This is a genomic window from Candidatus Micropelagos thuwalensis, assembly GCF_000469155.1.
Taxonomy (GTDB): Bacteria; Pseudomonadota; Alphaproteobacteria; order RS24; family RS24; genus Micropelagius; species Micropelagius thuwalensis.
This window is the reverse complement of record NZ_AWXE01000005.1, coordinates 79,111-136,781: the sequence shown is the minus strand read 5'-3', so window position 1 is coordinate 136,781 and position 57,671 is coordinate 79,111. Positions and strand designations below refer to the sequence as shown.

At 45.7% G+C, this 57,671-nt stretch carries 56 protein-coding genes and 1 tRNA gene (2 of these 57 only partly in view); 20 read left to right on the top strand and 37 right to left on the bottom strand.

Going from position 1 to position 57,671, the window contains the following annotated elements; all coding sequences use genetic code 11:
* From RS24_RS09565 to RS24_RS09840, 3 genes are all read right to left on the bottom strand, one after another.
* Positions 1 to 571, bottom strand: the start of a protein-coding gene (locus tag RS24_RS09565) for a FecR family protein (RefSeq protein WP_021778006.1). Its footprint begins 2,534 nt before the window's first position; only the first 571 of its 3,105 coding nucleotides appear in the window; its start codon is at positions 569 to 571; its stop codon lies beyond the left edge, outside the window.
* 125 nt (positions 572 to 696) lie between these two features.
* Positions 697 to 1,830 (bottom strand): transporter, encoded by a 1,134-nt coding sequence (locus RS24_RS09560; protein WP_021778005.1) that lies wholly within the window; start codon positions 1,828 to 1,830, stop codon positions 697 to 699.
* A 152-nt stretch (positions 1,831 to 1,982) separates the two neighbouring features.
* On the bottom strand, positions 1,983 to 2,879 hold the full coding sequence (locus RS24_RS09840) for a class I SAM-dependent methyltransferase (protein ID WP_021778004.1): 897 nt from the start codon (positions 2,877 to 2,879) through the stop codon (positions 1,983 to 1,985).
* A 312-nt stretch (positions 2,880 to 3,191) separates the two neighbouring features.
* Here RS24_RS09840 and RS24_RS09550 point away from each other — a divergent pair, with 312 nt between their 5' ends.
* Positions 3,192 to 4,538, top strand: coding sequence for an NtaA/DmoA family FMN-dependent monooxygenase (locus RS24_RS09550; protein ID WP_081696279.1), 1,347 nt, complete (start codon positions 3,192 to 3,194; stop codon positions 4,536 to 4,538).
* A 24-nt stretch (positions 4,539 to 4,562) separates the two neighbouring features.
* Here the strand turns inward: RS24_RS09550 and RS24_RS09545 are convergent, their stop codons facing one another.
* From RS24_RS09545 to RS24_RS09505, 9 genes are all read right to left on the bottom strand, one after another.
* The gene (locus tag RS24_RS09545; protein ID WP_021778002.1) at positions 4,563 to 5,498 is read right to left on the bottom strand and encodes an SDR family NAD(P)-dependent oxidoreductase; all 936 of its coding nucleotides are present in this window, start codon (positions 5,496 to 5,498) and stop codon (positions 4,563 to 4,565) included.
* Positions 5,499 to 5,689: 191 nt separating this feature from the next.
* Positions 5,690 to 6,469, bottom strand: a complete 780-nt coding sequence (locus RS24_RS09540) for a hypothetical protein (RefSeq protein ID WP_021778001.1) — start codon at positions 6,467 to 6,469, stop codon at positions 5,690 to 5,692.
* Positions 6,470 to 6,484: 15 nt separating this feature from the next.
* Positions 6,485 to 6,880 carry a hypothetical protein gene (locus RS24_RS09535; RefSeq protein ID WP_021778000.1) on the bottom strand — a complete coding sequence of 132 codons (396 nt, stop codon included), beginning with the start codon at positions 6,878 to 6,880 and terminating at the stop codon, positions 6,485 to 6,487.
* A gap of 2 nt (positions 6,881 to 6,882) precedes the next feature.
* Positions 6,883 to 7,239 carry a P-II family nitrogen regulator gene (locus RS24_RS09530; protein WP_021777999.1) on the bottom strand — a complete coding sequence of 119 codons (357 nt, stop codon included), beginning with the start codon at positions 7,237 to 7,239 and terminating at the stop codon, positions 6,883 to 6,885.
* Complete coding sequence (locus RS24_RS09525) at positions 7,240 to 9,039, bottom strand: DUF1538 domain-containing protein (protein ID WP_021777998.1); 1,800 nt, start codon at positions 9,037 to 9,039, stop codon at positions 7,240 to 7,242. It abuts the gene before it with no gap.
* 95 nt (positions 9,040 to 9,134) lie between these two features.
* Positions 9,135 to 9,491, bottom strand: a complete 357-nt coding sequence (locus RS24_RS09520; RefSeq protein WP_021777997.1) for an EthD domain-containing protein — start codon at positions 9,489 to 9,491, stop codon at positions 9,135 to 9,137.
* Between the two features lie 107 nt (positions 9,492 to 9,598).
* A complete protein-coding gene (locus RS24_RS09515) occupies positions 9,599 to 10,450 on the bottom strand; it encodes an enoyl-CoA hydratase/isomerase family protein (protein WP_021777996.1) in 852 nt (283 codons plus the stop codon).
* A gap of 115 nt (positions 10,451 to 10,565) precedes the next feature.
* On the bottom strand, positions 10,566 to 11,819 hold the full coding sequence (locus tag RS24_RS09510; protein ID WP_021777995.1) for a cytochrome P450: 1,254 nt from the start codon (positions 11,817 to 11,819) through the stop codon (positions 10,566 to 10,568).
* A gap of 106 nt (positions 11,820 to 11,925) precedes the next feature.
* Positions 11,926 to 13,056 (bottom strand): aromatic ring-hydroxylating oxygenase subunit alpha, encoded by a 1,131-nt coding sequence (locus tag RS24_RS09505; RefSeq protein WP_021777994.1) that lies wholly within the window; start codon positions 13,054 to 13,056, stop codon positions 11,926 to 11,928.
* A gap of 220 nt (positions 13,057 to 13,276) precedes the next feature.
* Here RS24_RS09505 and RS24_RS09835 point away from each other — a divergent pair, with 220 nt between their 5' ends.
* From RS24_RS09835 to RS24_RS09490, 3 genes are all read left to right on the top strand, one after another.
* Positions 13,277 to 14,179, top strand: a complete 903-nt coding sequence (locus RS24_RS09835) for a phosphatase PAP2 family protein (protein WP_021777993.1) — start codon at positions 13,277 to 13,279, stop codon at positions 14,177 to 14,179.
* A 133-nt stretch (positions 14,180 to 14,312) separates the two neighbouring features.
* A complete protein-coding gene (locus tag RS24_RS09495) occupies positions 14,313 to 14,645 on the top strand; it encodes a hypothetical protein (protein WP_131443775.1) in 333 nt (110 codons plus the stop codon).
* Between the two features lie 123 nt (positions 14,646 to 14,768).
* On the top strand, positions 14,769 to 15,914 hold the full coding sequence (locus RS24_RS09490) for a hypothetical protein (RefSeq protein WP_038301024.1): 1,146 nt from the start codon (positions 14,769 to 14,771) through the stop codon (positions 15,912 to 15,914).
* 38 nt (positions 15,915 to 15,952) lie between these two features.
* On the opposite strand, the gene RS24_RS09485 is transcribed toward RS24_RS09490, so the two are convergent.
* The 3 genes from RS24_RS09485 to RS24_RS09475 form a co-directional block, all read right to left on the bottom strand.
* Entirely contained in the window at positions 15,953 to 16,471 is a 519-nt protein-coding gene (locus RS24_RS09485; RefSeq protein ID WP_021777990.1) for a VOC family protein, read from the bottom strand.
* Positions 16,472 to 16,627: 156 nt separating this feature from the next.
* Complete coding sequence (locus tag RS24_RS09480) at positions 16,628 to 17,359, bottom strand: maleate cis-trans isomerase family protein (RefSeq protein WP_021777989.1); 732 nt, start codon at positions 17,357 to 17,359, stop codon at positions 16,628 to 16,630.
* 82 nt (positions 17,360 to 17,441) lie between these two features.
* Positions 17,442 to 17,948 carry an ASCH domain-containing protein gene (locus RS24_RS09475; RefSeq protein WP_021777988.1) on the bottom strand — a complete coding sequence of 169 codons (507 nt, stop codon included), beginning with the start codon at positions 17,946 to 17,948 and terminating at the stop codon, positions 17,442 to 17,444.
* A 167-nt stretch (positions 17,949 to 18,115) separates the two neighbouring features.
* Between RS24_RS09475 and RS24_RS09470 the strand changes: the two genes are divergently transcribed.
* From RS24_RS09470 to RS24_RS09455, 4 genes are read left to right on the top strand one after another with little or no spacing between them, the layout of a single operon-like run.
* Positions 18,116 to 19,537: a sodium/proline symporter gene (locus tag RS24_RS09470; RefSeq protein WP_021777987.1), complete on the top strand. Its 1,422-nt coding sequence runs from the start codon at positions 18,116 to 18,118 to the stop codon at positions 19,535 to 19,537.
* Positions 19,530 to 20,753 carry an FAD-dependent oxidoreductase gene (locus RS24_RS09465; RefSeq protein ID WP_021777986.1) on the top strand — a complete coding sequence of 408 codons (1,224 nt, stop codon included), beginning with the start codon at positions 19,530 to 19,532 and terminating at the stop codon, positions 20,751 to 20,753. The genes RS24_RS09470 and RS24_RS09465 overlap by 8 nt, the downstream gene beginning before the upstream one ends.
* On the top strand, positions 20,734 to 21,489 hold the full coding sequence (locus tag RS24_RS09460) for a maleate cis-trans isomerase family protein (RefSeq protein WP_021777985.1): 756 nt from the start codon (positions 20,734 to 20,736) through the stop codon (positions 21,487 to 21,489). Before RS24_RS09465 ends, RS24_RS09460 begins: the two co-directional genes overlap by 20 nt.
* A 20-nt stretch (positions 21,490 to 21,509) precedes the next feature.
* Entirely contained in the window at positions 21,510 to 23,030 is a 1,521-nt protein-coding gene (locus RS24_RS09455) for an aldehyde dehydrogenase (protein ID WP_021777984.1), read from the top strand.
* 223 nt (positions 23,031 to 23,253) lie between these two features.
* Here the strand turns inward: RS24_RS09455 and RS24_RS09450 are convergent, their stop codons facing one another.
* The 3 genes from RS24_RS09450 to RS24_RS09440 all read right to left on the bottom strand — a co-directional run bounded on the left by RS24_RS09450 (position 23,254) and on the right by RS24_RS09440 (position 25,844).
* Positions 23,254 to 24,513: a DUF1214 domain-containing protein gene (locus RS24_RS09450; protein WP_239642424.1), complete on the bottom strand. Its 1,260-nt coding sequence runs from the start codon at positions 24,511 to 24,513 to the stop codon at positions 23,254 to 23,256.
* Positions 24,514 to 24,833: 320 nt separating this feature from the next.
* Entirely contained in the window at positions 24,834 to 25,415 is a 582-nt protein-coding gene (locus RS24_RS09445; RefSeq protein ID WP_021777982.1) for a hypothetical protein, read from the bottom strand.
* Positions 25,416 to 25,553: 138 nt separating this feature from the next.
* On the bottom strand, positions 25,554 to 25,844 hold the full coding sequence (locus RS24_RS09440; RefSeq protein ID WP_021777981.1) for a hypothetical protein: 291 nt from the start codon (positions 25,842 to 25,844) through the stop codon (positions 25,554 to 25,556).
* 1,358 nt (positions 25,845 to 27,202) lie between these two features.
* Here RS24_RS09440 and RS24_RS09435 point away from each other — a divergent pair.
* Entirely contained in the window at positions 27,203 to 28,111 is a 909-nt protein-coding gene (locus RS24_RS09435) for a homocysteine S-methyltransferase family protein (RefSeq protein WP_021777980.1), read from the top strand.
* 252 nt (positions 28,112 to 28,363) lie between these two features.
* On the opposite strand, the gene RS24_RS09430 is transcribed toward RS24_RS09435, so the two are convergent.
* Positions 28,364 to 29,338, bottom strand: coding sequence for a tyrosine-type recombinase/integrase (locus RS24_RS09430; RefSeq protein WP_021777979.1), 975 nt, complete (start codon positions 29,336 to 29,338; stop codon positions 28,364 to 28,366).
* Positions 29,339 to 29,443: 105 nt separating this feature from the next.
* Positions 29,444 to 29,520 (bottom strand) — tRNA-Arg (locus RS24_RS09425).
* 174 nt (positions 29,521 to 29,694) lie between these two features.
* On the opposite strand from RS24_RS09425, the gene RS24_RS09420 reads away from it, so the two are divergent.
* Together RS24_RS09420 and RS24_RS09415 are read left to right on the top strand one after the other, a co-directional pair.
* Positions 29,695 to 30,882 carry an acetyl-CoA C-acyltransferase gene (locus tag RS24_RS09420; protein ID WP_021777978.1) on the top strand — a complete coding sequence of 396 codons (1,188 nt, stop codon included), beginning with the start codon at positions 29,695 to 29,697 and terminating at the stop codon, positions 30,880 to 30,882.
* Positions 30,883 to 31,027: 145 nt separating this feature from the next.
* Positions 31,028 to 33,607, top strand: coding sequence for a TonB-dependent receptor (locus RS24_RS09415; protein ID WP_021777977.1), 2,580 nt, complete (start codon positions 31,028 to 31,030; stop codon positions 33,605 to 33,607).
* Between the two features lie 92 nt (positions 33,608 to 33,699).
* Here RS24_RS09415 and RS24_RS09410 read toward each other — a convergent pair whose 3' ends face one another.
* The gene (locus RS24_RS09410) at positions 33,700 to 34,878 is read right to left on the bottom strand and encodes an acyl-CoA dehydrogenase (RefSeq protein WP_051295643.1); all 1,179 of its coding nucleotides are present in this window, start codon (positions 34,876 to 34,878) and stop codon (positions 33,700 to 33,702) included.
* A gap of 180 nt (positions 34,879 to 35,058) precedes the next feature.
* Here RS24_RS09410 and RS24_RS09405 point away from each other — a divergent pair, with 180 nt between their 5' ends.
* Positions 35,059 to 36,384, top strand: a complete 1,326-nt coding sequence (locus tag RS24_RS09405; protein ID WP_021777975.1) for a spinster family MFS transporter — start codon at positions 35,059 to 35,061, stop codon at positions 36,382 to 36,384.
* Between the two features lie 92 nt (positions 36,385 to 36,476).
* Positions 36,477 to 38,648 (top strand): malate synthase G, encoded by a 2,172-nt coding sequence (locus tag RS24_RS09400; RefSeq protein WP_021777974.1) that lies wholly within the window; start codon positions 36,477 to 36,479, stop codon positions 38,646 to 38,648.
* Between the two features lie 11 nt (positions 38,649 to 38,659).
* Here RS24_RS09400 and RS24_RS09395 read toward each other — a convergent pair whose 3' ends face one another.
* Entirely contained in the window at positions 38,660 to 39,115 is a 456-nt protein-coding gene (locus RS24_RS09395; protein ID WP_021777973.1) for a hypothetical protein, read from the bottom strand.
* A 43-nt stretch (positions 39,116 to 39,158) separates the two neighbouring features.
* Here RS24_RS09395 and RS24_RS09390 point away from each other — a divergent pair, with 43 nt between their 5' ends.
* Both RS24_RS09390 and rpmF read left to right on the top strand, forming a co-directional pair.
* A complete protein-coding gene (locus tag RS24_RS09390) occupies positions 39,159 to 40,268 on the top strand; it encodes a PQQ-dependent sugar dehydrogenase (RefSeq protein WP_021777972.1) in 1,110 nt (369 codons plus the stop codon).
* Between the two features lie 69 nt (positions 40,269 to 40,337).
* Complete coding sequence (gene rpmF, locus RS24_RS09385; RefSeq protein ID WP_021777971.1) at positions 40,338 to 40,517, top strand: 50S ribosomal protein L32; 180 nt, start codon at positions 40,338 to 40,340, stop codon at positions 40,515 to 40,517.
* Between the two features lie 11 nt (positions 40,518 to 40,528).
* Here the strand turns inward: rpmF and RS24_RS09380 are convergent, their stop codons facing one another.
* Genes RS24_RS09380 through gloB form a run of 4 tightly spaced genes read right to left on the bottom strand, consistent with a single transcriptional unit; the run spans position 40,529 to position 44,254 of the window.
* Positions 40,529 to 41,365 (bottom strand): aminotransferase class IV, encoded by an 837-nt coding sequence (locus RS24_RS09380; RefSeq protein WP_021777970.1) that lies wholly within the window; start codon positions 41,363 to 41,365, stop codon positions 40,529 to 40,531.
* Positions 41,366 to 41,367: 2 nt separating this feature from the next.
* The gene (locus RS24_RS09375; protein WP_021777969.1) at positions 41,368 to 41,985 is read right to left on the bottom strand and encodes an anthranilate synthase component II; all 618 of its coding nucleotides are present in this window, start codon (positions 41,983 to 41,985) and stop codon (positions 41,368 to 41,370) included.
* On the bottom strand, positions 41,982 to 43,439 hold the full coding sequence (pabB, locus tag RS24_RS09370; protein WP_021777968.1) for an aminodeoxychorismate synthase component I: 1,458 nt from the start codon (positions 43,437 to 43,439) through the stop codon (positions 41,982 to 41,984). Before pabB ends, RS24_RS09375 begins: the two co-directional genes overlap by 4 nt.
* A gap of 44 nt (positions 43,440 to 43,483) precedes the next feature.
* Positions 43,484 to 44,254, bottom strand: coding sequence for a hydroxyacylglutathione hydrolase (gene gloB, locus RS24_RS09365; RefSeq protein WP_038301049.1), 771 nt, complete (start codon positions 44,252 to 44,254; stop codon positions 43,484 to 43,486).
* A 74-nt stretch (positions 44,255 to 44,328) separates the two neighbouring features.
* On the opposite strand from gloB, the gene RS24_RS09360 reads away from it, so the two are divergent.
* Positions 44,329 to 45,063, top strand: coding sequence for a class I SAM-dependent methyltransferase (locus RS24_RS09360; RefSeq protein WP_021777966.1), 735 nt, complete (start codon positions 44,329 to 44,331; stop codon positions 45,061 to 45,063).
* Between the two features lie 2 nt (positions 45,064 to 45,065).
* On the opposite strand, the gene metW is transcribed toward RS24_RS09360, so the two are convergent.
* Both metW and metX read right to left on the bottom strand, forming a co-directional pair.
* Positions 45,066 to 45,713 carry a methionine biosynthesis protein MetW gene (gene metW / locus RS24_RS09355; protein ID WP_021777965.1) on the bottom strand — a complete coding sequence of 216 codons (648 nt, stop codon included), beginning with the start codon at positions 45,711 to 45,713 and terminating at the stop codon, positions 45,066 to 45,068.
* Complete coding sequence (gene metX, locus RS24_RS09350; protein ID WP_021777964.1) at positions 45,710 to 46,870, bottom strand: homoserine O-acetyltransferase MetX; 1,161 nt, start codon at positions 46,868 to 46,870, stop codon at positions 45,710 to 45,712. The genes metW and metX overlap by 4 nt, the downstream gene beginning before the upstream one ends.
* A 108-nt stretch (positions 46,871 to 46,978) precedes the next feature.
* Between metX and RS24_RS09345 the strand changes: the two genes are divergently transcribed.
* From RS24_RS09345 to RS24_RS09335, 3 genes are read left to right on the top strand one after another with little or no spacing between them, the layout of a single operon-like run.
* Positions 46,979 to 47,746 (top strand): chorismate mutase, encoded by a 768-nt coding sequence (locus RS24_RS09345; RefSeq protein ID WP_021777963.1) that lies wholly within the window; start codon positions 46,979 to 46,981, stop codon positions 47,744 to 47,746.
* Positions 47,746 to 48,843, top strand: coding sequence for a histidinol-phosphate transaminase (gene hisC / locus RS24_RS09340; RefSeq protein WP_021777962.1), 1,098 nt, complete (start codon positions 47,746 to 47,748; stop codon positions 48,841 to 48,843). Before RS24_RS09345 ends, hisC begins: the two co-directional genes overlap by 1 nt.
* Positions 48,836 to 49,759, top strand: coding sequence for a prephenate/arogenate dehydrogenase family protein (locus RS24_RS09335; protein WP_021777961.1), 924 nt, complete (start codon positions 48,836 to 48,838; stop codon positions 49,757 to 49,759). Before hisC ends, RS24_RS09335 begins: the two co-directional genes overlap by 8 nt.
* A 3-nt stretch (positions 49,760 to 49,762) precedes the next feature.
* On the opposite strand, the gene RS24_RS09330 is transcribed toward RS24_RS09335, so the two are convergent.
* Genes RS24_RS09330 through argH form a run of 7 tightly spaced genes read right to left on the bottom strand, consistent with a single transcriptional unit; the run spans position 49,763 to position 55,794 of the window.
* On the bottom strand, positions 49,763 to 50,746 hold the full coding sequence (locus RS24_RS09330) for a DUF2125 domain-containing protein (protein WP_021777960.1): 984 nt from the start codon (positions 50,744 to 50,746) through the stop codon (positions 49,763 to 49,765).
* Positions 50,746 to 51,375, bottom strand: a complete 630-nt coding sequence (locus tag RS24_RS09325; protein WP_021777959.1) for a YdcF family protein — start codon at positions 51,373 to 51,375, stop codon at positions 50,746 to 50,748. The genes RS24_RS09330 and RS24_RS09325 overlap by 1 nt, the downstream gene beginning before the upstream one ends.
* Positions 51,376 to 51,393: 18 nt before the next feature.
* Positions 51,394 to 52,242, bottom strand: a complete 849-nt coding sequence (locus RS24_RS09320; protein WP_021777958.1) for a cell division protein FtsX — start codon at positions 52,240 to 52,242, stop codon at positions 51,394 to 51,396.
* Positions 52,242 to 52,910, bottom strand: a complete 669-nt coding sequence (gene ftsE / locus RS24_RS09315; RefSeq protein ID WP_021777957.1) for a cell division ATP-binding protein FtsE — start codon at positions 52,908 to 52,910, stop codon at positions 52,242 to 52,244. Before ftsE ends, RS24_RS09320 begins: the two co-directional genes overlap by 1 nt.
* Positions 52,911 to 52,955: 45 nt before the next feature.
* Positions 52,956 to 54,224 carry a diaminopimelate decarboxylase gene (lysA, locus tag RS24_RS09310; RefSeq protein WP_021777956.1) on the bottom strand — a complete coding sequence of 423 codons (1,269 nt, stop codon included), beginning with the start codon at positions 54,222 to 54,224 and terminating at the stop codon, positions 52,956 to 52,958.
* A 12-nt stretch (positions 54,225 to 54,236) separates the two neighbouring features.
* A complete protein-coding gene (gene lptM, locus RS24_RS09900; RefSeq protein WP_021777955.1) occupies positions 54,237 to 54,374 on the bottom strand; it encodes an LPS translocon maturation chaperone LptM in 138 nt (45 codons plus the stop codon).
* 34 nt (positions 54,375 to 54,408) lie between these two features.
* Entirely contained in the window at positions 54,409 to 55,794 is a 1,386-nt protein-coding gene (argH, locus tag RS24_RS09305) for an argininosuccinate lyase (RefSeq protein WP_021777954.1), read from the bottom strand.
* Positions 55,795 to 55,824: 30 nt separating this feature from the next.
* Between argH and RS24_RS09300 the strand changes: the two genes are divergently transcribed.
* Entirely contained in the window at positions 55,825 to 56,502 is a 678-nt protein-coding gene (locus RS24_RS09300) for a TlpA family protein disulfide reductase (protein ID WP_021777953.1), read from the top strand.
* Here RS24_RS09300 and RS24_RS09295 read toward each other — a convergent pair.
* Positions 56,499 to 57,374: a 3-hydroxybutyryl-CoA dehydrogenase gene (locus RS24_RS09295; RefSeq protein WP_021777952.1), complete on the bottom strand. Its 876-nt coding sequence runs from the start codon at positions 57,372 to 57,374 to the stop codon at positions 56,499 to 56,501. The genes RS24_RS09300 and RS24_RS09295 overlap by 4 nt on opposite strands.
* 42 nt (positions 57,375 to 57,416) lie before the next feature.
* Positions 57,417 to 57,671, bottom strand: the final stretch of a protein-coding gene (locus RS24_RS09290; RefSeq protein ID WP_021777951.1) for an electron transfer flavoprotein subunit alpha/FixB family protein. Its footprint extends 681 nt past the window's final position; the window shows 255 of its 936 coding nt (coding positions 682-936); its start codon lies off the right edge, out of view — the gene reads right to left on this strand; the stop codon is at positions 57,417 to 57,419.

The window sequence follows — 57,671 nt, the reverse complement described above, 5'->3', positions numbered from 1 at the left end:
CGTTGACTTCGACCCCCCACCCATGCTGCGAGATTTGTTTAACATCATTATCGGTTATGACATTGATAATACCAGACATGAGGATAATCTGGGTGCTTATGGGGGAGACATCACCGAGAACTTCTGTGCCGCGAATAGAGAGCGTCGCTTTGGGAAGTTTAAGCTTCACCGCATCGGGACCTGACGCCGCTGTCGCGCCGGAGATAAATCTGAAAGCCCCGCTTTTAATCGACACTTCCACATCGCTGACATCAGGGTCATAAATGAATTTGTCAACAATCAGTTCGGCATTGGGGCCGAGGGTGAAAGTTGTTTCATCTTTAAGTAAAATTTGCAGTCTGCCGTCTGCAGATGTTTGGATTTTATCTTCAAGAAAAATTTTTTCACCAAGAGAGGCAGGCATGAATTGCGCTTGATCACGGGAAATATTTACCTCGCCGGCTTTAAAGGCCATAACGCCAATCATCTTTGCTGTATCTTCATTTGCGAATACCTGAGATGTAAACACACACAAGATAAAAATCACAATGAGATTATGCAGACGTACGGATTGCACAGATGGCCTAAACAACTTTACAAACTCCTCAAACTCGCCAAATTAAGATTAAATTCTTATAATTAGTTAAATTTCAAAATGCCACCTATTTCAACAACTTCGATGAGTCGAGGGGTTAGAAATTATGATTTAAAATAGCTTTATAAATTGGTTTTAAACCCGACAGTCAATGACCAATCTTGTGACATCTGAGGCCCGTTCAAATTTTCATAAATCGGCCCAATTATTTCGAAATTTAGCCCTTTTTCGGCTAATAACCCGGATTGGGGTGAAAGGTTAAGCCCTATGCCGAGATTCAATCTTTCACCACCATAAAAGTTCGGGTTCGCGGATTGTACTGGCTTGTTAATAAGGGCATCACGACCTTCAATTTTTTCTTCACTGGTGCCTTTTAGCCGCAGTGAAGTGCTGACAGACGGGGAGAGGCTTTTTGAAACCCAGCTTTGAACTGAAAACATATTCCCTTGGCGATAATCGGCATCATTATCATTAAGTCTAATCACGGCAGAAATCTGCCCCCCAAAATTATAATTTTCATTATGCTTATTAAAAGTGAGAGCCGGTTTCAAATCGTAACTTCCTGAACCGGTTTGCATAGCGTAAGGCAGTCTTGCCACAATGCGCGTGTTCATGGGGGTGAGAAGTGTATCTTCCTCATTAATATTACCTGTTGGCAGGCTAAGCCCTAGCGCATAATGAATTTGCAATGTTGTTGTTTTCTGACCTCTGATGAGTGCTGTTATGGTTAAGTCCCCCAATCCTTCAGATTTGGTTTCAAAATCACCTAAGCGCATACCCATCATATCATAAGTTGTCAGGCGCATAGTTTTTTGCACATATTCGGCCATCGCCATGAGGGTTAGGTCAGTGTTTGGCGCATACATAACCCCAAGCATCGTCATATCCATTTCCATATGTTGCGGCACAACCCGCAAATTTGGTGGCATCATGGCATTTGTGTTCGGGATATTTAGAATTTCAGCGTCGCTGGCATTATCAGAGCCAATTTTATTACCACTCATTTCCATCCGCATCTGCCGCAGGGAAAACATCCATTCCCCCGCAACAAGCATATGATCGCCCATCACGCCAATCGGGGCACTATGGGAAGCATGATGAGTGACGTGATGATGATGAGCGACGTGATGATGCGTAGTTGCGGTATCAACAGGGTTACGAGACTTTTCAATACCTCCGGCAAAAGCGGGCGGCAAGATTAAGACGATGAGAGTTATGATGGAAAAAGCGCGAAGGAGAAATAATCTTGTGTTCATAATTATTAGCCATTTGTTCTATTGATGGCGTACAAGTATCAGACAAAAAATTTATATAAACAGCCAAATGTGTTGCATTTGGTCGCACTTATTATCGTTTTTTTGAGAGGCAGCGCATAAAACAATCGTCTCTACCGCCGATTAGATTTTTATTAGATTGTCGCTGCTAAAAGAAAGCAAGCCTCGTCTGGAACGCTGCAGATATCCCGATTTCCGTCCAGAAAAGAGTCAAGAATTCGCCCTGCTGTGTAAAAAGATACATCTGAGAAGCCGGCTTCTTTTAGACATGTTTCCAATTCTTGCTCTGTGTAGGTACTTTCAAAAGGTTCTCCCATTTCTGATACCACGCGGTTCAACTCGCCGACGGGGTCTTGAAGTTGTTCATCGGGGTGGGTGGCATCAGGCATGGCAAAATCCATGATCAACTGACTACCTGGCGGGAACTTCCCTAATACGGCGAGAGTTGCTTGAACGGTTGCGGGTGTTAGATACATTTGCACACCGAGCCATGTGAAAATGGTGACGGCATTAGAGCGCACTCCGCCAGCCTCAAGCGCCTCTGCAAGGGTCTGGTTTTCAAAGTCGAAGCCTACGAATTTTAAATTATCTGGCAGGTTAATATTACATTCCGTTAGTCTGGTTTTTTTCCAGTGCTGTGTCGCGGGGTGGTCAATTTCAAATACTGGCAAGCCATCAAGTTGGTCGGTACAGCGGTAAGCCGTCGAATCCAAACCCGCGCCCAGAATTACGAGTTGTTCTAGCCCCTGCGTGCGTGCTTTTGTGAGGCGTTCTTCAACAAGACGTGAGCGCATGCAAACCGAGTCAGTGATTTGCTGGACAAAGCTTTCAGCTGTTTCCCGACTGCTGAGACCTGAGAAAAATTCTATGACACTATTTTTATAGTCTTTAACAGCGTCCAAGTCAGACATGCCGCTTAGAGGTAGGGCAGTAGTGTCCTGTAGGATTTTAGGTTCCGGTGCAAAATGACAATGATGTGCGCGCAATATAGCCACCATCAGCGCCGTTTGGCTAGGACTTCCATCTTCCATATTTTCCCCCTTTTTAACAGAATAATCTTGCCTAAGGAAAGTTCAATTAGTCAATACAAAAGCATACATACTCAGATGTTGCCAATGCTTATGTCGCTTGGGATGTTTGAGCCTTGCCGGATTTTAAGTTTCAACGGGAAATTCAATCTTGGCCTGTCAATACATCACGTTCCAATTTAATCAACACTAATATGCTTTTATTATTTTCCTTTTGAAGGCTTTTCGTCCCATGCGGTTTGCATGGATTAGAATAATATGATACGACATTTTAATAGTATGGACTAATAAATAGCTTGTTAAAGGGAGGTCAACTTGGCCAATAATCGTAAAATAATCATGGTGGGCTTTATGCAAGCTCAAAACTGTTCAAACTATCCCGCTTCCTGGCGTCACCACCAGTCTGCCGGAGATTTTCTGACACCTGATTATTATCAGCGCATTGCACGGGCCTTAGAGGACGGCAAGTTTCATCTGGGTTTTTTTGATGACAGGCTTGCTTTGCCGGACATTTATGGAGCAGATCACAAAGAGGCCGTTAAAAATGGTATACGAGTGGTAAAAATGGATCCTGTGCCGATTTTGGCAACCATGGCAATGTCGACTAAAAATCTCGGCCTCGCGGCAACTATTTCCACCACATATTATAATGCTTTCCACATTGCACGAACCATGATGACACTGGATCATATGACCGGCGGGCGAGCCGGCTGGAATGTAGTGACCTCACTTAATGACTCAGAGGCTTTCAATATGGGGGCTGCTGGCACAATTGAGCACGATAGACGCTATGATCGCGCAGATGAGTTAATGACAAATATCATCGACATGTGGGGTGCATGGGACTCTGATGCTATTCTGTTCGATAAAGAAAATGGTGTTTTTGCCGATCCGGAAAAAGTGCGATCCTATGATTTTCAGGGTGAATGGTTTCAAACCAGAGGTACATTCACAGTTCCACCGTCACCTCAAGGTCATCCAGTGATTGTTCAGGCAGGGCAAAGTGGGCGTGGGCGCCAATTTGCCTGTGAATGGGGAGAGGTGATTTTCACCATCCAGAATAATGTAGAGCGGGGTGTTCAGGTGCGCAATGAGATGCGCGAAGAAGCGTCGCAACAGGGGCGTGACCCCGATACGATTGCGATTTGTCCAGCGGTTTATGTCACCACGGGCGAAACGCAAGCGATTGCTGAAGATAAATATGCCTATGTGAATAATCTTGCCAAGCCAATAGATGGGTTAACGCTTCTTTCTGAAGTTTTGAATTTTGACTTTGCAACTAAGGATTATGATGAACCTTTCACGGATGAAGAATTGGGTAGCATTAATGGTTTGCGCGGTATTCTCGACAAGGTTGTCCGTCTGAGCGGGAAGTCCAATCCGACACTGAAGGATTTTGTAGATCACAGTGGTCGCGGCACTGTGCATGAAGCACCTCATATTGTCGGAGATCCAAAGTACGTCGCCGATGAACTGGAGAAATGGTTTATAGAAGGTGCAGCGGATGGATTTGTGTTGTTTGCCTCTCATACTCCTGGGGCTTATGAAGAATTCTCCCGCTATGTTGTGCCAGAACTGCAAAGACGCGGTATTTACCATGACGACTATGCCGGACCGACCCTAAGGGGTAATCTCGGCTTTAGTTCCTACCGCCAAAAATAGGTATAAAGAATTTTGACGGGTTTCTTAAATAAGATACCCGTCAGCAAGTTCTATGGCCTTGTCCCAAAGCCTTCCGGCAAGCTCTACATCTTTAACTAGCGGGTGATCCTTAGGCTCTTTCGGGTTACTGTCGGCAAAATGCTGACCGCTCACGCCTTCAAGGGAAGGATGTGCGGCAACAAAACAATGTGTCGCTGCCCCTTGCGGAATAGTGCGCGTAAACGGGCCGGCAAACATGGAAATCAATTTCACTTTAAAACTTTCAGTATCGCTGGCGAGATTCGTTCTAATCACACCGGGGTGGATGGAATTAGACGTGATGTTTGTGCCTTCCAGACGGCGTGAGTATTCCTGACTTATTAACATTACTGCAAGTTTAGAATGTCCGTAGGCTGTCAGAGCATCATATCCGCTACTGAAGCTTAAATCTTCAAAGGCAATGCCTGTTTTGCGCGGTGCGGTGGCATAGCCTTCGGAGGCGACAAGTGCAAGTCTACCTGCAGGTGCAGCTTCGACAAGAGGCATGAGGCGGTTGATTAAAATAAAATGGCCGAGAAAATTAACCGCAAATTGAATTTCCAGCGGCTCTTTATACTTGTCAACGACTTTATAAGGTGGGGTCATGATGCCAGCATTTGTCAGAATGACATCCAGTGATTGAAACTGCGCTTTAATTCTATCTGTACATGCAATAATTGAATTTGGATCCGCCAAATCACATTCAAAAGGTGTCGTTGTGCCGTTAACTTCTAGGCAGGCTAACTGTGCTGACTCCATCGTTCGGTCTAACCCAAGAACATGAGCGCCGCGCAGAGCTAAAACGCGCATTGCTTCTTTACCGAGACCTGAGGCGACGCCTGTTACGAGTATTATTTTACCAGAAAGGTCAACACCCTCCGTGACCTGCTCTGCAGTAGATTGTTTTTTAAAACTATTTTTACTTGCTTGAATATAAGCCATCATATCCCTCTTATAATAATTTCTTATTAGATTTGAACATTTGGTTTCATTTTACAAGACAAACTTGAGCAGATAACTAGCAAAATAAAATTTTCAAAAACAAAAATATAAAATTAAATAATAAACTCCGCCATGATGACGGAGTTCATATTATAAAAAATATAAATGTTAAGTATTCAAACTATAAAAATTTACTTTCTTTTCTTGAGAAATTCTGCCGACCGTTTTTGGTTAGCTGCAACCTTTTCCCTTGCAGCCATAATACGGGACTTCCTGTCAGCAATTTCAGACCCAATATCTAAAATTTCTGATGTCTCTTTCTCGACTTGATTAAGAAAATATTTAATTTTTTCACTGTGGGACTTCGACTTATCTTTTAATTTGACTATCCTCGTAGAGTTGGATTGAGCTGTAGTAACATTATTTTTTTCTGTCGCACTTTTTTTCATTTTTTCTAATTGTCCGTCAATCCAGGCTGCATTTTCAGAAATCATATCATCAACGTTTGAAACTACGTTTTCATTTGAATTCATAATGAGTTCGTTTATGTCTTTGAGTGTTGAATTAACGGTTGAAAGTCTCTCAGTGATTTTTGAGAGTGTTTCATTGATAGCAATACGATATTCAATTTGGTCAAGACTGGTAGAATTCGTTAATGTACCCTTAAAATCTTCTTGGATATCATTTTCAGGTTTTAACGCATCTATCATTAATATACGGTTACGGTGCAGGTCTTCTTCGTTATCAAGAGCCAAAGACCGGTTTCCCATGAAAGAAGAAGTAAAATTACGAAGAAGAAGTGCCCTATTTTCTTCAACATCAGCCAATGCAAGCATTGATTTAGCAAAGTTATCTGTAACAATTGCCTCAAGCTCAAAAATTAGACGTTTATTTTCTATAATTTGGTTTAGACTAGCTTTATCAGTTACTTTTTTTTCACTAGCAATTTTTTTGGATTTACTGTCATTCATATCTTTACCTACTCTTTAAGCTGTTAGCTCACTTTGAGACCCTTGGTCGAAACTAGAAAGTAAATTTACCGTCGATCTGGATAATTTGTTCATATAAATAATGCCTTTATTGGGTTCGGACATTTCGCAAAATTCATATATAAAATCGAAAATATTATCTGCTTGGTCCGCAGCTACAACTACATGAAAGGTTTCTACATCAAAAGAGTCCGCAACACCTGCAACTGTCTTTTTTCCAATTGGATTGCCGGCAACGTTATAAAAATAACATTCATTTATTCCGCGTAACCTAAGTTCTTCCAAAAGTTTGTCCGCACCACCCTCATATACGATACCACTAATTAACCAAGTGTAGTCAACAAACTCCACTCGTTCGTCTAATGTATATGCTTGAAAATACTTTTTACTCATTTTTAGCTTTCAAATCTTTTTAATATAGTTGGAGGTACATATGTTGCCGCTTGAACTAGAGGGGTTGCATACATAAAACCCATTCCAGGTGTGTCTAATTTAGCTGCCAAGTAAACGCGTTCGAACAATCGATCAACCTCATCACTTGACACTATGACTGTAACAATGTCTCTCTCTGCATCAACAGCCACACCTAAAGCTCCAAGACGTTCACGGATACCTGTTCCCATAGCTGAATGAACTGAAGCACCTTGAATGCCAACTTCAAGTAAAGCATCAGTAACTACTTCACCATAGCCAGTTTGTACAACAGCTGTGATTAATGTTGCATCAGTTAATGTAGTTAGTTTGCGTTTCATTTAAACACTCCCGGAGGTATCTTCCATCTGGTTCATATCTATTTCTGCGAGACGCTCTTCACGTTTCACTCTATATTGGACATACAATCCTAAGGACAAAACTGCCACGATTGGGCAAATTGAGGCAGCCGCTAAAATTCCAAATCCTTCGGTGGAGCCCAATGCATTTCCAAATCCTAATCCCATAGCAAGCACAAGCGGAACAGTTACAGGCCCTGTTGTTACACCTGCCGAATCCCAACCAACGTTGACAAATTCTTCAGTTGAAAGAATGGTTAGTAATAAACCTAGAGCGTAACCAGGCAACAAAATATAAAGTATATGAAAATCGAAAATGAGCTTTAATACCCCCAGCATAATTCCAGTGGCAACACCAACAGAAACTGCACCCATTAGCATTGATTTTTTGAAAGCACCATTAGTCATATTTTGAACCGTCATACCGAGGGCATTAAGTGCTGGTTCAGCAAGAGTGGCCCCTAAACCCAATACCCACGCAAATAGAGCGGCTATACCTATACCTACTGAAAGACTGTAAAGGGGGCTTGCTGATATGGCATCTACCGAACTAAATGCTCCTGCAATTAATCCTCCAGATTGATCACCTAATTTAGCAAGACCGTATGTTAGTCCAACATTAAAAATGCACATTCCCGCTACAGCCAAGAAAATACCATAGTTCATTATTGAAGACTCTTTAATACGCTCACGAAGAATTACGAAAAGAACAAATCCTAAGAATATCACTAAAGGTACGATTGCTCTTACTCCAAGAATAACTTCTGCCCAGGGGGTTAGTTCGTACCATTGAGGTTGAGCGCTTGCCATTTCAGCTGCTGCTTTAATCTCTGCGGCTCTAGCAATTATTATATCCGGCGGAACGGTATATGCTGTGTAAAAGCTTAGTAACAAAACGCCAAGTATTGGGAATACAGATGCGAGTGTAACAATCCCAAATCCAGACAATGATGAATCCGCTCCTTTACCAGCAGCGGACGCCACGCCAATTCCTAGCGCAAGAACGAGGGGAACAGTAACTGGCCCTGTAGTTACTGCACCACAATCCCATGCTAAACCAACAATTTTAGTTAGTTCAGGATCAAAAAATGCGATTATACTTAATATTAATGTAGGTGTTAGGCTTATGAAAATAAGAGGTTTAAGGCTCCATCCTCGTAAAAATCTAACAGTACCAAGTACTGCGGCGAGACCTACCCCTAATCCAACAAGCAAGACCGTTGTTCCAGCTCTATCGTTCAAAAGCGTAAATAAATACGGTGCTTTTTCTGGGTCAACGATTGAACCGGCAACTTGTAATGCACCAATTGCTGGCTCTGCGAATGTAACCCCAATTCCTAATAAAAAGGCTATAAAAAGAACTCCGCCTAAGTGAAGTTTTCGCGGTAAATTATTGCCGATTACTTCACCAAAAGGCATTAATCCAAGTTTTAGTCCCTCCATAAACATCATCAGTCCTACCATCACAGCTAATAATCCGCCTGCGATGATTGATGCATCAATCACTGGGGTTTGTAGAACTATGTATTGAAATAATCCAAGGTAGGCTGCAAGCGGAACTACCGCGCGTGCTTGATCCATAAACCTCGTTGAGATGTAAGGTTGTAATAATTTTACAACTTCACCGCCACCCATTTTTATTTTGGGTACGGGTTGAGGGTACTCGTTACCATGCCTGTCAAATAATGGTTCAGGCATTAATTCGATATAAGGAATCTTATGGCTATCAACGCTCATCGCTTGGATATAATCACCATAGCGAATGGATTTATTTCGCGCCATTAAATAACCCTCCTAATTTATTAGTAAATAATGATAGCATCCCTGATGAAATCACGAAATGAAAATTTTTTTAAATTTTAAAACATCTACTTTAGTTAAAAATCTGAAATTGACTCTTGGATTAAATACATACGCATATTTGTTCTATCCATAAACTTTTCTTCATCAGTTTCGATTTCATCCGTAATTTCAGGCGTTGAAATTGACTCAAGAAACTCTCGGAAAGTTTCTTCATCAGGATACCATGCCTCTAGAAGGACATCATATTCCGGATCTTCTTGATCAACACCACTTTCGTCAACCAAATTATGAAGATATCTGCGGGTATATTTATGCGCATAGCCGCGCAAATATTTTTCTCCAATCAAACGGTGATTGTTTTCATAATATGCTTCAAATTCTGCCTTTGACATGCCTGGTTTGCGTTTAATTGGCATAACAACTTTAAACATGCTTAAACCCCTCACAACTTCCCATTATGCATGAATGAAATTACTAAAATCATAATCCTGAATGGGCGCTCTTGTCTTTAGGGAAGTGCTGAACATAAATGCGACCATTATTTTCCTGACGTGCTAAATCGTTTCTGACGAATTTCGAGTGCGACTTTCATGCCTTTTTCTTTCACCGTCTTGAAAAATTCTTTGAAGGTTGGGCTTTGGTGAAAAACGGCGTCCAAATCAGCTGCGCGTCTTGCCGAGGCCTCAAAGCCCATATTTTCATACCACCCATTGGCGGACTCTTTCAGTAATGTAAGATGATCAACCGGTGAAAGGGCTATGTCACATGCCACTTCCAAAACGCGGTCATCCAGTTCATTGTCAGCGACAGCCTCATTAACAAGACCCAGCGTAACTGCTTCATCGGCATCAATAAGTTTGGCGGTATAAAGCAATTCTTTTGTTTTGCGCATGCCAATTAAAAGCGGCCATAGAAACACTGTCGGCGGAATGCCGAGATCACGTGCCGCAGGGTGACCAAAGCGGGCGGATTTTCCGGCAATCACAATGTCTGACATGGCAATCAATTCTCCCGCGCCCGACAAGCAAGGGCCTTGAACGCGGGCGACAATCGGCTTCGGGTATTTCCATAAAGCCAGCCAGTAATCTAATAATTCATGAATATCCAGGCGGTCTTGATGGAGATTAACGCCTTCTGGATAATCGGCGGGGAATTGAGAAATAATCCAGTTCTCTTCGCTAATATCGTAGCCGGGAGAAAACACCGGACCCGCACTTTTAAGAACAATCACAGCAATGTCTGTATCCTCAGCAGCTTCGTCCAATGCTTCTTTAAGTTCAGCCAGTAATTGAGGTGAAAGTGCATTGAGCTTATCTGGACGATTAAGCGTTATGTGAAAAAGCTTATCATCAATTTCGGTCAGTATGGTTTGTTTTTCATTTTTGGTCATAGGCCACGCCTTTCTCAACTTGAACGCGGGAAGAAAGGCTTATACTTACCAAGTGCTCACTCCCTCAAGGCAGACATAAATAGATTACGCCTCAAAATGTGTCTTTAACACTGTATTAGATGTTTGTTTTGACCAGTAACTTTGTCACATGGCGGGCATTATAATGGTCTGGGTCACGGGTTGGCATTTCCTGTAATGTTGCATTTGGAAACCGCTTCATGAATTCCAGTAACATTAATTTAGCTTGTGCTTTAGCCAGAAACAGACCGGCGCAAACATGTGCACCTGTGCCAAAAACAATATTTCCGTTCAAATCACGCGTGATGTCGAACTCTTGAGGGTTGTCCCATTGTGACGGATCCAGCCCTGCCGCTTGCCCGGCAATAATTATCTGCTCCCCACGTTTAACAGTGATGCCTTCAAACTCAACATCCTCTAGCGCATATCTGTGGAGACCTGTTTTGCCAAATGCTTCATAACGCAGGGCTTCAACAATCGCGTTATCAACCAGTGACGGATCCTGTTTCAGCTTTTCATATTGCTCAGGATTATCTAGCAAGGCGTAAATTAAAGAGGGGTGCATATCACTCGCTGTGTCACTTCCTGCGGCCAGCATCGCGGCCACAATGCCAAGAACTTCCCAATCGTTGAGGCGGTCATCACCATCCTGGGCTTCAAGAAGAACGCCAATAAAGTCATCCCCTGGTGTGTCTGCAGCGCGGCGCTCTGCGATAAGGTCTTGCAACATGGCGACACCCGCCAAAGCAATTTTTAGTAATTCAGCACGGTCTTCTGGTGAGGTTGTGAAGCCGTTATAGCGAACCATTGCCCATCCAAGTTTGTCGAAAATTTCAGAGTTCTCAGGAGGAATGCCGACAAGACGTGCAATCGAACGTCTTGGAATTTCAACTGCTATCGTGGATGAAACGTCAAAAACTTCTTCATTGGCAACTTTATCGAAAGTATCCGAAACAATATCGACAATACCTGCCATGATTTTATCGGTCTGACTCATCGAGAAGGCTTTTGCCGCCAGACGACGCACGCGCCGATGCGCAAGTCGGTCAAGACGGAAGAGGCTGTTATCCAGCATTATTTCAAAATCATTTTTGTCTTCTTCCGGGGTTGGCGGCGGTGCAAATTTCCAGTTCATAAAATCCGGCGTGAGGCGTTCATCTGCCAGAATTGTTTTACAAAGTTGATGTGAGGTGACAATCCAAGCCTGCCAAGGATCATACCAGCCCATACGCTGGTCAGTGCCCTCAAAGAGTTCGTTCACAACATCGCGGTAATGGTTCAAATATTCTTCAGATTGCGGCGTATAAAGTTTTTGAAAATCGGTTGCTGAGCTGTCACTATTTTCAAGCATGTCATCCCTCCATTCATGCGTATAATTTACCTTAACGAATCCGGTTCGGAAATAAACTAAAAAATATGTATTTGCTTATTACGGCGCGTCTATTTTCTCTCTTTATTTATTTTGTCGGTTGCATCCAGAGCTGATGCCAGAATTGCAGCAAAGCTTCATTGGTTCCTAAAATGAGATCTTTACGAGATGCTTCCAGTCCTTTCTGGCATTCAATTGCGGAAGCGAGGTCTTCCTCTTCAAAAACCTTACCCCCAAATTCATAACCGCTTCTGGCCTCGGCCTCATCAGTTTCAGGATGTGCCAGACCAACATAGGAGATACGCGAGTGGTTGGGTTTTTCTCCCGGCTCGGCTCTTATCATTTGTGCGCCAGAAGCATTTAATATCAACATCACGCCAGGAAAGAGCGTGTAGGTGCATGAGCCCTCAATTTTTTCGGGCCAATCTTTCTCGTCAATGTCGTCTAACCTACCAATCGACATCCACGGAAATGCCCATCGGCTACACCGGTCATAAGAGTCAAAAATAGACGTTTCGGCAAGTACCTGCGCGACGGTATCGCGGTGAAGAACCGGAAAGTGATAACTTTCTAAACTTAAATCATTTATCAGTTTCCAGTTGGCGGCGACGTCAAACTCTCTGCGATCAAGCGCCTTATATGTTTTGAGGTCATAGTTTTGTAATTCAGCGGCGAGGGGTTCATACCCCGCATCAGCAGGCTCAACGCCAATATCTTCTTTCAGTCCGATTATCACCACGCCGCAGGTTTCCGATACAGGCAATTCGGTGAGAGCGAAGTCAGATTTATCATCAGATGTATCCGAATGGAAACAAGCCTCTTGGGGGCGACTGACAACATTGCCGTTAGGGTCAAAAGACCAGCCATGAAATCCGCAAGTAAATAAATTTTTATGTCCAGCACCATCTGCCAATTTCCCACCTCTATGGGTACAAGCGTTAATAAAGGCTTTTAATATTCCGTCTTTATTGCGTACTAACATGATAGGAATATTTAAAACGTCCAATGCGAGATAGCTGTTTGGAGAGGGAATTTCAGCAGAGAAAGCGACAGGTTGGGGGGCGTTGAGATAGAACGATTTTTTTTCACTCTCAAAAAGTGCTTCATCAAAAAAAATTTCGGCCTTGAGGTGCGTCGGCGCCTCCGCACAATCAGACACTTTAGACAGAAAATTTGCCAGCAGACGACGATTCAAGTCTTTTGCGGTTTTCTTGTCCATGTAACAGACTCCTCACTCGGTACATTAATAAATCTTACCCTAAGATAAGAGGGAGATACGATACAGACATTTTTGATTAAGCTGGAGTGAAGACCAGCCACTTTATCGACAGAGTCAAACCATTAAAAATATTTTGCCGAAGCAATATTGTCATATACCCTGTAGCGACTTGATTTAAATTTAATTGATTTGCGTCGAGGATTCCTTTGAGGAGGGGAAAATGACACTTATGAATGATTTAAGCTGGGTGCCGGCTTTGCGCACTGATGCGCTAACTTTGTTGTTCACCAATATAACTTTACTTGGTTATCAAGTTTTTCTTTTTCTTTTTCTCTCTTTCGGATTTTACTTTTGGCGTACCCAGGTTTTTTATCAGGCGGGTCTCCTGTTGTTATTAACGGCAGGTATAAACCTGTTTTTGAAAGATTTTTATCAGGACCCGCGTCCGGACGCGATTTTTGCGCTGGATGACAAGACTGGGAATTCATATGGATGGCCAAGCGGTCATGCGCAAATGGCAATCGTTTTATGGGGCTGGCTGGCGCTTAAGGTGCAAAGAACTTGGCTTAAGATAAGTCTCTGGACGATAGCGGTGCTGATATGTATGAGCCGGATTTATTTAGGTGTGCATGATGTTGGTGACGTGCTTGGCGGTATCTTGCTTGGGGCTTTGACGCTCTATGTTTGGGTCAAATTGGATGTTGCAGGTCGACTCATTGCTGCGCTGGAGTTGTTTGGTTTGCCGAAGCTGGTGCTAGCGCTGTTGGTTGCTCAGGTCATTTTTATGGGACTGCATTTTGGAGGTACGCTCGACTTCGTTGGGTCATGGATGTGGGGTCTCATGATGGGCTGGTTTGTCGGGCATCAGGTGGATGCGCGCCGAGGCGTTGAGCTTCAAGGGCATCTTATTATACGGCTTTTGATATGCGCTGTCGGTGCGGCAATGGTGTTTGGTGCTTTAATAATCTCCGGAAGGGTGCTTGGCCTAGCGGATGATACGATTATAGGGGATGTCCTTGCGCCCTATGGCTCTGGTGTCGGCTATGGACTTGTTATGTCGTTGGCTATTCCTTGGCTTGTTAGATTGATTACTGCTGGACGCCTAAAGCGGGAAGAAAGTTAATTTATATAAATTATTATTAGTAAAATTTAACTATAATTTATCTATAAAAAGTGCAGTCTGATGGGGACAATTTTTATTTAGATTGCCACTAGTCAATGAGCGCGCTCAGTCAAACATGCAAAAGGGGTGGGGTGTGAGGCATATTATTGCGATTATAATACTTGCAGGTTTCATTGTTGCTTGTGACCGGGTCGAGCGACCTGAGAGAATAAGTTCTGCCGGATATGAGGCATTTTGTGAAACACTGCGGGAGATTAGGCGAACAGAAAATAAATTTTCTGAAGTGCCAAATGAACTCTTCGGTCACACAGAAAACCTGAAGCGGCTTTACGAAGTTTCACCGGATGAGATTGCTGAGGATCTTCTCGCACTCTACACCACTTTTTCCGACACCCGAGACTCGGAAGACACCGATACATTGCGCGGTTTTCAAGCATTGTCTGATACCAAATTGGCGGGTCAGTAAGGCCGTATTGCTGTTTATGCCAAACAAACCTGTAATATCGTTGACGGTGATACGCGGTATAAAGTTGACTCGGCCTTTAAACCTGGTTCTCTCTGCCCTGGTTGGCCGCAATCCGGCTCTCCATTGACCAATAATAGGTTTCCTTATTTACTCGACACGTCTTCGGCAAATTATTTTTCGACAATCTTCTTTTCTGGGCCTTTTGGGGTCAAAAAAGATGGGCTTATAAATATACCGGCTGGCGGACGCGCGACTCTTAAAGGGTCATTTCCCTATGCAAAATATTTCGGGTTCCACCCAAATGATATGTCTACGAATAATTTTCCAACTTTAATGGACGAGAAGATAGATCCTGATGCCGGGAGTTATAACCCATGGCGAGAGGCAGGCCGTCCGGAGCAAGATCGAAATTATACTGTGCATTTTGTTATGGATGCCCCGCCTCAGGTAGTCCCGCGCAATACAGGTTATATTGGCGAGCAAAAAAATGGTGAAAGGAATAGGGCCACTTTTCTTTTGCTCAGAGTCTATAGTGCAGATTTACCACCCTTACCCCCTCATTCTGCAGGGGTAGACTTGCCCGCCATCACCGTGTACGACAAAAAAGGGAAGCAAATTGCACATTATCCAGCCTGTGAGCCATACCCTGAAGGTTATGATGTGCCTGCTGACGGGACGATGTTTCCAGCATTTCCACTTCCAGATCATCGTGCTCAAAGTCAAGCTGGGCGTTTCGATTTATCTAGTAATTTTGGCATAGATGTCGATCTGCTGTCTAACGCTGATATTTTGTATTTGAACACGTTTTATAGTCGCGAACATGGCGAAATCTTTGCTGTTCGGTTTAAAAAGCCCAAAACTGTCAATCACGCTCAAAATCTATACCCATGGTCACAAGATCTAGACTTTAGAATGTGGACAGCATGTACCTATAATTTTTGGAATGGTGCAGCGCATAGCTGTGTAACTGCCGAAGATATCGAAACCGATGGAACTGGGTATTTGACAATGGTGATTTCGGAAAAACATCTGCGACCGGCTAATGCAACTGCACAAGAAGGTGTGACCTGGCTTGATGCCGGCAATTTCCTTGATGGTCAGCTTAGTCTGCGGATGTTGCCGAGATCTGCCCCTTTTCTTGAACGTCTGAAAAAAGATGTAACCAAACTAGACTTTGCTAATCCGTATGTGCCCCAGACTGCGTTTTGCTCTAAAAGTGTTTTTGAGGAAGGTGGATTTGACGCGTGTGCTTCATTAACTGAAAAATAGTTTTAGTCTGACTGTTTAAACAAGAAGCATCTTGTGTCTTAAAGAGTGATGTCTCGGATTAATTCGTTACCGTCCCAATCGTCACAAGCTGATTTAATCATCCCGAAAAACATTTCGAGGTCTTTGGATGCTTCTATCATTTCAAACCAGACACCCGGGCCGCGTAAATAATTATACACGCCGCCGCCCTGACTAATTGTACAGGCAACTTCGAGACCAGCAGATTTTGCCAGTTCCACTGAAGCGTCCATATTTTTGGTTGTGAATTGCACATGGTGGAGCCCCCATAATCCAGCCTCCTTATATGCCTGATAGGGAGAGGGTGAGTCGCAAAGGGGCTGAATCAGCTCAATCTGAACATCGCCCTTATAAGTTATGGCAACATCAATATTAATGTCACTGGGCTGTCCATCCATTGTTGCAGCCATTGAAACACCAGACATGCGCGTCCATGGTCCGATGCCGGATGTTTGTGTCCAGAACCCGGCTGTTGTTTCAATATCGTCAGTGAGATAGCCGATTTGCGTTATCGGGCCAAAAAGGTTTTCAAGTTGCATTATTTTTCCTGCTCTAATTTATGGATGCCTAGCGGTTAATGGCACTGAATGCACAGCATTTCATGAACATGAAAAACTGTCCATGACATTATGGATATGAATATGATGGCCACCGATGCGATTGTCGTGAAAGTTGCCCGCGCCCTGCCTGTAAAATCAAAGCAGGTCTTGTGGCAAATGAGGGGTTTGCTCGGGAGAGACAATCTTTGTCAGCGCCCACGCCAGACTTAAATTTGAGGAAAGGACAGGTATGCCTGTTTCAGAGCCTAGTGTTCTAATCGCCTTCAGGGTCGGCATGCCTGTCCCGCTGGCCACAATGCAATCAGCGTCGGTCTCTTTTAATTTTCTCATCTGATCGAGTGCATCCTGACTTGTGAGTTCGTAGATTCTGTGCGTATCGGTCAGTGTGGGGTCCACTCTGAGACGGTCCATAATTTTCAGACCCGACGACTCCCAATACTCATAACCTAACTCAGCAAGCCAGTCCGGATATGGAGACACCAAGGCAATGGACGAGCAGCCGATTTGATCTAGGGCTTTCCTGATTGCCTGTGCGGCTGTTATTACAGGAACGGATGTTTCGTTGTAGGCTTTGGAAGTAAATTTTTCTTCATTTTCCAAACCCGCAACATAAGACGAGCCTGTGCAGCCAAACCCAAAGGCTGCCAACCGGATTTCCCCGAAGGAATTGATAGCCAAGGGGATATTACGAATATAATGATTTAAACGCGTCTCCACGGATTCGGAAGCGTGCGTCAGTCTGGATGCGTAGACACCAATATTGTCCGGCAACGTCATGCGTATTTCAGGCTCCACTGTCGGATTGGAATGAGGAACGGCGATTCCTATTCGCGCTCGGGGACCATAGTCTGGAACATGTTTGGTCATTAAGCCATCCTTACAAAACCTGTGGTCGTTGGGTCTCCAAAGAAAGACATCCCCGCTAGTAGGATATAATCACTGGCCCCGGCTAAAGCGGAAAGACGGGTTTGAATTTTTCGACGAGAACCGGCATGTCCGGCGAACATTCACGCCCAAAGCGCCCGAGAATTTCATTCCAGTACATTGTGTGTAAATTCCGCCAAACTGTGATCTCTCTTACCGGGGGGCCGTCCAGCCCGCTGAGATCGCTGCCGATATCACCAAAATTTATTTTTATGACATCGGTTGTCTCGACCATTATAGCGGGCAGGCCGTCAAACCCCAGCAATATGATCGGTAGGCCTGGGGAGCCGTCAGGCCAGCCATAATTGGCATTTATCCATGGCACAGTGTAGGTCGCCGATTTTTCACCGGAACGGATATAGGCGATAATCTCTAAGGTTGTTTCCTCATCCAGCCCGATCCACCTGACTTGATGGTCTGCCCTCAAATCTGGCAGGGCGGCATTAGCCTCATCCCAAAACCGGTCAATTGCATTTTCATCCGGCTTGATGGCAATATCATTTCCGCCAATGATGGAAAAAACTCTGGACACGAACCACCTCAGCTTTGGCTAAAGTTAAAATCAATTATCATGATAAATGAGGTTTCCACTGAATTCAAATTTTCAGGACACATTAAATCTTGATATAAATCATAGGCATTCAGGGTATTATAACGAAGATAATGAATACAGTTGAAGCGTAATGACAGGAGCTGCGATTGACATCAAACAGCCAAACCATTTTGGCAATTCTTGTCACTTATCATTCCTGCCTGATTTTACTTGGGTTATGGGCTGCGCGGCGCGCACAAACAAACGAAGATTTCCTCATTGGGGGGCGTAATCTCAATGGCTGGGTCGCTGGCTTCTCCTATGCCGCAACATCCTCCTCGGCTTGGGTGCTTATGGGTTTCTCAGGTTTTGTCTATGCAACCGGACTGTCCGCCTTATGGATGTTGCCTGGCATTTGGGGCGGTTATATAGTTGCCTGGGTGGTTTTGGGCAAACAGCTGCAGCAGCGCGCCCATCAGCATAAATATGTCACATTTACTGATTTTATTGCCGCCGACACAGTCTCTCATGCGCGCCGACGCATTGTTCTGGCGTCCAGCACTATGATCCTGTTTTGCTTTATTTTCTATATATCCGCTCAGTTGTTGGCCAGCGGTAGTGCCATGAAAACCTATTTTGACATACCGTCCTGGCAGGGAATCTTACTGGCCGCCCTCATCGTGAGTGTGTATTCCGTTTTGGGCGGGTTCTGGGCGGTCAGCACGACAGACATGATCCAGGGGATTGTTATATTGGTTATTGCCATTCTTTTGCCTTTGGCTGCGCTTGTTGAGGCTGGTGGCCCAGTTGAGCTCTGGGCGCGTCTTGCACAGGATACGCCAGGCCATCTGGACATCTTTGGCGGGCGGGCAGGTTTGACCGCAATCGGCGCAGCGCTTGGCATGGCTGGGATTGGGCTCGGGACTTTTGGGCAGCCCCAGCTAATGACTCGGATTATGTCCGTAAAAAACGACAAGGAACGACGTAAGGCATTTAAAATCGCCATGTCTTGGTCGTTGATTGTTTTTTCAGGCATGGCTCTTTTGGGGCTTTCAGCCAGAGTTCTGCCTGTCTCAATGGACAATGCAGAGCAGATTCTGTTCGGCACCACGAGCCTGCTGTTTCCCGACATCATCGCCGGACTGGTCATGGCGGCATTATTGTCTGCGGTTATGTCAACGGTTGACTCTATTCTGGTGGCCTCCAGCGCTTCCATATCTCATGACATCAAGTTTCAGCCTGTGCGGTCAGTATTGATGTCTCGCATTGCGGCGGCTGGCTTGATGGTTTTGGCGGTGGGGATTTCCTTATCCGCACCAACTTCTATTTTTGAACGCGTGCTGTTTGCCTGGACCGCTTTGGGTGCAGCCTTCGGGCCGGTCTTATTTGCGAGATTAGCCGGGTGGCGGCCACACCCCAATGCTGTTTTTCTTGCCATGATGACGGGATTTTTCATGTCGGTTGCTTTTAACCAGTATCTTTATGCCGGCCCCAGCAATTTGTATGAACGCATAGGCCCATGGATTTGCCCCATTTTGCTTCTTTATGCATGGCGTATAGAAGCCCCCGCGGAGCAACATGATGGATGACCCCCAAAACCTTGAAACGGATGTACTGATTGTCGGGGCCGGACCGGTCGGGCTTTTAGCAGCAAATGCTTTGGTGGAAAAATCCATTGACATGTATATCTGCGACAAGCTGAATGCGCCGGTTGAGGAATTACGCGCCTCAACATTTCATCCACCGACACTCGACCTTTTAGAACCATTGGGCCTGACATCTGCAGTGCTGGAAAATGGCTTGAAATCGCCGGAATGGCAAATCCGGTTCCATGAGACGGGAGATCGGGTGGTGTTTGATTTGTCAGTTCTAAAGGCGGACACAAACCACCCCTATAGAGTGCAGTGCGAGCAGGCTCATTTGGCTGCGGCAGCGAGAGCAAAACTTGGCAGAGCAGGTATTGAGGTCAATTATGGTTGTCAGGTCGAAGACATTGTTGACAAAGGGGCGTTTGTGGAAACCACGCTTATGAATTGTGGGGTACGCTTTAGGATAAGGTCGCGCTATTTGATTGGCGCCGACGGTGCCCAAAGTATCGTGCGTGGTCATGTCACGAGTACCTTCCCAGGTCATACCTATCCGGAAACCACAATACTTGCGACCACCGATTTCCCATTTGAAAATCATTTGGAGGGGTTGTCCAACATAAATTATGTGTGGTGGGAAAAGGGAACGTTCAGCCTTTTGAAACTCCCTGATCTATGGCGCTGCAGTCTTTATCCTGACTCTGAGGAAACGCTTGAGGAGGCGCTTGAGGAAGCTGCTATTCGCCGGAAACTCTCGCGCATTACGCCTGAGGCAGCAGCCTGCAACATCAATGTCATTCGTCCCTATCGTGTTCACATGAAAATTGCTGATGAATTCTGCCGCAACCGGATTGTGCTGGCGGGCGACTCTGCCCATTTGAACAGCCCATCCGGGGGGATGGGCATGAATGGCGGCATACATGATGCTCTGATGTTGAGCGATGCGCTCGAACTCAGTCTGAGGGCAAATGATGAAACGGCGTTGCCACGCTATGCCGCAGCAAGGCGGGCTACGGCTCTGGAAGATATTTTGCAGGCTGCGGATCGTAACAGGTCACGAATGCAGGAAAAGGAGCCAGGTAAGCGGCGGGAAATTTTTAATGAGCTGAAAACCATCACCGAACAAACTGAGACGGCAAGGTCTTATTTGCTCAAAACCTCCATGATTGAGGGCTTAAGAAAATCCGAGGCGCAATTTCGTGAAACAGCAAAGATATGAATATGGGCCGCAAGGTACAATCGGACTGATTGTACCGCAAGCCAATCCGACTGTTGAAGCAGAGTTCAGGCTTCTGGTTCCGGACGACATAATGATCTGCACTGTGCGGTCTGTGTCGACCGCCGCTGACCCGGGCCAGCGTTTGCAAGATTACCTGATGCATTTGCCTGCATATCTTGAGGGTTATGACACATTTCGCCCGGACATATTTGCCTTTGGCTGCACCGGATCCAGCTACATGATAGGTGCTGATGCGGAGGCGCGTCTGGTCAGTGATGTCGCAAACACTTACGGACGCCCGGTTTTGACTGCGACCGAAGCCATCTATCAAGCCCTGTCCAAACTCAATGCAAAACGGGTTCGTCTGTTGGCTCCATACCCGCAGGCGCTTCTTGACAAGGCCCAGCACTATTGGGCGGCGCGCGGTGTGGAGATCATCGAGGCCGTCTCCATTCTGCCTGAGATCGAGGATACGCGAAACATTTACACCCTCACCAGCGACCGACTCCTGCCTCAGCTTTCCGTCTGGGAGGATGTTGAGGAACCGGTTCTAATTTCCGGCACCGGCCTGCCTTCCCTCTCCGTGCTGGCCAGGGTTGACAACGACTCCCGGCTGTCCTCCAATCTATGCTTGGCTTGGTCGGTTCTGAACATCATGGGTCAGTTACCACCCGCAACAAAACCTATGGACTGCATACATACGATTAAACCCAGACTTTCCAAAATTTATATGTGAGATTATTTGAAGGTTGTAAAATGAACGAGGCTCAAACTATCAAGGCGCAAGTCCAGCCGATTACTGAATGTAAAAACCTGATTAATGATGAAGCATTTGGCTCTGACTCGGTCCTGCCGGTTTATAATCCGGCGACCGGTGAGCAAATCGCCGCATTACATGAGGCCGATGCGCAGATTGTTGACCGCGCTGTTTCTGCGGCTCAAAAAAGCTTTCAATCCGGGGTTTGGCGCGATCTGACAGTTGAGGAACGGCAGTCGGTTTTGCGGAAGATTGCTCAATTTGTTGACGAGCATGCCGAGACCTTGGCCGGTCTCGAATGTCTCAACACCGGCATCCCCTATGCGCATCTGCTAGCAGGTCAAATCCGGCGTGTGGCCCTTAATTTCAGGTTTTTTGCAGATTATATTGGTCAATCCGAAGGGGATCTTTACACCCAGAATCCGGACTATCTGACCTATGTCAGGCGAGACCCGGTTGGGGTGTGCGCCCTAGTCGGGCCATGGAACGCGCCACTGGCTCTGACAACCATGAAACTGGCGGCGGCTTTGGCCTTCGGTAACAGCTGTGTGGTCAAAGCCTCAGAACAGACACCTATGACACTCCTCGCGCTCATGCCTTTGCTGCAGCAGGCTGGGGTACCTGACGGTGTGGTAAATGTTGTCAATGGGAGCGGCGTGGTGACTGGTGCAGCCCTCAGCGCACATGCAGGCATTGCCCGTATTTCATTCACCGGGGGTACGGAAACAGGAAAGCAGATCATGACCCTGGCGGCGCAAAATCTCACACCCGTCACAATGGAACTTGGCGGCAAGTCGGCAAATATCATATTTGCATCCGCTGACCTTGAAAAGGCTGTGGACGGGGCCTTGCTCGGTATTTTCTCCAATAATGGCCAACAATGTCTTGCCGGCTCCCGCATATTTTTGGAAAGCGGCATTGCAGGCGATTTTATTGACACCTTGATTACGCGCACCCAAAATATTCGCGTTGGCGACCCTTTCGACCCTGAAACCGAGATTGGTGCTCTTGGCTCCAAGACGCATATGGAAAAGGTCTTATCCTATGTCGGGATTGGCCAAAAGGAGGGCGGCAACCTGCTGACAGGAGGCGAGAGGATTGAGGCGTTGGCTCCGGGCGCCTTTATGCAGCCTACGTTGATGCAGGTTGGAGACAATGCCACGCGGTTATGCCAAGAAGAAATTTTCGGGCCTTTTGGGGTCATTCAGACATTTGACTCAGCTGAACAGGCCTGGGCCTTGGCCAATGACACCTCGTTTGGGTTGGTCAGTTATGTCTGGTCAGAAAACCTGTCGACCATCATGGACGCGCAGAAGCGTCTGGAGTCCGGCCTGTTATGGGTCAACACGCCGATGGTGAGGGAATTGAGGGCACCGTTTGGTGGTGTCAAGGACTCTGGCATCGGCCGAGAGAGTGGCAAAGCCTGCGAGCAGTTCTACACGGAGGAGAAAACCGTCACCCTCCCGGTTCAAAGCCAGATTTTAACAAAACTCGGCAATCCTGATACACGGGGTTCATAATCTATTAAAATGCAAAAAAATGGGCCGGCAGTATCAGCCAAAATAATGAAAAAAGTTTTTAACCAAAATCAGCGCTTATCAGGAAAGTCTCAGGCACATCGAACAATTTTGTGACAGCGCCTTTTTATGGCCAAAGCCTCCTAAAAGCCAGCAATGCGGACGGCGCCTTCCAGATTGCCCGAGGAGATAGATAAAGACATATAGTTATCCTCTCTCTTAAAAATTAGCTTTGTGCAACGCCTGACGTAACGGGTTTAAGGGTTTTGAGCGCATCCAGCCCGTTCTCTTTCAACTCTTCCAGAGCCACATCATACAGAACCACCTCCGGCGCAGGTGCCTGTGGTTTAATCAGCCGCAGGCTCATGCCGCCTTGTTTATGACCGAAGGGTGAAATGTAATTCCCTTGAACTCCGGGGTCTTCATGGGCGATGATGACCCGGATGGTGCCATCTGGGAGTTTTGTGGAAATTTTATTTTGGGTATAGCCGTTGCCATCCTCATAATTGTCGAGATTCTCCTGCCAGATATTGCACAGTTGAAAGATCCAGTATTCGCAGGTTCCCGGTGTGAACTCAATTACCAGCGCCCGGTCTTGCGGACAGGACCAGCGCCCGAAGCCATGATACCGGTCAGCGACACCGCCATTGGACAGATAAACCTCATCGTCAAAGACTATCCGGTTCTCGGATGCCGCCAAAGTTTCCTGCCACCAATGGCAGACCATATGGGCATAGGCCAGAACTGTCTGTCCGGCGCGGGCCAGATTGAGGCTGACATCACTCAGGTTGATTGGTCGTGGCGCGCTGCCGTCGGCCCGCCGGATGTCGAACTGTGGTGGAACGGTTTCTGCGCGGTCATGATAGACATTTCGAACCAGAAGGCCGGCGCAGTCGGCTTCGATCGGCAGCCAGTTAAGCCCTTCGCCCGGATTGTTGCGGCTGACTATGATTTCAAATTTACCCGCTTCGTCAGTTCTCAGCATATTGCTTTGAAGAAAACCCGTAGTGCGTAAGGCGGCGGGGTTGAACTCTGCAAGACCCTCTACACCGTTATCCGCCCAATCGCTACTGCCCGCATCAACCGGCATCGGAGCGCTCCACGACGCGATAACAAAATAAGGAATTGTGCCGAGCGAGCCCTCAATCACATAATCATGTGTGCCGTCTATGAATTCGCATAGCAGGTGATCTTGGTCAGGCGACTGGAAATTAATGCCCTGCCGCCAGGGGGTAACTCGTAGGCGAGGGCGTTCTGGCTCACTGTTTTCCATGAAGCGTTCTGCGCCATTTCGCATTAAGCGGGTAAGGAACCGGTACCATTCGGCACGATCAAGATCATCAAGAGGGGCTTCAATTGTGTCAATAAGTGTTCCCGCAATATCGAGAATACTGCAATAATCTCGCCAGGCCTGTCCGGAGGATACCCTTCGTTCCCCGTCTTGATAAACCCTGTCCGCAGCTTCGGTCATTGTGTTTCCACTCAATTTAAATAGGTTGGGTTGTAGGTGTTTAGATGCTTAATCCAAGTCAATATGCTCTTAAGACCTGATTTGAATTATTTGACCAAAACAAAAATTATTCTTTAACGTTAATTTTTAATTCACAAAAGCTCAACCTTGTTGGGACGTGAATAAAAACATGAATCCTAATCTGATAACTTGGAGGATAAGTCTTCAGATTAGGATTCATGTACCTTAATAACATGTTCGGTTACTTTTGGCCTGATATGAGGAGAACCGCTGCCAGGGTAAGGTCTTGCTAGAATAGTCTGCTTACAGCCTTAAATTTTACTTGTATTACTCACCTAATTTAAGACTCTGCCAATTCTTAGCAATGCCAAAAGAATAACCAGAAACCCGACTACCCCAAGCGTATCACCTATGAGGTAATGAATGAGGGTTCGCAACTGTGACTCCAAGTCAATACTTGAAGCTAGTATTACAGAGTTACCTATCGCATTAAAAACTGAAGCAACAAAACCCAACAAAATAAGACTTCGCCAATGCGAAATTGAGAGGTTTTGAACAGACAGATCAATTTTGCCGAAGTCAAAAAACAGAATTGCGATATAAGCACAAAAGGTTCCAGTCAGAATAAGAAAATAGTTCAAATAAAATGGTTCTGCGTGCCAATAAAACGATCGATAAATTACAAGACTAGCTAAGAAAAGAGGGATGATAGCCCTTTCTCGTAAAAGCCAAATTGAGACAACACGAACCCCATGCGGAAGAAATAGAAGTGCAGCAAATATTGTGCTTTCTGGAATAATGATTTCTTGCACTGGATATATAACGTATTGCACTAAAAAAAACATTAAAACGTAACCGAAGAATACAAAGCAGAATTCCTTCGCTGAAAACGACAGTGCATTTTTTAATAATTGCATTTGTTTCACATCTTATAAATCAGTCTTGTTCCAAACACAGAAGCTAGGAGCAGAGCTACTGCCCATTTAAAAGCTTTAATATATTTTTTCCTTGTTTGGGAATAAAAAATAAAGTTGTTTTCATAGAAAATTGCAAATTCAACACAGACGATATAGGCCCTTTTTTCGCCCTAAAGGCACCTCGATTGTTTTTCTTCGCAACAATTCACTAAGTGCATTGTAAAAAGTTGGCGCAGACATATTTGAGCATAACTCTTGCTGGATGATTGCTTTCGACGGAACAAATTCCGAAGCTCCCAGCTTTTCCTGAAGTATACCAATGGCAGCTACCACTAAACGTTCAGCTTCCGACAAGTCAGACAGACCTAAGTCGGCTTCCATCTGTTTTACAACTGCGATAAGGGACGAATAATTTTGTAGTGTATTCATTAGATAACAATTACCTTAAATAAGCTGATAATCTCTAATTGATGCTAAGTAACATAATAAATACATATATGGCTATTTTTACGGGTCAAGAAGATATACTGAACTTAACTTTAATCATTTCATAAGAAGTAGGTGTCCTTCAGGACGCCCAGCAAAAGACAGCTGAATTAACCGAAGTCATAAAAAGATAAGATCAGACCTTTGCTATAAAAATGATAGGCGCACCCGAGAGAGTTTGAACCTCTGACCTCTGCCTTCGGAGGGCAGCGGGACAGCAGCTGTAAGTCGGATGTTGTCCCTAAGGCCCCACAATAACGATGCCTAATTAACACGTTAAGCCTATTTGAGATGATGTGTCACATCAAGAGGTTTCTATTAAATTGGTGCGTTATTGGGTGTCTACTGTGACACCACTGTGACAGTCGGCAGCCTTGTGTGACTTATTGGCTTGAGGCGTCTAATCTTTAATTTAAAATACCATTTAAAGGCTCTCAGGAGTCCTCTGGGAGTCATTTTGTGATCTCCGGTGGGTGGGGTCAAAAGACTAAAGGCGCCTGTGTGAGTCTCTATTCGATGCTTGCGGGGTAACCCTAAGTATGCCCCTTTGAGACGAGATTAGCCCTTCGGGTAAGAGAAAAAACAATCATACGACACAAAATTGGCGCTAAAAATACACCCAAATATTTTGTAATAATATTGCTCAAATAGGGTTTAAATTGAAACAAATAATTATGTCCACCCCTAGGGGGAACAGTAGGCCTTTGAGACGACAACTTATCTTGTGCCCGGAGGCGTAAACTTAAGAGTAGACGACAAACCAAATTGGAGACACTTAGGTTAACTATAGTGGTCTTAGGTGGCTGCTATAGTGGATTGTAAGATTTAAACAATGAGTTAAGAGCCAAAGAGGCTGAGTTGGCGCCTTAGTAATGATTTTAGTCATAATAATTCATTTAACTGAGGGGATCACTTTAGACCACTATAGTTAACTTTAGAAAACCTAAGTGGGTTGAGGCTTTATTTGTCGTTTCCTCTAGAGAATTGTTGTGGTTATTCTTTTAGGAATACTACTAGCTAAAACTAAGGGGGTCTTTAGTGTACTAAAACACCTTCAACAACATGGTCTCTGACGACACAATTTATAGTTGGTTGTTAAACAAATTAGGTGAACTGAAGTTTATAAAAAAGCATACACTACTATTGCATTTTATAGCCCCAGTGTGCATTAAAATTAACTGAATGAGATGGAGAGAACCTATGAGATTACCCCCACAATTGGTTTAGCCCTCAGGTGCCAATTGACCTATTAGTGTAACACTGTTGGATTTCATCAGAAATTGAGCGGGAGGTGTAAGACCATGACTGAAATTGCCTTTCTTGATGGCGGGCTGGGCCAGGAGATTAATAAACGTTCAAGCGCGCCAGGCGCGCACCCATTATGGTCGATCATGGTCATGATAGAGGAAGGCCCCGATATCATCAAAGCGGTGCATCATGACTTTATCAACGCCGGGTCAAAAGTGGTGGCGGTTAACGCCTATAGCGCCACCCCGACCCGGATGACCGCCAACGGTTATGGCGAGCATTTTGAGGCAGTGCAAAAGACTGCTGTCAGGCTGGCCCGTGATGCCAGAGATGAAGCCGGTGCCGATGTGGCCATTGCCGGATGCCTGCCTCCGCTGGTCGCCAGCTACGTTGCTAGCGCTGCCCATGATTACGAACAGTCGCTGGATGAATACAGAAAAATTGTCGCCATGCAGAAAGACGGTGTTGATCTGTTCCTGATTGAAACGATCTCAAACCTCAGTGAGGCCCGTGCCGCTGTCACCGCTGTTACCGAGGCCGGGTTCAAGGCGTTTGTCGGCCTGACCATTGCCGATGACCTGACCGCGACCCTGCGATCAGGCGAAAAGCTGGACAGCGTGCTCGAAGCCCTCGCCGATGATGGTGTTGAGGCGGTGATGCTGAACTGCTCTATCCCTGAAGCGATTGACGCGGCCATACCTGCGCTGGCATCCAGCGGATTGCGCTTTGGGGCCTATGCCAACGGCTTCACCGCGATTGATGGCATGACCCCGGGGTCTACGGTTGATAATCTTGAGGCAAGAAAGGACCTGGGGCCTGAGGCGTATGCCGTGCATGTTGACCGCTGGATTGGGCATGGGGCCAGCATCATCGGCGGGTGTTGCGAAATCGGCCCGGACCATATCGCCTTTCTGGCTGATCACCTGACAGGGCAAGGCCATGAGCTGGTCAAGCTCGGCTGATCATCCGCCGTTCAGGCTGATGCAGCTGTCACGCATACCCGCGATGGTGGATAGTTGATAAGGACATTCAGCTTAATAGCTACGAGTGCATTGTGCACTCAAACAAATTAGCTGCTTAATATTGTAGGCGTAGTCACTCTCTTTGTCGTTATCTGGCATTTAATCCTCCACAACCAACAACAACCCTTTAACGGTAATTTTGGATTCACAAAAACTCAACCCCACCCGGGGTCTGAATTACAAATAGGGATCCTAATCGTTTAACTTAGATACAACATCTTCAGCCCTAAGATGCGTGTACCTGAATAGCATCCTCGGATCCTTGTGGCCGGATATGAGGGCAACCTCGGGAAGGCTCAGGCCCCTCTCGAATAGCCTGCTGACGGCTTCGTGTCTTAAGTCGTGGAACCTCAAGTCTTCGATGCCTGCTGCGGCGACTATTCGTTCCCACGAAAGACGAAAAGCGTTTGCTGACGTCGGGAATATTAACTCTGTTTCTTTTGTGATTTCTTTGAGGACGCTTCTAGCCGTTGAGCTAAGAGGGATGATCCTCTCTTCTCCATTTTTTGTTGTAGGTATTCTGAGTGTTGTTAGGTCGTCGCCTAGGTGCTGCCAACGCATCGACAAAATCTCTCCGCGTCTCATCGCCGTCTCTAAGGCAATAATGATGATCGGCTGCATCCACCACTTTCTCCTTTCGGCAACCTCAAGAAGCTTTGAGTATTCTTCAACCGAAAGCCTTCTTTCTCTAGATTTCGGCTGCTTGGGGAGGCGAAGCCGCCTCGCAGGATTATCTTTGAGGGGAACTCCCCACTCTCTGATGCCGACTTCGATGGCGTGCCTAAATATGACGACGTCTCTTCTTAGAGTTGAAGAGGCGACTTTGTTGAGGCGTCTGTCTCTGTAGGCTGCAACATGCTGGCTGCTTAATTCTGATATTCTGATGGCGCCGATGTCGTCTCTTTTGATGGCGTTTATTCTGTAAGTTTCTTCCCTCCAACCCCTCTTATTTGGTGTGACCTCAGTCAGGTATTTGTCGAGTAAGTCTGAGACGCTGATGATTGGTGTTTTTTTGTCGTCGAAGTCGCCTCTGTCCATCGAGGCTTCCATCTGACGAGACCATTTGAGTGCGTCCTTCTTATTATGAAATGACTTCGAGACGCCTCTAAAGCCGTCCCTTCTAACCTGAGCCTGCCATTTGCTGCCCCTCTTTCTAACCGTCGCCAAAGCTAATACTCCCAAATCTGCTGTGACACCACTGTGACAGTCGACGCATTTGGGGGCTTAGGGAATGAGGTGCCTTGGGTAAGCCGTTGTTATGACTTAAGAAATTGGCGCACCCGAGAGGATTTGAACCTCTGACCTCTGCCTTCGGAGGGCAGCGCTCTATCCAGCTGAGCTACGGGTGCATATGAGCAAATTTATACACCAATAAGGCGCCAAGACAATGTTCATAATTATTACGAAAAAAATGCTGATAAATGGATGTTTACAAAAAAGGTATAATTTTTAGTCGGGTGCAAAACCTTATTGTGCATACGAAATAAAATATGCATTATGCGCCTAAACATATGGGAGAATTTATGACTAAGGAAGCAGTGATTGTATCAAGCGCTCGAACTGGATTGGCAAAATCTGGGCGGGGTGGGTTTAATATAACGCATGGCGCCGCAATGGGCGGTCATGTCATTAAAAGCGTGATCGAGCGTGCTGGAGTTGATCCGGGTGAAATTGAAGATGTGCTTATGGGTTGCGGTTGGCCGGAAGGCGCAACTGGCAATAATATCGCTCGATTATCTGCGATGAGAGCTGGATGCCCTGACACAGTAAGCGGTGTAACAGTTAATCGCTTTTGTTCTTCTGGTTTGCAAACCATAGCAATGGCAGCAGGGCAGGTTTTGACTGAAGATGTACCTATGGCTATTGGAGCAGGTATCGAGTCTATCTCTTTGGTAACAATGCAGGGTCCGAATATGAACAATTTTACAGAGGACAGCTTAATGCAAACTCATCCAGACCTTTGGATGACAATGATTGAAACAGCCGATATTGTCGCCGAGCGTTATAATGTTTCTCGCGAGGCGCAGGACGAATATGCATTGCAAAGTCAGCAGCGTATGGCTGCTGCTCAGGCAGCTGATCTTTTTAAAGATGAAATTGTACCACTCGAAACTAAAATGAAGGTTGTCAATAAAGAGACAGGTGAAGAAAGCATTGTCGATACAGTTGTTGATCGTGATGACTGTAACCGTCCAGATACAACATTAGAGGGGCTGGCATCTCTTAAGCCTGTTCGCGGTGAAGATAAATTTATCACCGCTGGTAATGCCTCTCAATTATCCGATGGCGCGGCGGCCGTACTGGTTATGGAAGCTAAAGAGGCTGAGAAACGTAATATTGAACCACTAGGTGCTTTTCGAGGTTTTGCTGTAGCAGGTTGTGCGGCGGATGAGATGGGCATTGGACCTGTTTTTGCTGTACCTCGCCTGTTGGAACGTAAAGGTCTCACGGTTGATGATATTGACCTGTGGGAGCTAAACGAAGCCTTCGCAAGTCAGGCACTCTATAGTAGAGACCGACTTGGCATTGATAATGAAAAATTCAACGTTAATGGCGGTTCTATTGCCATTGGCCACCCGTTTGGTATGACTGGTGCGCGTCTAGTGGGCCATGCGCTTATGGAGGGCAAACGACGTAAAGCTAAAAATGTTGTAGTTACAATGTGTATTGGTGGCGGAATGGGAGCGGCAGGTTTATTTGAAGTATTTTAACTACTGCCTTAAAACTTAGTTGTAAATATATCACATAAATTATAACGCTCAGATTTTTGGACCTAAATACTTATTTTTTAGTTACTTATTTAAACAACTATGCTTAATTATTCACAAATATTTTAAAATTTGGAGGGATATCTCTATGCGAGAAAACACTTTAATTAAATTTGGTGTAACATCACTTATCGGAGTGTTAGCTTTCACCGGGTCTGTATTTGCCCAAGTTGATGAGATTATTGTTAGTGCACAGAAGAGGGAGACAGCACTTGTTGACACACCTGTTTCTGTAGCAGTTATAACTTCTAAAGACCTTGAATTAACTGAAGCAAATGATATTTCAGAGCTTCAGTTTTCCGTACCATCAGTTAAATTTACTCAAAATCAAAATGCCTTGAACAATACAATTTTCATCAGGGGTTTTGGTAATGGTACGAACAACCCGGGTATTGAGCCATCTGTAAGTGTTGTAGTTGACGGAGTATCAAGAACCAGAAACCAGTCAGCCCTTAATGACTTATTAAGTGTTGAACAAGTTGAAGTTATTAGAGGTCCACAATCTTCACTTTTTGGTAGATCAGCTTCTGCTGGTGTAATTAACATCAAAACAAAGCTCCCAGAAAATGAATTTGGAGGCAAGGTATCGTTGACCGGTGGTAACGATAATCACAGAAAGATAGCAGGTACCGTAACTGGACCATTATCTGATACGACATCGTTTAGACTATCAGCCTCGAGAAATGAGAGAGATGGTTACTTAACGAATACAGTTACTGGTAACGATATTAATAATCGAGACAGATACGCCATTCGGGGTCAAATTCTATCTGAATTATCCGATGAACTAACAATGCGCATTATCGCAGATTATGATTCTCTCGATGAGGTGTGTTGTGGTATTGCTCAACTGAATTCTGGCTTGATTGATGGTGCACTAATTCAAGCTGGTATTTTGGCTGGCCGACCACCTGTTGGGAGCCATTCTGGTAGGTTCGGAGCAAACTTTGATCCTTCGTCTAAAGCTGAAGGTAGAGGTGTATCAGCTCAATTTGATTTAGATTTAGGTTCTTCAACATTTACTTCGATTACTTCTTATCGTGAGAATGACTTTTCTGCTAGCGCTGATGTCGACTTCCTCCCAGCAGATATTTTAATCGAGTCAGTCGATTATGGATTCGAGACGTTTACTCAAGAATTTCAACTTAAATCTGATGGCAGCGGTGATGTAAGATGGATGCTCGGTGCATACTATATGGATGAGGATATAGTAAATGACAGATCTGTCTTATTTAGAGATACTGCAGGTATTCGGAATGTTGTTGACACTCTGTTAGCTATTCAAGGCTCTGGCCTTAATGCTGTTGCAACACAAGTTGCTCAGGGTGCAATTCTTCAAGTTGCTGGATTACCGAGTGGCACACAAGTACTTGCAGGATTTGCTAACCCTGGGAACCCTCAAGTTGGTGCTTTCTTGGATGCAAATGGTGATCCTATAGGAGCTGCGGTATTTACTGATCCAGCCACGGCTCTTATTGCCCAGGGCGCTGTTCAGCAAACAGTTGCAACTTTCCTAGGTACTAGCATTGCAGATTCTTGGTATGTTGCTGGTCAGGGTATTCAAGATACTGACTTTAACGTAAACACTGAAACACTTCAGCTATATGGGCAGTTAGACTGGGATCTTACTGAAAATTTAACAATTGATTTTACTGCAGCATATATTGACGATAAGAAGACAGTTGTTACTGATGTTGACATTATTGATAACTTCTCCGAAATTGCAGTTGCTGCAAATCCTGCAACTGCACCATTGACAGCTATTCAATTTTTCCCACAATTTGCGAACTACCCTAATGCAAATGAAGATGGGGTATTTGAATCTAGTGAAGTCACAACATCAACTAAACTGATCTGGTCTTTAGATGATGACACAAATGTATATGCGAGTTACTCCACAGGGTTTAAGCCTATCTCAGTAAGTGTGTCCACTGATCCAGCAGTATATGCGGGTCTGCCTTTCGACACTTCTAGATACTATGCTGAACCAGAAGAAGTAACACTCCTAGAAGTTGGTTTTAAGAAACAGTTGGATAACGGATACATCAATGTAACTGCTTTTAGCCAGACTATTGAAAACTTCCAAAGCAATAATTTTGCTGGCACTGGCTTTAACCTTGCCAATGCCGAAGAACAAGAAAACATAGGTATCGAAATAGACTCCATGATTTTCTTCAGCGAAAACTTCTTCACAACTTTAGCTGTTCAATACATTGATGCTGAATTTGTAAAGCACACATTTGGGACTTGTGATCGAACTCGTTCTGGGGATCCAACAGATGACTGTGCACCTGGTGAGATATATAGAGATATAAGTGGTACAACACCTGCTAGTATTCCTGACTTATCATTCTCTTTATCAGGTAATTATAGATTTGACTTATCAGAGAATACTGATGGCCTTCTAAGAATTGAATATTTCCATGAGGCTGAGCACCAAGCAACTGACACTGTTTCAGAGGCAATTGCTCCAAGAGGTGTCGACATGATAAATGCTGCATTGAATATCACTAACAGGGATAATGGTTTCTCCGTAACTCTATGGGGCAGAAATATCAATGATGATGAATTCATTCAAACAGCATTCAACGTACCAGGCTCCGATTCTCAGGGTGCGTATCCTGCACCAGGAGCGATATATGGTCTCACAGTAGCTAAAGAATTCTAAGTTAGCTTTAAAACAAATTTAACTAGGGCGGCTTTTGAGCCGCCCTTTTTTTGTTTAAAATCTGAAGACAAGAAAATTAATAATAATAGTGTCTAGAAGAATGCTTGCGCACCCGTTTGCGACCTCCCAAGAATTAAGGCGTGAATATCATGCGTCCCTTCATAGGTGTTCACCGTCTCAAGGTTTTGCACGTGACGCATGACATCATATTCCAACGAGATGCCATTACCGCCATGCATATCTCTAGCTTGTCTGGCAATATCCAGCGCCTTACCACAATTATTTCTTTTCATCAGGCTGATGGTTTCAGGTGCTGCGCTGGCATTATCGATCATCCGACCAAGCCTTAACGCACCCTGCAGACCGAGCGCAATTTCGGTTTGCATATCGGCAAGTTTTTTCTGAAATAATTGTGTATGTGCTAGAGGCTTGCCGAATTGTTTTCTGTTGAGGCCATAGTCTCGCGCCGCATGCCAGCAAAACTCCGCCGCGCCCATTGACCCCCAGCAAATACCGTAACGTGCCCTGTTTAGACAGCCAAACGGGCCTTTGAGCCCTTCTATGTGCGGCAGGAGATGATCTTCGCTTACCTCAACATCATTCAGGATGATTTCACCTGTAATAGAGGTCCGGAGAGAAAGCTTGTTATGGATTTTCTTAGTTTCGAGGCCGGCCATGCCTTTTTCAAGTACAAAGCCTCGAATGGTATTGTTATGTGCCTGCGATTTTGCCCAGATGACAAATATATCGGCAATCGGAGCATGAGAAATCCAGATTTTCGAGCCGGTTATCCTATAGCCCTTGTTGGTTTTTTCTGCGACAGTTTTCATACCCGCAGGGTCTGAGCCGGCTTCGGGTTCTGTAAGGCCAAAGCAGCCAATTTTTTCGCCTGATGTTAGCCCTGGCAAATATTTATCTTTCTGTGCGTCGCTGCCATAGGCATAGATAGGATAAATAACGAGGCTGGATTGCACCGACATCATGGAACGATAGCCGCTATCAATGCGTTCAATTTCTCTGGCAACAAGACCATAGGAAACATAATTTGCACCGACACCGCCATATTTTTCCGGCAATGTGACACCTAACAGCCCAAGCTTACCCATAAGTGGAATGGTCTCAGTGTCTACAATTTCATCCGTATATGCCTTACGAACTCGCCCGACCAAATGTTCATTGGCAAATGAGCGCGCTGAGTCTCGAAACATTTTTTCTTCATTGGTGAGTTGATCTTCCAAAAGAAAAGGATCATCCCAGACAAATTTGTCCATATTGGGACGATTCACTAACTCTATGAGATTTTGTTCATCTTCAATCGGCGCTGAGCTCATGGAGATAATTCCTAATAAGCAGGTTTGATGACACAGATATTTATTAAATGTTTACAGATTAATCTTAGTCGGCAAAGATAAATTATATCAATAATTTAATCTGTCTGTTGGAGAAATAATTTGTCGAATAAAAAGAAGAATGCGTCGCAGGTTTTAGAAACAGATACAGGGTCACGAATGAGCAGTCATCTGCTTCTTGCACTTTTGACCTTCATCAATATTTTGAATTTTGTCGATAGACAACTCATTGCAAGCTTTGCAAATGATATTAAACCAGATTTGAATTTGAGTAATTTCCAATATAGTTTGCTGACTGGTTTTTCTTTCATTCTGTTTTACTCGATAATGGGTTTGTTTATGGGAACGCTTGCCGATAGGTTGCACAGACCAAGGCTACTCGCATTTGGGCTTGGATTGTGGAGTCTGTTAACGGCGTTTTCTGGCATGGCAAGAAGTTTCACAGCGATGCTAATACCGCGTATGCTTATTGGGGTTGGTGAAAGTGTTGCAACGCCGACGTCGCTCTCGCTTTTATCGGATAGATATAATAAGGCGGAATTAGGTCTTGTATCTGCCATCTATTATCTGGGTGTGCCGCTTGGGATTGCGGCCAGCCTTTTAATCGCGGGATATATTGGCCCGTTAATTGGCTGGCGGACATGTTTCCTGCTGATTGGAGGTGTCGGCGTTGTCATTGCGCTTTTCCTCTTATTTCTGCCTGAAACGCCGCGTATGGGCCTCTCTTCGAGCTCTCAAAATATTGAGAAAATGCCCTTCAAAGAAATTATTTCAAATATTTTGAAATTGATAAGGCAATATTCTTCTTTGCGTTATGTCATCATTGCGGGGGTGATGTTTCACGTCATGCTTGGAGCGGCGGCCTTTGAACAACTCTGGCTGGTACAGGAACGCGGTTTTGAGAAATCTGATATTTTGGTGAAGTCAGGTTGGATTGCAGTTTTTGCCGGTATTTTGGGTAATCTTTCAGGAGGCATTCTTGGTGATATCTGGCAGAGAAAAACCAATAGTGGGCGACCCATGTTTTTATTTTGGGCATTTCTGATTTTGCTACCGATTGGTCTGATGTATCGCCTGTCCGACCCGAATGCGCCAATTTTTTGGGTTGGGATGTTTTTTGCCTATTTTCAATTGGGTCTCGTTTATGGCCCAAGTTTCTCCACAGTGCAGGAATTATCACCCCCTAGATATAAAGCGACACTTATCGCCTTTTATATCCTGACAATGAACCTCGTCGGGCTTGGTGTTGGTGGGACACTTGCGGGCATTCTTGCAGATGTTCTATTTAATAATAATGTTGCGGAACCATATACCATAACGCTGATTGTTTTTTCTGTGCTGGCTGCATCTGGTATCCCTTTACTTTACCTCTCAGGAAAAAGATTTTTTGTTGACCGGGTAGATTTGCTGAATAGCCTTGATAAATAAGACAATTTATCAACACCATTTAAATTTACTTCACATATTAAAAAAAGTATATCGTATGGTTCCTTTATTTATAAATAATCTGAGTAATCCTGATGCAAAGTCGTAAAGTTATTAATGATTTACACATTGATGAACTCTTAGTTGATTTCGTCGCCAATGAAGCCACTGCCGATCTGGACATAACTGCGGAACAGTTCTGGCAGGCCTGTTCTAATATTTTACTGAAACATGCACAAACCAATAAGGATTTGTTAGCAAAGCGCGACGAGTTGCAAAAACAAATTGATGATTGGCTTGCCAATAGTGCCGGACAAGCATTTGATGCGGCGGCATATCGTCAGTTTCTTGAAGATATTGGATATCTTCTGCCGGAAGGAGATGCTTTCTCGATTGAGACCGATAATGTGGATCCTGAGATTGCTGATATTGCCGGACCCCAACTCGTTGTTCCGGTTAAAAATGCCAGATATGCATTAAACGCTGCCAATGCACGCTGGGGCAGTTTGTATGATGCTTTTTACGGTACGGATGTCATCTCCAGAGAAGGCGATTTGGCACCTGAGGGCAGTTATAATCCGCTTCGCGGTGCAGAAGTTATTAAGCGCGCCAAAGCGTTTCTTGATGATTTCGTCGGACTTGAAAATGCCAGCCATGCGGATGTTACTGCTTATGAGATTTCGGATGGGGCATTGCAGGCAACGCTCGCCTCTGGTGATATAACAGCTCTTGCCTCACCTGAAAAATTTATCGGTTATCAAGGCTCTGCAGTTGCACCGAGTTCTATTTTGTTGTGCAATCATGATTTGCATATCGACATAATCATTAACCGTGACCATCCCATTGGGCGCGATGACCCGGCGGGCATTGCAGATGTCGAGCTTGAGTCAGCGGTAACTACGATTATGGATTGTGAAGACTCTGTCGCGGCTGTAGATGCCGAGGATAAGGTTGAGACCTATCGTAATCTGCTTGGTTTGTTACGCGGGGATCTCGCTTGCGATATGGTTAAAGGGGGTAAAACAATCACCCGATCCTTGAACAAAAACCGCGATTACATAAGCGCAATTGGCGCGCCGGTGACGTTGAAAGGACTGAGCCTCATGCTCATTCGCAATGTCGGGCACCTCATGACCAACCCCGCCATTCTCGATTCAGATGGTAATGAAATTCCAGAAGGTATCATGGATGCGCTGATGACGGGTTTATTGGCCTGGCATGATTTGAACAAAACTGATGTAGCGGCAAAAAATAGTCCCGCGGGTTCGGTCTATATTGTGAAGCCGAAAATGCATGGGCCTGAAGAAGTTGCTTTTTGTAATCAGCTTTTTGCCGATGTGGAAACTGAACTTGGTCTTGCGCCATTGACCCTTAAAATAGGGATTATGGATGAGGAACGCCGCACGACGCTTAATTTAAAAGAATGTATCCGTGCGGCCAAACAGCGTGTGATTTTCATTAATACAGGCTTTCTAGACCGCACAGGCGATGAGATTCATACATCCATGATGGCCGGGCCAATGATCCGTAAGGCGGATATGAAAGCGGCGTCTTGGCTGACTGCTTATGAAGATTGGAATGTGGATGTCGGACTTGAATGCGGTCTTAAAGGCAAAGCCCAAATTGGCAAAGGTATGTGGGCAATGCCAGATTTGATGGCGGATATGCTGAATACCAAAATCGGCCACCCAAAAGCTGGTGCGGATTGTGCTTGGGCACCGTCGCCAACTGCGGCAACTCTTCATGCGCTTCATTATCACATGGTAGATGTGGATGCGATTCAAGACACGTTAGCGTCGCGCCCACGTGCGGCGATTGAAGATATTTTATCTATTCCTGTAGCCGAGCGCCCAAATTGGGGTGAGTCGGATATTCAGCAGGAGTTGGATAACAACGCACAGGGTATTCTCGGTTATGTTGTGCGCTGGGTTGAACAGGGTGTTGGCTGTTCAAAAGTACCGGATATTCATAATGTTGGTTTAATGGAAGACCGCGCGACATTGAGGATTTCCAGCCAGCATATGGCGAATTGGTTGCTTCACGGCATTGTTGATGAGGCACAGGTTATGGAAACGATGAAGCGCATGGCGACGGTTGTGGACGGTCAAAATGCGGGCGATCCAGAATATAAGCCAATGGCGGATGATTTTGAGGGTAGTATTGCGTTTCAAGCGGCGTGTGATTTGGTTTTCAAAGGTAAAGAACAGCCTAGCGGTTATACCGAGCCTCTCCTTCATCAAAGAAGGCTAGAATTTAAGGCGACTTAGTGGGTATGGCCCTAAGAAGTTATTTTACGTCTTATGAAGCTGAAGGTAAGAGCAGCTAACCCGCTACATGCAGATAAGGCTAGTAATCCTGCAATGGTTCTGGATGCACCTATAGGTGTGACACCGAGTAAGTTGTTCATCAATGTCAGTGCAGTCAAGGCTGAGACAATGCCTGCCGTCACGTCAATTAAATACCGGTTGAAAGGTAAAAACCTTGATGCGAAGTCAGCTGCTATTAGGGAAATCACCAGCCCAACCCCAAAAATAATTGAATATAGTGGAGCAAGATAAATCAGATCGTGACTTATCGTTGCCAGCCAGACATTATTCGGTACATCAATACCCATGGCAATGATTTCCATCATGGCAAAACTTGTTACCAAAGTAATGCCAAGAAGGTTTAATATCACCATGGCAGGAACAAAGGCACAGATGAGTGTCAAAATTGATTTTATAATTTTTGGCATGACTATCTTTTTAAATGAACAGTTTTAATCTATACCCAGAAATATGAATAATATGAAATATCTTGCAAGTTTATTTATAGCTTTTTTCTTATTTAGCTTTGTGGTTTTTACACAGCCTGCAATTGCGGTGGATTACCGTCTGGTAAAAATCACCGATGAACTAAATGAGCCATGGGGGCTGGCTTTCCTGCCAAATGGTGATTTGCTGGTGACAGAACTTTCTGGCTCTCTAAAACGCGTGAGTAATGGCAAGGTATCGGATCCTATACATAATGTCCCAGAAGTCCTTTATGAGGGGCAAGGCGGTTTGATGGATGTTGTTCTCCATCCTAATTTCACGACGAATAATCTCGTCTATCTGACTTATGCCGCCGGGACATCTGAAGCCAACCATCTGGTGCTGATGCGTGCCCGTCTGGAGGGTGATACGCTCATGAATCCAGAAATACTCTATAAAACTCAAAATCGTAATCGCCCTGTGCATTATGGTGGCAGGCTTGTGTTTTTGAACGATGGTTCACTTATCCTGACGCATGGCGATGCTTTTGATGAGCGTGAAAAAGCGCAAGATTTAAGCTCTAGCTCCGGAAAAATTCTCCGTCTAACAGAAACCGGCGATGTGCCGCCCGATAATCCATTTATTAACCAATCTGGTGTGCTACCGGAAATTTTCAGCTACGGGCATAGGAATCCGCAGGCAGTCGTTTATGACCCGCAATCAAATCTGATTTATACGCATGAGCACGGCCCACGCGGCGGCGATGAACTTAATCTCATGCGCCCAGGGGTGAATTATGGCTGGCCTGCAATTACCTATGGCATTGATTATAGCGGTGCAACAATCTCGCCCTACACGTCCTTGCCCGGCATGGAGCAGCCCTTGACCTATTGGGATCCTTCAATCGCGCCATCGGGCATGACCCTTTATCAGGGCGAATTGTTTCCAAAATGGCAAGGCGATTTATTTTTAACAAGCCTGAGGTTCAAAAATGTTTATCGCATTGATATGCAGGATAGGACTCCCGGTGACCAACAAACGCTGTTTTCGGATATTAAGGAACGCCTAAGAGATATTCGTACAGCTCCTGACGGGAGCCTTTATATCTTGGCTGAGGGAGAGAATGGCACTATCTGGCAGGTTTTGCGTAAATAGCGGGCAATAGGGGTGGACGTTTCACCGCTTCTGCCCTATAAAATCTCAAATATTTTATGGAGTTTCAAAATGGCTGTACCAAAGCGAAAAACGACACCGTCCAGACGCGGTATGCGACGTGCTTCTGATGCGCTGAAAAGCACTACCTATGTCGAAAATCCAGATAGTGGCGAATTGCATCGCCCCCATCATATTGATTTGAAAAGCGGCATGTATCGTGGTCGTCAGGTTATTGAGCCAAAGGACTAAGTGTCTGGGACTCACCCCGACTTATGAATTTCAGAAATCGCCTGCATTGCGGGCGATTTTTCTTTTGGCACGCCATTAATTTCTATCACCGGCACTGCACCGGTTAGGCTATTACAGATAAATAAATGGTCTGCCTCATGAACCTGCGCCAGTGTCAGACTTTCTTCTATTATCGGCACCCCATCAAGTTTGCTCATATTCAATATTTCCCCACGCACAATGCCATCCAAAGCCCCGTCACTTATTAGTGGTGTGACCCATCTATTGTTTTCAAAAACAAAAATATTTGCTGCGGCTGCACAAGACACATGCCCTTTTTCATTGAGCAACAAGGCTTCATCCGCACCTGCTTGGACTGCTTCTTTTCGAGCCAGAATATTATCCATATAGGAAAGTGATTTAATCCGGCTTGTGAGGTTTTTTGAAGGGCGGCATAGGGTGCTGACGTGCAGAGATACTGACTTTGGCGGTGGCGGGCATGGGGCGGCTGTTAACAACCAGTTTGGTTTCTCATCCGGACTGATGGAAAGACCGCGTCCGCCATTTCCGCGACTGACGGAGAGCCGCAACACAAAAGACTGCGACTGATCATTATTATTTTCAAAGAGCATGTGCTTAATGAGATGCTGGCAGGCGGCAAGAATATCATTGGCAGCATAGGGAATGTCTATCTCAACGAGGTTAAGCGCCGTGGTTAAGCGTTGCCAGTGTTGATTAAAAAATACCACAGCCACATCTGTTTTGCCGGTTGCATGGAGGGTTTCAAAAACGCCATCTCCGAGCAAAAACCCTCTATCTGAAGAAGAAATTTTGCTGGTATCTTCGAAACTGCCGTTAAGCCATATCATCTCTATCCTGCCTTAATCATTTCCGGCATTTCATCTGATTGAAAAGTATTATGTAGGATGCCTGCGCAGGTGAAAAAATTAGACAGCAGCTGATGTCCGTTTTGCGTTAAAATACTCTCGGGATGGAATTGATAGCCGTAAACCCTATCGTCATCATTTGCCAGCGCCATCACGAGCTTATCTTGTGTATGAGCAATTTCAGTCAACCCTTCAGGTGTCCGCGTGACGCAAAGCGCATGATAACGTGCCGCTTCGAATGGCATGGGGAGATTGTCGAACAAAGCATGTTTCTTGTGATAAATGTAATCAGATACACCATGACGAGGACGTGGGGCGCGGTCAACTGTACCGCCATAAGCTACCGCAATTGCTTGATGTCCCAGACATACACCAAGTATAGGAATCGTGCCACGAAAATGGCGCACAAGTTCGATGCTAATACCTGCTTTTTCGGGTGTGGCAGGGCCGGGTGAAATGATAATGGCCTCAGGGTTAAGTTGCTGAATGGCGGCTATGTCAACCGAGTCATGACGCACAACCACACGGTCAAGGCCAAGCTCTCCAATATAGCGTGCCAGCGTATGTACAAAACTGTCATAATTATCAATCAGTAAAATCATGATGATATTTTCTCGACGTCTCGTGTTTTAATTTCAACACCGATGGCTGTAATAAGTCCCCGGGCTTTATCGAGTGTTTCAAGATATTCTGCTTCGGGTTGACTATCTGCGACAATACCGCCACCCACTTGAAAGGTTATTTTCTTGTCACGTATGACAGCGGTTCTGATGAGAATGTTCATATCCATAGCACCATCAAAACCGATATACCCTAACGCGCCTGTGTAAGGCCCACGCGTGTTATTCTCAAGTTCAGCGATAATCTCCATAGCACGGATTTTAGGGGCGCCGGATATAGAGCCGCCAGGGAAACATGCTTCAAGTAAATCCGGTGGCGACATACCACTACGAAGCTGGCCTGAAATAATAGATACCAGATGGTGGACTGTCTCAAAGGTCTCAAGCTCGCATAGGGCTGAGACCTTCATACTGCCGTCTTCGCATACTCGCGATAGATCATTGCGGAGAAGGTCAACAATCATCACATTCTCCGCTCTATCCTTCTGACTGGTTTTAAGGTCTTCGAGCAATGCCATGTCAGTTTTCGGATCTCCACTGCGGGGGCGTGTACCTTTAATTGGGCGCGTTTCCACGCGTTGATGTTTGCATTCCAGAAATCTTTCAGGTGAGGCTGACGCCAGCACCCAGTTGCCAAAATTGGCATATCCGGCAAAAGGCCCTGGTGAGATGTGCCGGAGTCGGGCGTAATAGGTCAGCGGCGTGTCATCTGAAGCAATATGCCCGCTAAATCTGTGGGACAAACTCGCTTGAAAAATATCGCCCGCATGAATGTAATCAATGACTTTTTGCACCCTCGATTTAAAAATAGAGGCCTCTATATCGGCATTTATGTAACCATCCATTTTGCCGGATGCTGGGAAATGTGCAGCAGGTACCTTGGGTAGACCATGCAGGGTTTTTTTTAAGTTTTCAATTTTGAGGCGGGCGAGATTACTACGTTCTGCCGCGCCATGGGCCGGAAAACCTGTAGAGAAAACAAAACAACGATGTTTCTGATGGTCGAAGCCAAGCACGAGGTCGTAATAGCCAACAGCCATATCAGGAAGCCGAGTATCATCAACAGCATAGGGTGGGAGATGCGGTGGCAGTTTTTCAAGACTTTGCGCCAAATCATAACCGAACAGCCCCGCCGCGCCGCCTTTAAAAGGGGGAGAGTCGGGCCAGTGTGCTTCAAGCCCAGCCCAGTCCTCTTGCCATTGTGCCAGCTTGGTTTTTAGTTGAGTGAAAGGGTTATCATGTGGATTTTTGAGTGTCAGTGTCTCAAATGGGTCGTGCATGATAAAACTATACCGCCCGGCGGGGTGGCATGTGTCGGCAGAATCTAACCAGATTGCGTAGGGTGTTTCGGCAACTACTGAGAAATAGGCCAGCGGGTCAACCCAAGGGAGTTCCTCGGCAATCGCGCCGCTTACCATGATATGTGTCTCAACCATTATGCCTCGGTGGTGATGTTATCGAATGACATGACACTGAGCCCCTAATAATTATCTTTAAGGGTGCGTATCTCGGCAAAGACATCGACGATATTTGCACCGGCCATGCCCAGATGGTTTTGAATGGCTGGGTCCCCTGCACGCAAAAATGGATTGGTGGCGAGTTCAACCGCAATACTGGCGGGTACAGTGGGTTTGTCTGCAGAACGAAGAGCCTTTATATCCGCAATGCGCTCTGTCAGATTTTGGTTATCAGGATCAATTGTCTCGGCAAAACGTGCATTCGCCTCAGTATATTCATGTGCGCAATAAATCAGTGTTTCAGGTGGGAGATTGGCGATTTTTTTGAGGGACGACCACATTTGTTGTGGTGTGCCTTCAAACAGACGTCCGCATCCGAGCATGAATAAAGTATCTCCGACAAAGGCACAGCTACTTTCGAAAAAATAATAGGCAATGTGACCTTTGGTATGCCCGCCTACATTAAGTATCCTTATCTGCTCACTGCCCAGAGAAATCATGTCACCATCGTCAAGGGCCTCGTCTAAACCGGGGATTTTATCGGCCTCTCCAGCTGGGCCGAAAATTTTGCATCCGGTTTTTTCTTTCAATTCCAAATTACCGCCAACATGGTCATAATGATGATGCGTGTTGAAAATTGCGGTAAGCTCCCATCTTCTGTCTGCTAATGTTGCAAGCAGAGGGGCTGCATCGGGCGTATCAATACTGGCGGTTTCGCCGCTGGACACATGGTGTACCAAATATCCATAATTATCACTCAGACAGGGGATTTGGACGACTTCAATTTCTTGCATCATATTTTCACTTTCTGAGAATTAATTTAGCCTGTCTATGAGTAATTTGCTATTTGTTCTGCTAAGTTATTTACATGCGCTTTGACATTCTGGATTTAAAAGAATTTTACGCGGGGAAAATCGGGCAGCTTGCGCTTGAATTATTATCCGAGCGGCTTGTTGAGAGCTGGCCATCGCTGAAAGATCAGCGACTCTGTACGATAGGTTATGGCCTGCCCTATATTGAACGTAATTGGCCTGGGGACAATGCGACGGCCTTTATGCCAGCCACTATGGGTGTTGTACCCTGGCCTGAAGGTAGGGAAAACAAAACGGCGTTGGTTAATGAGGTGCATCTACCCTTGGCCGATAATTCGGTTGATTGTGTTTTGATTATTCACGCATTGGAAATGACATACGACCCTGAAACGATGATGCATGAATTATGGCGCGTATTGGTGCCTGGTGGGCGTGTGCTTATTGTGGTGCCGTCCCGCAGTGGTATCTGGGCTCGCCGTGATATTACCCCATGGGGCAGTGGGCGTCCTTTCAGCCGCCGTCAGTTAAGGCATTTATTGCGTGATGCTGGTTTCTCTCCCTTGACTTGGTCAGCGTGTCTAGCGGCACCGCCTATCCGCTGGATCCCAATGACGCGTATTGCCAAACTGATTGAACGTCCAATGCGCCGGGTTTTGCCGCAATTATGTGGTTTGAATATTGTTGAAGCCCAAAAGCTGGTCTATGCCCCTGTTAATCGTGCCAGAACCCGCTCATTTGTGTTGAAACCGGTATCACGTCCGGCGCTTATTCCGCGAATGGACAAGTTTTAAAGTCACGTCTGCGTATCAGAGGAGACAATAAACAAGCCTTGTTCAGCGATTAAGTTCATTAGGGGGCCAGCAGAACTTTCTACATGTTTGACTTTATCATTCGAAAGAATGAAGCTTTTTTCGATTTTCAAATCCAGCTCATCGCAAAGGCTAATAAAATCCTCAATCGTGCAGAGATGAATGTTCGGCGTATTATACCATTGAGCATTCAGTGTGGATGTGACAGGCATCCGGCCTTTAAACATGAGATAAAATCGCACGCGCCAATTGGCAAAATTCGGGAAGGACACAATGAGCTTTTTGCCAATTCGTGCTAATTCCTTAAGCACTGAGTCAGGACGCTGCGTGGCCTGCAGCGTTTGACTTAAAATGGCATAGTCAAACCCGTTATCCGGGAAATGCTTAAGATCTCTATCTGCATCGCCCTGAACGACCGATAATCCGCGTGCCACGCAAGCATTCACACCTGCCTGAGATATTTCAACACCTCTACCGTCAATATTTTTTTCTAATTTCAGAAGGTCGAGCAAATCGCCTTCCCCGCAGCCAATATCCAGCACACGCGACTCGCGCGGGATGAGATCGCAAATAAGTTGTAAATCCTTACGGTCTGAAACGCTTGATGATGCAGTTGCTTTGCCCTTACTCATAACAGCCCTCGGTCTTTGGCAACAGAACTGAGAAAACCATTTAATGTTTTAAACATTTCTGGCTCATCGAGTAGAAACGCATCATGCCCTTTATCGCTTTCTATTTCGACAAAACTGACATTTGCACCTGCGGCATTTAACGCGCGTACAACATGAATACTTTCAGACGTCGGAAACAGCCAGTCACTGGTGAAGGACACAACGCAGAAGCGCGTGTCGGAATTGGTAAATGCCTCGGCAAGCTTTCCGTTATGTTCTGCCGCAATGTCAAAATAATCCATGGCGCGGGTGATGTAGAGATAACTATTGGCGTCAAAGCGTTCCACAAAAGTGAAACCCTGATGGCGCAGGTAACTCTCAATTTGGAAATCAGCTTCAAAACCATAGCTTAGCGCGTCACGGTCTTGGAGATTACGTCCAAATTTCCGCGTCAAAGCTGTTTCTGACAAATAGGTGATATGTGCCGCCATGCGTGCCACTGCCAGACCTTTGCGCGGTTGTGTTTTCTCCGCATGATAGTCGCCGCCATGCCAATCAATATCCGCCATTATGGCCTGCCGCCCAACCTCGTGAAATGCAATATTTTGGGCTGAATGACGTGCAGAACCAGCAATGGGAATTGCGCTAAATACTTTTTCAGGGAATGAATTGGCCCATTCCAGCACTTGCATCCCGCCCATTGATCCACCTATGACCGTCAAGAGCGAGTCGATGCCTAGTGCTTCGAGCAATTTTTCCTGTGCGCGCACCATATCTGTAATGGTGATAACCGGAAAATCCAGTCCGTATGGTTTGCCTGTCTCAGGATTAATACTCGCAGGACCGGTAGAACCACTGCATCCACCAATTACATTACTGCAAATAATGAAATATTTTTCTGGATCTAAGGGCTTGCCAGGTCCAATCATGGTGTTCCACCAGCCTGGGCGTTGGGTCATCGGGTTGTCACCAGCCGCAAATTGATCACCAGTAAGGGCGTGGCAAATTAAAATCGTATTAGATTTGTCCGCATTCAGCTTGCCCCAACTGCAATAGGCTACAGAAAACGGTTGCAAGCTCTCGCCGCTCACTAATTGCAGGGCAGAGTCGAAAACATGAACTTTGCTTTCGCCTGTAATAGACCCTTCATCTGACTTATCTGACTGTATTTCCTGCATAATTACCCGTAAATGACGCGAACTGTTAAAAATGTCAATCTATGCTTTGATTTTAAGTATTTACGCTATTATGACTACCATTCTTAGGTACATGTTGGATAGAACAAGATGACTGAAGACACAGGACAGAAAATGCTCAGCCTAGAAGATATTCGTGAGCAGATAGATAAAACAGATAAAGCTATTTTGGAATTGCTGGCGCAACGTTCCCGGCTCGTGTCTTCTGTTGCTGAAGCGAAGGCGCAATCTGGTGATAGCCGCATATTGCGTCCTGCTCGTGAAATCGTTCAGATGCGGCGTTTTCTGACTTGGTTTAAGGAATGTGAGTTGGATATGCCGGTATCCGGTTTTTCGGCTATATGGCGCGAAATTATTGCAGCCTCGGTTAGTCAGCAGACACCTCTGCAAGTCCTGCATTTGTCTGAGACGCTCACGACTGCGCGTGAAAGATTTGGTAATGCCGCAGAATATAAGCTGATTGATAATCCAAATGATGCGCTTGGAGAACTCGATGCAAATGCCAATACCATCGCCGTATTGCCGTTGGAAAATACGAATTGGTGGGAAAACTTGCCCGAAGGTGTGACGGTTTTTGCTGCCTTGCCCTATTTAAGTCAGGCGCGCAAAGCAGACATCAAATCACTTTGTGTCGGTTGTATTGCTATTGAGCCGTCGGGTGAGGATGTGACGTTGCTAAGTTGCCCGATAGAGGGGTTTCCGGCGGATAGTAAAGACGCGCATATTCTGACAAGTTCTGACACGCATCACCTCATTATGGTTGAAGGGTTTATGAATACCGATAGGATTGGTGAGGTGGTAGGTAGTTTTGGAAGTCTTGAAATTATGGACTCGCTTTTGGTCGGAGAGAAAAGCTGATGACAGGCCCGCAACCCAGAAACGGGATTATGGACTTACCGCCCTATGTTGGCGGTAAAGAGTCTCTGCCCGGACAAGAAAAAATATTTAAACTCTCGGCGAATGAAAACCCGCTTGGCGCAAGTCCCAATGCGTTAGAAGCCTACCGCATGGCTGGAGAAAATCTGGAGATTTATCCTGACGGGCATAGTGTGGCTCTGCGAGAGGCACTCGCTAAGGCACACAAGTTGGATGTCAACAAAATTGTTTGCGGTTTTGGTTCTGATGAGCTGTTGCAAATTATGGCGACTGCTTATTTACAACCCGGCGATGAAGCTATTCATACCGAACATGGTTTTCTTGTCTATAAGCTTGCCAGTCTGGCAACGGGTGCACGACCTGTAAGTGTGGCTGAAACTAATCTGACGGCAGATGTAGATGCCATTCTAGATGCTGTGAACGATAAGACTAAAATTGTTTTCTTGGCTAACCCTAATAATCCGACTGGTACAATGATTTCAGCTTCGGAAGTACGCCGCCTGCATGCCGGGTTACAGGAAAATATGCTTCTGGTTTTGGATGGTGCTTACGCCGAATATGTCCTTACAACTGATTATGAAGATGGATTTGCGCTTGTCGAAGAAACGCAGAATGTCGTAACGACACGCACCTTTTCCAAAATTTACGGTTTGGCGGCACTTCGTCTGGGATGGGCCTATTGTCCCGCACCGATTGCGGCGGTGATTAATCGCCTGCGGGGGCCGTTTAATGTGTCTACGCCAGCTCAAGTGGCAGGTATTGCGGCGATAGAAGACCAAGCGCATGTGCAAGCCTCCATCAAGCATAATGATGAATGGCGTGACCGGCTTTTCCAGCAGATAAGTGGGGCAGGGTTCGAGGTTTTACCAAGTCATGCCAATTTCTTGCTTATTAAATTTGATCCGGAAAATGGGTTGAGCGCGGCACAAGCAGAGCAAAAACTCAATGAGCGCGGGCTTATTTTGCGTGGATTGACAGCCTATGGGCTGCCGGATGCGCTGAGGTTGACGATTGGCACTGAAGAAGCCAATCAGCTGGTTATTGAGGTATTTCAGGAGATGGCTGGAAATAATGGATAAGCCTCACATCACTCTTATCGGCATGGGCCTAATCGGGTCGTCAATCGGGCATGCGCTCAAGCGTGTTGACTTGGCGGCGCATATAACAGGTTATGCGCGCAGCGCGGAAACACGCGAGAAAGCCCTGAATATTGGTTTTGTTGACAGTATAGCGGACAGCCTAAAAGGGGCTGTAGCTGATGCAGATATTGTATTTTTAAATGTACCTGTCGGGATGATAGCCGAAATTGTCAGAGATATGGCGCCATCATTAAAGCCCGGCGCGATTGTAACAGATGTCGGATCGGTGAAGAAATCAGTCATGGATGCTGTGCATGAGCATCTTACTGAAAATACGACCTTTGTGCCTGCACACCCGATTGCTGGAACGGAGCTTTCCGGGCCTGAGGCTGGTTTTGCCGAATTGTTTGATAACCGTTGGTGTATCCTCACACCTGATTCTGAAACTGATAAACAAGCTGTGCAGACCATTTCGGATTTATGGCGTGCCATGGGGTCGGATGTGGAAATCATGGATGCCGATCACCATGATCTTGTGCTGGCGATTACCAGCCATGTGCCGCATTTAATTGCGTTTAATATTGTTGGCACGGCTGCAGATTTGGAAGCTGTGACACAAAGCGAAGTGATTAAATATAGTGCCGGCGGATTTAGGGACTTTACCCGCATCGCGGCATCTGACCCTGTGATGTGGCGTGATGTGTTTATGAATAATGGCGAGGCTGTGCTGGAAATGCTTGCCCGTTTTAGTGAGGATCTCACAAGCTTGCAACGTGCGATTAGATGGAAAGATGGCGAGGCGTTGGAGAAACTTTTTTCACGCACACGCGATATTCGCCGCAGTATTATCGAAGCTGGTCAAGATACTGACGACGTGAATTTTGGGCGGACTGAATCGCCGCATAAAACAGATTAAGTTTTAAAGTTTAGGTGCTGGGCCAATGTCAATTGGCCCGAAAAATGTCCGCCCGCGTTTAAAGGCAAGTGTCAAAGGGAACGTGTCAGTGTCTGATGTACTTTCTTTTGTAGGGTTAGTCTTTAGCTGAAGCGCGAAAGATAAGAGGGCGGTTTGATCCGATGTCAAAATACCGCGGGTGTTTAAAATTTTCAAAACTGATGTCATGTTCTTAAAGTTTAAATTGAGCGTGCCGTCGAGATATCCTTTGTTACTCCGTCCGAGCTGACCGTCCGCCTGAATGGCGAGTAATTCACCGGATGGTAGATTAATATCCAGTACCATATTATTGAGTGTGATGTTGTCACTTGCGTCAGGCGTTTTAGGGAACTGTGTTTCCACAATCGTCTTTTTTAAACTCAGGATATTTTGATCATTAGTTTTGGCAAAAATGAGATTGCCTGCATTAAACAGCATACGCGTTTGATTGGTTTCAGTCGGAAGGCTGTAAAATTGTATCTGGTCGGATGATATATTCGTTCCTTCAACAAAAACCGGACGAACTTGAATATGGGGGTTTTGCAGGTCAACAGATATCCGCGCATCAGCAAAATAATCATCGCCGTCTTTGCTCATGACATGGCTGGCCTGCATTGCATCTCCGGTGAGGGTAAGTTGATCGCCGGATTTCCCTTGAAACTGCAAACTTCCCTCTGCCCAGATAATTGTATGATTAAAGTCGTAAAACATCCGCACGGCGGTCAGTTTTTCGCCTGATAGATTTCCCTGTGGTAGCTGGATGCTATAATTCTCTAAAATCACCCGAAACTGGCTGGGAAAACCACGCACAGAGATGTTGTTGAAACTGATGTCAGGGCTTTCATATAGTGATTTCTTAATCTTTGCGGCTCCTAAATACCAGAAGCCTGAAGCTGTGAGTGCAAGCGCCAGCAAAGCCAAATAAGGCCAGAGGACGGCAAGTTTCGTTTTTATAGGGATGCCAGACATCAGGATAACACCATATGATCCCCGGTTAGATCGAACAGAGAGAGTAAATATCGCACATATTCGCCGAGCAAAAGGCCAAGCGTGCCGGGATAACGCCACCATGATTGTATTTGTACGCCCGGTGCGTTGACAGCATAGGGGTGAATTAAGACGTTAGGAATTACGCGCCGAAGCTCTATTAAACTGCGCGGGATGTGATGCGTGCTTGTCACCATTATGATGGATCGATACCCATGAGTCCGCACCCACATAGCGGTCTCTCCGGCATTGCCTACTGTATTCGTGGCGCGGTAATCAAGATCAACACAACAAGAAATCCTGGCTGGGTCAAATTCGGCAAAGCTTAAAATCCTATCCATATCGGCAGATTTGTGAACACCCGAAACCAATGCGCGTTTTGCATAGCCTTCACCCAGTAAAGCAAGTCCTTGGCGGATACGTTCATCGGACATGCCTGTTAAAATTACTATTCCATCAGCCGTGGGTTTTTCAGGTGCGTTCATTGCATCATGGCGTCTGCCTTGCGCGAATAATAAGAAACTAACAATGAACAATATTGTTAAGCCAAAAGCGAAATAGAGAAGCGCACTTAACCAGAGTCTGTCTTCTTGAGGTTTGTCAAGTTTCATAACGAAGTCTCATCGAATTCACAGCGCTTTCGCCAGCGTGCGAATAACAAAATTTCTGATAATCAGCCATGTCATTAAAATAGAAAGAACAGGGACGCCTAAAAGTAGAAGATAAAATTGTATATCTTCCATATCTGTCATCAGTGTGAAGAACATATGAAAAATACCTGCGGCGGCGGCATAGCCAATCGCGCAAGAAAGCAGAGAAAGTGTCAGAAATTGCCTTTCGAACTGACGCGAAATGAATTTATCTCTTGCACCAATAAGATGCAGAACCTCAACAGTCTCTTTATTTGTACCGAGGCCAGCGCGGGTAGCAAATATGATAACTGTTGCCGTCGCAATCGTTACGAGAATCAAAATCAACCCTGCAAGTAATCTCAGGGTTTGAACACCACGTTCAAGATTCTGTCGCCACCGCCCATGTGTGTCGAGTTTTGCGCCTGGCGCAACTGCCGTTAATTCGATGCGGAGTCCTTTTTCGTTAAATCTCTGTTCAGGGTTAAGCGTGACATCAATCATAATCGGGATGGGCAAGTCGGCGGTCACATTACCTGTGCCAAGCCATGGTTCGAGTAGTCCTACTAATTTTTCTTCTGGAATAATTTCGTAAGTTTCAATACCGCGCGTTCTTTTAAGGACGCGCTCAACCGCCTGAAGCTGGTCTCCTGATGTTAGACTCTTTGTATCGGTAATTTGCACCGTCACAGCACCGGTAGCTTGTGTCAGCCAATTATGAGCAGCTTTATTGACGGTTAAAACGGCGCCAAGGGCAAGACAGGCCAAAAAGCACATGGTTGCTGTTACTGCGCCAAGTGCAGGTCCTGCAACAGAATTGCGGGGTAATATTTGGGAGTTGCCAGCCATTAATAATCCCCATAGGTGGAGACAAGACTGCCTTGTTCCAGATGTAAGCGTGGATAGGGCGATCCTTCCCATAATTGCTTATCATGTGTTGCAATTATAATAGTCGTGCCTTGCTTATTTAATTCAGCAAATAGGCGCATCAGGCGCATGCCGATTTCTGTATCCACATTCCCGGTTGGCTCATCCGCGATAATTACATTGGGACGCCCGACGACGGCGCGGGCAATTGCGGCACGTTGTTGCTCCCCACCGGATAGAGTTGTGGGAAATGCGTTAACTCGGTCGCCAAGACCAACCCAATTCATCAATTCCAAAATATTACTGCGGTATTGAGTTTCCTTGATATTGCAAACCCGCAAGGGTAGTGACACATTTTCGTAGAGCGTTAAATGATCCAGCAGGCGAAATTCTTGAAAGACCACACCAATTCGTCGGCGAATTTCGGGTAATGCCGCACGAGGTAAGCTGGCAGAGTCCTGGTTAAACAGAAACACCTTTCCACCACTGGGTTTTCCCGCAAGGAAAATCAGTTTGAGTAAGGATGTTTTACCTGCGCCTGAAGAACCGGTAAGAAAGTGAAACGATCCGGGTTTGAGTTCAAAGTTTATGTCCTGCAAAACGTCCGTATTGTTATCGTAACGCAGAGATACATTTTCAAACCGAATCAAACCTGCCTCCACATTTCATGACTCCGTTTCCTATATTCTTTAGGCTCAAGCCTTTTTGAGCCAGTCAGGAACTTTTTCAAGGGCTAATATATCATCATATTGCGGGCGGGCTCTGATAATTTCAAATTTTTCATTATCAACCAAAACTTCTGGTGCGCTTAATCGGGTATTATAGCTAGAGCCAAGTGACGCGCTATAAGCACCGCAGGTAAAAATGGCAAGCAAATCTCCTTTTTGCGGTTCAGGCAGGCTTCTCTCAGAGCCTAAAAAATCCCCGGTTTCACATACTGGCCCAACAACATCCCAAACGTCTTGAACATTGCCGTTCGTAATGACAGGTTGAATATCATGATATGCCCCGTAAAGCGTCGGGCGCATTAATTCTGTCATGGCAGCATCGACGATAATAAAGTTTTTAGCTTCCCCTTTTTTTGTTCTGATAACTGAGGTCACCAGAATACCTGCATTGCCCGCAATGAGCCGCCCAGGTTCAAGAAAAATTCGGCATCCACTATCGCCGAAAATCTCGTCAATTAAATTGGCGTAATCTTCTGGTGAAGGTGGGGGAGCGTCTTCGGGTCCATAGGGAATACCCAACCCGCCGCCTAAATCTAGCGTTGTAATATTGTGTCCGGCATCTGTCAGTTTTTCGAGCAGATCGGCTACTTTAGTAAAAGCATTTCTGAAGGGCGTTAACTCGGTAATTTGACTGCCAATATGAATATCAATGCCGACAATCTCCAGGCCGGGGAGTGTTGCGGCTTTTGCATAGCTGGCCTCTGCTTCGTCCCAGGCAATGCCAAATTTATTTTCAGCCTTGCCGGTAGAAATTTTCTCGTGCGTTCCCGCATCAATATCAGGATTAACACGGAGTGAAATCCGCGCTGTCTTACCTTGCTTGGTTGCAACCTCAGAAAGCTGTTCAAGCTCAGCGCGGCTTTCGACATTAAATTGTGCAATGTCGGCATTGAGCGCATAGGTCATCTCAGCTTCGGTTTTGCCAACACCAGAAAAAACGATTTTCCCGGCGGGAATGCCAGACAGCAAAGCGCGTCTCAATTCCCCCTCGGAGACCACATCCGCGCCAGAACCCAAATCAGCAAGTGTTGCGATAACACCAAGATTGGAATTGGCTTTCACAGAATAGCAAATAGTGACTTCATTTTGCGCAAAAGCATCTTTGAGCCGGGTGTAATGCTGCCTGAGTGTTGCTGTGGAATAGCAGTAAAAAGGCGTGCCAATGTGTTCAGCTAATGCTGTCACATCTACATTTTCTGCAAAAAGCCTGTCCTCGCGCCTGTTGAAATGATGCATGGATTGGGTATCCTATTGTGACTCGTTTATGATGTTATCGACCATATTTGCCTGCGTGGGTAAATATAAATCGCCTTTAACACCACAGGCAGACAGGAAAAGCGCGCTACCAGTCATCAGATATATAAATCGTCGTGCAAAATACGTCATATAATTACTGTCCAAACTTAATCTTGCTCTTCATCTAAGCTTTATTTAGTTTCTCGAGCCATAGTTGTGCAGCAGCTTTGACATTTTCAGGCGCCGTGCCGCCATGGCTGGTTCGGCTGGCAACGGAACTATTTATGCTCAACACATCAAAAATATCCGCGGTGATACGGGTGTCAACTTCCTGCATGCTTTCAAGTGATAGCTCATCCAGTCTGCAAGCTTTTGTCTCGGCGAGTTGGACAATCTGACCTGTGATATGATGCGCCTCACGGAAGGGCACATTTCCGACCCTTACCAGCCAATCCGCAAGATCTGTTGCCGTTGAAAAACCTTCTTGCGCTCTGCTGGCCATGGCCTCGGCGTTGATTTCCATGACTTGCATCATGCCGGACATCGCCGCGAGGCAAAGTGATAGATTATCAAGCGCTTCAAACGTACCTTTCTTATCTTCCTGCATATCTTTCGAATAAGCGAGGGGTAGACCCTTCATAACTACCAGCAGTGCGGTCAGATGACCGATAAGATTTCCGGTTTTGGCTCTGATTAGTTCAGCCGCGTCAGGGTTACGTTTTTGCGGCATGATGGACGAGCCAGTTGAAAACGCATCCGGTAAAATAAAAAACCCGAAAGGCGAAGAAGCAAAAACAACAATTTCCTCGGCAAGCCGCGATAGATGCGTCATACAAATCGCGCCAGCGGACAGCGTTTCCAGAACAAAGTCTCTGTCTGATACACTGTCTATGGAATTATCCGTAGGTTTATCAAAACCTAGTGTCTTTGCTGTCTGATGCCGGTCAATAGGGAAAGATGTTCCTGCCAGCGCCGCCGCACCGAGAGGGGATTGATTTAATCTGGCCCGTGCATCCTGCAATCTGCCTATGTCGCGTTCCAGCATTTCGACATAGGCAAGCAAATGGTGCCCGTAAGAAACTGGCTGGGCAATTTGTAGATGCGTAAAGCCCGGCATGAGCGTTTCTGCATGGTTCAGCGCAGTTTGCGCGAGAATGGTTTGCAGGTTTTGAATTTGTTGGTGCAGATGATCAATTGTATCTCTGATATAGAGTTTGAAATCAGTCGCGACCTGATCATTTCTGGATCTGGCAGTATGCAATCTGCCCCCAGCCGGGCCGATAATATCAGACAGCCGCGCCTCAATATTCATATGAATATCCTCAAGAGCTCTTGAAAAGGTAAATGTGCCGTCAGAAATTTCTTTCTCTATCTGGTTTAGACCGTTTAAGATGGCCTTGCCGTCTTCTTGAGACAAGATGCCGGTATCCATGAGCATTTGGCAATGCGCCATGGATCCTGCAACATCTTGATGTGCAAGTTGCTTGTCAAATCCGATGGAAGCATTTATTTCTTCCATAATATCATCGGGCCCGTCACCAAACCGACCGCCCCACATTTTTTGGCTCATAATAAACTCCTAAGGGAAGCATATAGAAACATGACAAAACCGACATCAAAAATAAGACTTTTGCCAATAATTATCGTTATTGCATTCCTAAGCGGCGTTGCGGCTTTCTACATGACCACCCCCCCCTCTGGCAACCCTGATGATACAGTATCAGGGCAAGAAGATAAGGTTTCCAGCACCGGCATTGCAGACACGCGCTATGCAAGCTACGCGACGGGTAATTTAAAGAAAATGGTGTTCCACAAAACACCTAAAATTCATAAAGAATTGTCATTCATAAATGCGGCAGGAGAAAGCGTAGGGCTGGATGTATTTGCAGGCAATTATGTGGTGTTGAATTTCTGGGCAACATGGTGCGTACCATGTCGAGAGGAAATGCCTTCGCTTGATGCGCTTCAAAAACATTTTAACGGTCAACCACTTAAAGTCGTAGCGCTGAGTACAGACCGAGGTAGCGCTGATAAGCCGAAAAAATTTCTCAAGGAATTGAATATTACGGAGCTGGCATTTTTCCATGATCCGAAAAGCCAGGCAGCACGGGATACAGGGCTTTTTGGCCTGCCAACAACGTTGCTACTCGATATGCAGGGACGTGAAATAGGCAGGCTCTCAGGGGAAGCAGTTTGGGATGCGGAGGAAGTAAAAGTGTTTCTTGAAGCGTTAATATCGGGTGATTTAGCAATGAATGTCGAGGCATCTAAGCCTTAGCGTGTTGCAACCGGACTTTCACCTGAATAATCATAGAATCCTTTATCGGTCTTGACACCCAACCAGCCCGCTTCGACGTATTTGGTCAGGAGAGGACATGGGCGATATTTGCTGTCACCAAGCCCCTCATAAAGCACTTGCATGATGCTGAGACATGTATCAAGCCCGATAAAATCGGCAAGTTGTAATGGGCCCATTGGATGATTCGCACCCAGTTTCATGGCCTTGTCGATACTGTCGACTGTGCCAACACCCTCATAGAGTGCAAACACGGCTTCATTAATCATAGGCAGGAGCACACGGTTGACGATAAAGGCAGGAAAGTCTTCGGATACCGCAGAAGTTTTACCAATCCGTTCCACAAGCGCATTGCAACTTTCATAGGTTTCGTCCGATGTGGCAATGCCTCGGATTATCTCAACAAGTTGCATCACCGGCACCGGATTCATGAAATGCATGCCGATAAACTTTTCTGGTCTATCCGTTGCTGAAGCCAACCGCGTGATGGAAATTGATGATGTGTTGGAAGCGATAATCGTATCAGGGCCTATTACGGCGCAGACTTCTTTTAGGATAGATACTTTTAGTTCTTCATTTTCAGTTGCCGCTTCAATAACCATATCCACATCTGCGATATTGTTGAGGCTGGCAGCAATATGAATTTGCCCAAGCGCTTTTTCTCTTTCCGCTTCTGTAATTTTGCTTTTTGCGGCCTGACGATTGAGATTGCCGGTTATAGATGCGATGCCGGCTTCTATCCGATCGACAGATATGTCGTTGAGTAAAACATCGTATCCGGCTAAGGCAAAGACATGTGCAATGCCACTCCCCATTTGTCCAGCACCGATGATTGCAACCCTTTGGATGCTCATAAAATTCCCCCTATGGGCGATCCGTGAAAAGATGCTTTGATGTTAGGCGTTTCCTAGGGCGCTGTCCAGTTCAGGCACGGCGGTGAAAAGGTCTGCTACAAGACCATAATCCGCGACTTGGAAAATCGGCGCTTCTTCATCTTTATTAATGGCAACGATGACTTTCGAGTCCTTCATGCCTGCCAGATGCTGAATGGCACCAGAAATGCCGACGGCAATATACAGTTCAGGGGCAACCACTTTACCTGTTTGCCCGACTTGATAGTCATTGGGAACAAAACCGGCATCCACTGCCGC

Bases quoted from the DNA above. Each gene is read 5' to 3' on its own strand.
- RS24_RS09520 (WP_021777997.1), bottom strand. From the start codon at position 9,491: ATGTTTAAAGTTGTTATGCCAATTAAACGCAAACCAGGCATGTCAAAG.
- lysA (WP_021777956.1), bottom strand. From the start codon at position 54,224: ATGCATCATTTCAACAGGCGCGAGGACAGGCTTTTTGCAGAAAATGTA.
- gloB (WP_038301049.1), bottom strand. From the start codon at position 44,254: ATGCAAGAAATTGAAGTCGTCCAAATCCCCTGTCTGAGTGATAATTAT.
- RS24_RS09400 (WP_021777974.1), top strand. From the start codon at position 36,477: ATGCAAAGTCGTAAAGTTATTAATGATTTACACATTGATGAACTCTTA.
- RS24_RS09455 (WP_021777984.1), top strand. From the start codon at position 21,510: ATGAACGAGGCTCAAACTATCAAGGCGCAAGTCCAGCCGATTACTGAA.
- RS24_RS09840 (WP_021778004.1), bottom strand. From the start codon at position 2,879: ATGGAAGATGGAAGTCCTAGCCAAACGGCGCTGATGGTGGCTATATTG.
- RS24_RS09835 (WP_021777993.1), top strand. From the start codon at position 13,277: ATGACACTTATGAATGATTTAAGCTGGGTGCCGGCTTTGCGCACTGAT.
- RS24_RS09420 (WP_021777978.1), top strand. From the start codon at position 29,695: ATGACTAAGGAAGCAGTGATTGTATCAAGCGCTCGAACTGGATTGGCA.
- RS24_RS09545 (WP_021778002.1), bottom strand. From the start codon at position 5,498: ATGGCTTATATTCAAGCAAGTAAAAATAGTTTTAAAAAACAATCTACT.
- RS24_RS09325 (WP_021777959.1), bottom strand. From the start codon at position 51,375: ATGAAACTTGACAAACCTCAAGAAGACAGACTCTGGTTAAGTGCGCTT.
- RS24_RS09445 (WP_021777982.1), bottom strand. From the start codon at position 25,415: ATGCAATTATTAAAAAATGCACTGTCGTTTTCAGCGAAGGAATTCTGC.
- RS24_RS09540 (WP_021778001.1), bottom strand. From the start codon at position 6,469: ATGAATGACAGTAAATCCAAAAAAATTGCTAGTGAAAAAAAAGTAACT.
- rpmF (WP_021777971.1), top strand. From the start codon at position 40,338: ATGGCTGTACCAAAGCGAAAAACGACACCGTCCAGACGCGGTATGCGA.
- RS24_RS09375 (WP_021777969.1), bottom strand. From the start codon at position 41,985: ATGATTTTACTGATTGATAATTATGACAGTTTTGTACATACGCTGGCA.
- RS24_RS09560 (WP_021778005.1), bottom strand. From the start codon at position 1,830: ATGAACACAAGATTATTTCTCCTTCGCGCTTTTTCCATCATAACTCTC.
- RS24_RS09410 (WP_051295643.1), bottom strand. From the start codon at position 34,878: ATGGACAAATTTGTCTGGGATGATCCTTTTCTTTTGGAAGATCAACTC.
- pabB (WP_021777968.1), bottom strand. From the start codon at position 43,439: ATGGTTGAGACACATATCATGGTAAGCGGCGCGATTGCCGAGGAACTC.
- argH (WP_021777954.1), bottom strand. From the start codon at position 55,794: ATGAGCCAAAAAATGTGGGGCGGTCGGTTTGGTGACGGGCCCGATGAT.
- RS24_RS09320 (WP_021777958.1), bottom strand. From the start codon at position 52,242: ATGGCTGGCAACTCCCAAATATTACCCCGCAATTCTGTTGCAGGACCT.
- RS24_RS09395 (WP_021777973.1), bottom strand. From the start codon at position 39,115: ATGCCAAAAATTATAAAATCAATTTTGACACTCATCTGTGCCTTTGTT.
- RS24_RS09360 (WP_021777966.1), top strand. From the start codon at position 44,329: ATGCGCTTTGACATTCTGGATTTAAAAGAATTTTACGCGGGGAAAATC.
- RS24_RS09335 (WP_021777961.1), top strand. From the start codon at position 48,836: ATGGATAAGCCTCACATCACTCTTATCGGCATGGGCCTAATCGGGTCG.
- RS24_RS09330 (WP_021777960.1), bottom strand. From the start codon at position 50,746: ATGTCTGGCATCCCTATAAAAACGAAACTTGCCGTCCTCTGGCCTTAT.
- RS24_RS09535 (WP_021778000.1), bottom strand. From the start codon at position 6,880: ATGAGTAAAAAGTATTTTCAAGCATATACATTAGACGAACGAGTGGAG.
- RS24_RS09435 (WP_021777980.1), top strand. From the start codon at position 27,203: ATGACTGAAATTGCCTTTCTTGATGGCGGGCTGGGCCAGGAGATTAAT.
- RS24_RS09505 (WP_021777994.1), bottom strand. From the start codon at position 13,056: ATGGACAAGAAAACCGCAAAAGACTTGAATCGTCGTCTGCTGGCAAAT.
- RS24_RS09510 (WP_021777995.1), bottom strand. From the start codon at position 11,819: ATGCTTGAAAATAGTGACAGCTCAGCAACCGATTTTCAAAAACTTTAT.
- RS24_RS09465 (WP_021777986.1), top strand. From the start codon at position 19,530: ATGGATGACCCCCAAAACCTTGAAACGGATGTACTGATTGTCGGGGCC.
- RS24_RS09300 (WP_021777953.1), top strand. From the start codon at position 55,825: ATGACAAAACCGACATCAAAAATAAGACTTTTGCCAATAATTATCGTT.
- RS24_RS09295 (WP_021777952.1), bottom strand. From the start codon at position 57,374: ATGAGCATCCAAAGGGTTGCAATCATCGGTGCTGGACAAATGGGGAGT.
- RS24_RS09480 (WP_021777989.1), bottom strand. From the start codon at position 17,359: ATGACCAAACATGTTCCAGACTATGGTCCCCGAGCGCGAATAGGAATC.
- metW (WP_021777965.1), bottom strand. From the start codon at position 45,713: ATGAGTAAGGGCAAAGCAACTGCATCATCAAGCGTTTCAGACCGTAAG.
- RS24_RS09415 (WP_021777977.1), top strand. From the start codon at position 31,028: ATGCGAGAAAACACTTTAATTAAATTTGGTGTAACATCACTTATCGGA.
- metX (WP_021777964.1), bottom strand. From the start codon at position 46,870: ATGCAGGAAATACAGTCAGATAAGTCAGATGAAGGGTCTATTACAGGC.
- RS24_RS09530 (WP_021777999.1), bottom strand. From the start codon at position 7,239: ATGAAACGCAAACTAACTACATTAACTGATGCAACATTAATCACAGCT.
- RS24_RS09345 (WP_021777963.1), top strand. From the start codon at position 46,979: ATGACTGAAGACACAGGACAGAAAATGCTCAGCCTAGAAGATATTCGT.
- RS24_RS09380 (WP_021777970.1), bottom strand. From the start codon at position 41,365: ATGATATGGCTTAACGGCAGTTTCGAAGATACCAGCAAAATTTCTTCT.
- RS24_RS09390 (WP_021777972.1), top strand. From the start codon at position 39,159: ATGAATAATATGAAATATCTTGCAAGTTTATTTATAGCTTTTTTCTTA.
- RS24_RS09515 (WP_021777996.1), bottom strand. From the start codon at position 10,450: ATGACCAAAAATGAAAAACAAACCATACTGACCGAAATTGATGATAAG.
- RS24_RS09485 (WP_021777990.1), bottom strand. From the start codon at position 16,471: ATGCAACTTGAAAACCTTTTTGGCCCGATAACGCAAATCGGCTATCTC.
- lptM (WP_021777955.1), bottom strand. From the start codon at position 54,374: ATGACGTATTTTGCACGACGATTTATATATCTGATGACTGGTAGCGCG.
- hisC (WP_021777962.1), top strand. From the start codon at position 47,746: ATGACAGGCCCGCAACCCAGAAACGGGATTATGGACTTACCGCCCTAT.
- RS24_RS09440 (WP_021777981.1), bottom strand. From the start codon at position 25,844: ATGAATACACTACAAAATTATTCGTCCCTTATCGCAGTTGTAAAACAG.
- RS24_RS09525 (WP_021777998.1), bottom strand. From the start codon at position 9,039: ATGGCGCGAAATAAATCCATTCGCTATGGTGATTATATCCAAGCGATG.